Annotated in this window: 44 protein-coding genes and 1 pseudogene (1 of these 45 only partly in view); 30 read left to right on the top strand and 15 right to left on the bottom strand. The window is 68.0% G+C overall.

Annotated features, from left to right (window positions below):
- Positions 1-129 precede the first annotated feature (129 nt).
- A complete protein-coding gene (locus KEG38_RS17900; protein WP_272420907.1) occupies positions 130-1,263 on the top strand; it encodes an alpha-hydroxy acid oxidase in 1,134 nt (377 codons plus the stop codon).
- Positions 1,264-1,270: 7 nt separating this feature from the next.
- Here KEG38_RS17900 and KEG38_RS17895 read toward each other — a convergent pair whose 3' ends face one another.
- Entirely contained in the window at positions 1,271-1,789 is a 519-nt protein-coding gene (locus tag KEG38_RS17895; protein WP_272420906.1) for a hypothetical protein, read from the bottom strand.
- A gap of 292 nt (positions 1,790-2,081) precedes the next feature.
- Here KEG38_RS17895 and KEG38_RS17890 point away from each other — a divergent pair, with 292 nt between their 5' ends.
- The 3 genes from KEG38_RS17890 to KEG38_RS17880 are packed head-to-tail and all read left to right on the top strand — an operon-like array spanning position 2,082 to position 8,143.
- Positions 2,082-3,713 carry a serine/threonine-protein kinase gene (locus KEG38_RS17890; protein ID WP_272420905.1) on the top strand — a complete coding sequence of 544 codons (1,632 nt, stop codon included), beginning with the start codon at positions 2,082-2,084 and terminating at the stop codon, positions 3,711-3,713.
- A complete protein-coding gene (locus KEG38_RS17885; protein ID WP_272420904.1) occupies positions 3,710-5,596 on the top strand; it encodes a PEGA domain-containing protein in 1,887 nt (628 codons plus the stop codon). Before KEG38_RS17890 ends, KEG38_RS17885 begins: the two co-directional genes overlap by 4 nt.
- Positions 5,597-5,623: 27 nt before the next feature.
- Positions 5,624-8,143: a Kelch repeat-containing protein gene (locus KEG38_RS17880; RefSeq protein WP_272420903.1), complete on the top strand. Its 2,520-nt coding sequence runs from the start codon at positions 5,624-5,626 to the stop codon at positions 8,141-8,143.
- Between the two features lies 1 nt (position 8,144).
- Here KEG38_RS17880 and KEG38_RS17875 read toward each other — a convergent pair whose 3' ends face one another.
- The 5 genes from KEG38_RS17875 to KEG38_RS17855 form a co-directional block, all read right to left on the bottom strand.
- Positions 8,145-9,116, bottom strand: coding sequence for a glycoside hydrolase family protein (locus tag KEG38_RS17875; RefSeq protein ID WP_272420902.1), 972 nt, complete (start codon positions 9,114-9,116; stop codon positions 8,145-8,147).
- Between the two features lie 404 nt (positions 9,117-9,520).
- Positions 9,521-10,795, bottom strand: a complete 1,275-nt coding sequence (locus KEG38_RS17870; RefSeq protein WP_272420901.1) for a hypothetical protein — start codon at positions 10,793-10,795, stop codon at positions 9,521-9,523.
- On the bottom strand, positions 10,792-12,015 hold the full coding sequence (locus KEG38_RS17865) for a hypothetical protein (protein WP_272420900.1): 1,224 nt from the start codon (positions 12,013-12,015) through the stop codon (positions 10,792-10,794). The genes KEG38_RS17870 and KEG38_RS17865 overlap by 4 nt, the downstream gene beginning before the upstream one ends.
- 244 nt (positions 12,016-12,259) lie before the next feature.
- Positions 12,260-13,288 carry an ABC transporter permease gene (locus tag KEG38_RS17860; RefSeq protein ID WP_272420899.1) on the bottom strand — a complete coding sequence of 343 codons (1,029 nt, stop codon included), beginning with the start codon at positions 13,286-13,288 and terminating at the stop codon, positions 12,260-12,262.
- Positions 13,285-14,055, bottom strand: a complete 771-nt coding sequence (locus KEG38_RS17855; protein WP_272420898.1) for an ABC transporter ATP-binding protein — start codon at positions 14,053-14,055, stop codon at positions 13,285-13,287. The genes KEG38_RS17860 and KEG38_RS17855 overlap by 4 nt, the downstream gene beginning before the upstream one ends.
- A 54-nt stretch (positions 14,056-14,109) precedes the next feature.
- Here KEG38_RS17855 and KEG38_RS17850 point away from each other — a divergent pair, with 54 nt between their 5' ends.
- From KEG38_RS17850 to KEG38_RS17835, 4 genes are read left to right on the top strand one after another with little or no spacing between them, the layout of a single operon-like run.
- Positions 14,110-15,591 (top strand): radical SAM protein, encoded by a 1,482-nt coding sequence (locus KEG38_RS17850; protein WP_272420896.1) that lies wholly within the window; start codon positions 14,110-14,112, stop codon positions 15,589-15,591.
- A 1-nt stretch (position 15,592) separates the two neighbouring features.
- Positions 15,593-16,336 carry an SDR family NAD(P)-dependent oxidoreductase gene (locus tag KEG38_RS17845; protein WP_272420895.1) on the top strand — a complete coding sequence of 248 codons (744 nt, stop codon included), beginning with the start codon at positions 15,593-15,595 and terminating at the stop codon, positions 16,334-16,336.
- Positions 16,336-17,643: an aspartate aminotransferase family protein gene (locus KEG38_RS17840; RefSeq protein ID WP_272420893.1), complete on the top strand. Its 1,308-nt coding sequence runs from the start codon at positions 16,336-16,338 to the stop codon at positions 17,641-17,643. Before KEG38_RS17845 ends, KEG38_RS17840 begins: the two co-directional genes overlap by 1 nt.
- Positions 17,640-18,356, top strand: coding sequence for an SDR family oxidoreductase (locus KEG38_RS17835; RefSeq protein ID WP_272420891.1), 717 nt, complete (start codon positions 17,640-17,642; stop codon positions 18,354-18,356). The genes KEG38_RS17840 and KEG38_RS17835 overlap by 4 nt, the downstream gene beginning before the upstream one ends.
- A gap of 7 nt (positions 18,357-18,363) precedes the next feature.
- Here KEG38_RS17835 and KEG38_RS17830 read toward each other — a convergent pair whose 3' ends face one another.
- Together KEG38_RS17830 and KEG38_RS17825 are read right to left on the bottom strand one after the other, a co-directional pair.
- Positions 18,364-19,845, bottom strand: coding sequence for a HAMP domain-containing sensor histidine kinase (locus tag KEG38_RS17830; protein WP_272420889.1), 1,482 nt, complete (start codon positions 19,843-19,845; stop codon positions 18,364-18,366).
- 168 nt (positions 19,846-20,013) lie between these two features.
- Positions 20,014-20,898 (bottom strand): hypothetical protein, encoded by an 885-nt coding sequence (locus tag KEG38_RS17825; protein ID WP_272420888.1) that lies wholly within the window; start codon positions 20,896-20,898, stop codon positions 20,014-20,016.
- A gap of 703 nt (positions 20,899-21,601) precedes the next feature.
- On the opposite strand from KEG38_RS17825, the gene KEG38_RS17820 reads away from it, so the two are divergent.
- The gene (locus tag KEG38_RS17820) at positions 21,602-23,662 is read left to right on the top strand and encodes a phosphocholine-specific phospholipase C (RefSeq protein ID WP_272420886.1); all 2,061 of its coding nucleotides are present in this window, start codon (positions 21,602-21,604) and stop codon (positions 23,660-23,662) included.
- A gap of 20 nt (positions 23,663-23,682) precedes the next feature.
- On the opposite strand, the gene KEG38_RS17815 is transcribed toward KEG38_RS17820, so the two are convergent.
- Together KEG38_RS17815 and KEG38_RS17810 are read right to left on the bottom strand one after the other, a co-directional pair.
- Positions 23,683-24,060 carry an STAS/SEC14 domain-containing protein gene (locus KEG38_RS17815; RefSeq protein WP_272420884.1) on the bottom strand — a complete coding sequence of 126 codons (378 nt, stop codon included), beginning with the start codon at positions 24,058-24,060 and terminating at the stop codon, positions 23,683-23,685.
- 139 nt (positions 24,061-24,199) lie between these two features.
- Positions 24,200-28,147, bottom strand: coding sequence for a serine/threonine-protein kinase (locus tag KEG38_RS17810; protein WP_272420882.1), 3,948 nt, complete (start codon positions 28,145-28,147; stop codon positions 24,200-24,202).
- 128 nt (positions 28,148-28,275) lie between these two features.
- On the opposite strand from KEG38_RS17810, the gene nudC reads away from it, so the two are divergent.
- From nudC to KEG38_RS17785, 5 genes and pseudogenes are all read left to right on the top strand, one after another.
- Positions 28,276-29,118, top strand: a complete 843-nt coding sequence (gene nudC / locus KEG38_RS17805) for an NAD(+) diphosphatase (RefSeq protein WP_272420881.1) — start codon at positions 28,276-28,278, stop codon at positions 29,116-29,118.
- 217 nt (positions 29,119-29,335) lie between these two features.
- Complete coding sequence (locus KEG38_RS17800; protein ID WP_272420879.1) at positions 29,336-30,817, top strand: hypothetical protein; 1,482 nt, start codon at positions 29,336-29,338, stop codon at positions 30,815-30,817.
- Positions 30,818-31,007: 190 nt separating this feature from the next.
- A pseudogene (locus KEG38_RS17795) lies at positions 31,008-31,718 on the top strand (DUF1587 domain-containing protein); the annotation flags it as partial.
- Positions 31,719-31,782: 64 nt separating this feature from the next.
- Entirely contained in the window at positions 31,783-33,060 is a 1,278-nt protein-coding gene (locus KEG38_RS17790) for a DUF1592 domain-containing protein (RefSeq protein WP_272420876.1), read from the top strand.
- Positions 33,057-34,379: a DUF1552 domain-containing protein gene (locus KEG38_RS17785; protein ID WP_272420875.1), complete on the top strand. Its 1,323-nt coding sequence runs from the start codon at positions 33,057-33,059 to the stop codon at positions 34,377-34,379. The genes KEG38_RS17790 and KEG38_RS17785 overlap by 4 nt, the downstream gene beginning before the upstream one ends.
- A gap of 48 nt (positions 34,380-34,427) precedes the next feature.
- Here KEG38_RS17785 and KEG38_RS17780 read toward each other — a convergent pair whose 3' ends face one another.
- The 3 genes from KEG38_RS17780 to KEG38_RS17770 are packed head-to-tail and all read right to left on the bottom strand — an operon-like array spanning position 34,428 to position 36,902.
- Entirely contained in the window at positions 34,428-35,429 is a 1,002-nt protein-coding gene (locus KEG38_RS17780; protein ID WP_272420873.1) for a dipeptidase, read from the bottom strand.
- A gap of 25 nt (positions 35,430-35,454) precedes the next feature.
- On the bottom strand, positions 35,455-36,384 hold the full coding sequence (locus tag KEG38_RS17775; protein ID WP_272420871.1) for a hypothetical protein: 930 nt from the start codon (positions 36,382-36,384) through the stop codon (positions 35,455-35,457).
- Positions 36,384-36,902, bottom strand: a complete 519-nt coding sequence (locus KEG38_RS17770) for a peptidylprolyl isomerase (RefSeq protein ID WP_272420869.1) — start codon at positions 36,900-36,902, stop codon at positions 36,384-36,386. Before KEG38_RS17770 ends, KEG38_RS17775 begins: the two co-directional genes overlap by 1 nt.
- Before the next feature lie 103 nt (positions 36,903-37,005).
- Between KEG38_RS17770 and KEG38_RS17765 the strand changes: the two genes are divergently transcribed.
- A complete protein-coding gene (locus tag KEG38_RS17765) occupies positions 37,006-38,148 on the top strand; it encodes a THUMP domain-containing class I SAM-dependent RNA methyltransferase (protein WP_272420867.1) in 1,143 nt (380 codons plus the stop codon).
- A 12-nt stretch (positions 38,149-38,160) separates the two neighbouring features.
- On the top strand, positions 38,161-38,943 hold the full coding sequence (locus tag KEG38_RS17760; RefSeq protein ID WP_272420865.1) for a GNAT family N-acetyltransferase: 783 nt from the start codon (positions 38,161-38,163) through the stop codon (positions 38,941-38,943).
- A 21-nt stretch (positions 38,944-38,964) separates the two neighbouring features.
- Here the strand turns inward: KEG38_RS17760 and KEG38_RS17755 are convergent, their stop codons facing one another.
- Positions 38,965-39,978, bottom strand: a complete 1,014-nt coding sequence (locus KEG38_RS17755; RefSeq protein WP_272420863.1) for a zinc-dependent alcohol dehydrogenase family protein — start codon at positions 39,976-39,978, stop codon at positions 38,965-38,967.
- Between the two features lie 355 nt (positions 39,979-40,333).
- Here KEG38_RS17755 and KEG38_RS17750 point away from each other — a divergent pair, with 355 nt between their 5' ends.
- The 3 genes from KEG38_RS17750 (at position 40,334) to KEG38_RS17740 (ending at position 43,183) form a co-directional block, all read left to right on the top strand.
- Positions 40,334-40,930, top strand: a complete 597-nt coding sequence (locus KEG38_RS17750; RefSeq protein ID WP_272420861.1) for a hypothetical protein — start codon at positions 40,334-40,336, stop codon at positions 40,928-40,930.
- A 197-nt stretch (positions 40,931-41,127) separates the two neighbouring features.
- On the top strand, positions 41,128-41,691 hold the full coding sequence (locus KEG38_RS17745) for a hypothetical protein (protein WP_272420859.1): 564 nt from the start codon (positions 41,128-41,130) through the stop codon (positions 41,689-41,691).
- 31 nt (positions 41,692-41,722) lie between these two features.
- Positions 41,723-43,183: a vWA domain-containing protein gene (locus KEG38_RS17740; protein WP_272420857.1), complete on the top strand. Its 1,461-nt coding sequence runs from the start codon at positions 41,723-41,725 to the stop codon at positions 43,181-43,183.
- Positions 43,184-43,430: 247 nt separating this feature from the next.
- Here the strand turns inward: KEG38_RS17740 and KEG38_RS17735 are convergent, their stop codons facing one another.
- The gene (locus KEG38_RS17735) at positions 43,431-44,828 is read right to left on the bottom strand and encodes an aminopeptidase P family protein (RefSeq protein ID WP_272420856.1); all 1,398 of its coding nucleotides are present in this window, start codon (positions 44,826-44,828) and stop codon (positions 43,431-43,433) included.
- A 62-nt stretch (positions 44,829-44,890) separates the two neighbouring features.
- Here KEG38_RS17735 and KEG38_RS17730 point away from each other — a divergent pair, with 62 nt between their 5' ends.
- The 11 genes from KEG38_RS17730 to KEG38_RS17680 form a co-directional block, all read left to right on the top strand.
- Positions 44,891-45,328, top strand: coding sequence for a hypothetical protein (locus KEG38_RS17730; protein ID WP_272420854.1), 438 nt, complete (start codon positions 44,891-44,893; stop codon positions 45,326-45,328).
- A 26-nt stretch (positions 45,329-45,354) separates the two neighbouring features.
- Positions 45,355-45,921 (top strand): hypothetical protein, encoded by a 567-nt coding sequence (locus KEG38_RS17725; protein ID WP_272420852.1) that lies wholly within the window; start codon positions 45,355-45,357, stop codon positions 45,919-45,921.
- A gap of 17 nt (positions 45,922-45,938) precedes the next feature.
- Positions 45,939-46,463 (top strand): hypothetical protein, encoded by a 525-nt coding sequence (locus KEG38_RS17720; protein ID WP_272420850.1) that lies wholly within the window; start codon positions 45,939-45,941, stop codon positions 46,461-46,463.
- 19 nt (positions 46,464-46,482) lie between these two features.
- The gene (locus tag KEG38_RS17715) at positions 46,483-47,064 is read left to right on the top strand and encodes a hypothetical protein (protein WP_272420848.1); all 582 of its coding nucleotides are present in this window, start codon (positions 46,483-46,485) and stop codon (positions 47,062-47,064) included.
- A gap of 268 nt (positions 47,065-47,332) precedes the next feature.
- Positions 47,333-47,605, top strand: a complete 273-nt coding sequence (locus KEG38_RS17710; RefSeq protein ID WP_272420846.1) for a hypothetical protein — start codon at positions 47,333-47,335, stop codon at positions 47,603-47,605.
- A gap of 192 nt (positions 47,606-47,797) precedes the next feature.
- Positions 47,798-48,391: a hypothetical protein gene (locus KEG38_RS17705; protein ID WP_272420844.1), complete on the top strand. Its 594-nt coding sequence runs from the start codon at positions 47,798-47,800 to the stop codon at positions 48,389-48,391.
- Between the two features lie 14 nt (positions 48,392-48,405).
- The gene (locus KEG38_RS17700; RefSeq protein WP_272420842.1) at positions 48,406-49,488 is read left to right on the top strand and encodes a hypothetical protein; all 1,083 of its coding nucleotides are present in this window, start codon (positions 48,406-48,408) and stop codon (positions 49,486-49,488) included.
- Between the two features lie 743 nt (positions 49,489-50,231).
- Positions 50,232-50,750: a hypothetical protein gene (locus KEG38_RS17695; RefSeq protein ID WP_272420841.1), complete on the top strand. Its 519-nt coding sequence runs from the start codon at positions 50,232-50,234 to the stop codon at positions 50,748-50,750.
- A 253-nt stretch (positions 50,751-51,003) separates the two neighbouring features.
- Positions 51,004-53,292 (top strand): bifunctional metallophosphatase/5'-nucleotidase, encoded by a 2,289-nt coding sequence (locus KEG38_RS17690; RefSeq protein ID WP_272420839.1) that lies wholly within the window; start codon positions 51,004-51,006, stop codon positions 53,290-53,292.
- Positions 53,289-54,734: a hypothetical protein gene (locus KEG38_RS17685; RefSeq protein WP_272420837.1), complete on the top strand. Its 1,446-nt coding sequence runs from the start codon at positions 53,289-53,291 to the stop codon at positions 54,732-54,734. The genes KEG38_RS17690 and KEG38_RS17685 overlap by 4 nt, the downstream gene beginning before the upstream one ends.
- A gap of 29 nt (positions 54,735-54,763) precedes the next feature.
- Positions 54,764-55,613, top strand: the beginning of a protein-coding gene (locus KEG38_RS17680) for a hypothetical protein (RefSeq protein WP_272420835.1). 977 nt of this gene lie beyond the right edge of the window; only the first 850 of its 1,827 coding nucleotides appear in the window; it begins with the start codon at positions 54,764-54,766; its stop codon lies off the right edge, out of view.

The following is a 55,613-nucleotide window of genomic DNA, read 5'->3' as shown; positions in this document are numbered from 1 at the left end:
TCGCGCAGTTCATCGACCCCGGGTCCAGCGCTTGCGCTGGTCCGGGTCCAGGGGCGGACAGCCCCTGGTGGGGCCTGGGGCAACGCCCCAGCGAAACGCCTCCCAGATCAGTGGTAAAGATCGCGTGGCATGCATTCGAGCGACGACTCCGGAAAAACCCGGTTACACGCACCGCCGCGGGACGCCTCGTCCGGCCTCCTCACTGTCCGTGATTTCGAGAAGGCCGCGCGCGCTGCGCTCTCGGCCATGGCGTACGATTATTATCGCTCTGGCGCTGACGCCGAGCGCACGCTCCGGGAGAACCTGCGCGCTTATCGCCGCTGGCAGATTCATGCGCGCGTCCTCGTCGACGTCTCGCGCCTCACCCTCGAAACCGAGATCCTCGGCGCGCCCGTCTCCATGCCGATCCTCATCGCGCCGACGGCCTATCACAAGCTCGCGCACCCCGACGGCGAGCTCGCGACTGCCCGCGCCGCTGCGCGGGCTGGCACCATTTATACCGTCTCCACCCTCGCCACGACCTCCCTCGAAGACATCGCGCGCGCCTCGGAGGGCCCGCTCTGGTTCCAGCTTTACGTCCACAAGGACCGCGAGCTCACCCGCTCGCTCGTCGAGCGCGCCGAGGCCGCTGGGTATCGCGCCATCGTCCTCACCGTCGACACCCCCGTCCTCGGCCGCCGCCTCCGCGACGTGCGCAACGGGTTCGGCCTGCCGGACGGCCTCGTCATGGCGAACCTCGTGGACACGAACGTCGCTGCTGGCGCCTCGGGATCGGCCCTCCACCGCTACATCGCGTCGCGGCACGACGCCTCGCTCTCCTGGCGCGACCTCGACTGGCTGCGCGGCATCACCCGCTTGCCGTTGATCCTCAAAGGAATCGTTCGTCCGGACGATACATTGCTCGCGATCGACGCCGGCGCTGCTGGCATCATCGTTTCGAACCACGGCGCGCGTCAGCTCGACGGCGCGCCGGCCACGCTCGACGTCCTGCCGCGCGTCGTCGAGGCGGCTTCTGGCCGTGTCCCCGTGCTCGTCGACGGCGGCGTGCGCTGGGGGACGGATGTGCTCAAGGCCCTCGCGCTCGGGGCGAACGCGGTCATGCTCGGCCGGCCTGTCCTCTGGGGCCTCGCGACGGCGGGCGAGGCGGGCGTCCTCGGGGTCCTCGACATCCTGCGCGACGAGCTCGCGACGGCCATGGCGCTCTCCGGCTGCCCCTCGCTCGCGGCGATCGATCGCTCTCTCCTCGAACCACGCCCGCGCTGACGCGCTTTTACTTGCACACCGAAATGCCCGCCACGGCGCCGGCCGGCGAGCAGATTGCAGACAACGCGCAATCCTGATTCACGTGACAAACCACCCGCGGCGACACCGTCGTCCCGAGCCGCGGGTGCGTAAACGTCCCCGCGCACTCGCCTTTGGGCACGCATACCGCCGCGATCGTCCGGTCGCCCGGGATCAGGCAACACGCCTCGGCGCCGCAGTCCTCGGGCCCGTCGCACTCGAAGATCACGCCCTCCCCGTTCGCCGTCCGCGGGCACGACCTCCCATCCTGCGTGCACGACGGCGGCTCGAATGTCGCGCAGCACGCCGTATCACAAAGATTTGTCCCGCAACGAATCTGTTTCTTCGCGAGCACCGGTCGCGGCCGCGGCGGCTCCACGCCCCGCGCGGCCGTCGGCTCGGCCGGCGCATCACAGACGCACGGCAAATACCGCGCCCCTTCGTCGTCGCAGACCTGCGTCCCCTGCGCGCCCGCCGGGCATGCGCACGCGACCTGCTGACCCGGCACGCACTCCTTCGACCGACAACCGCCTGACGCTGCGGCCAAAACGACCGACACGACGAGACACGCCCCGAGCGCGAGGAGGCGACGGAAAGTTCGGGCGGAGCGAGGCTGGAGAACGGCCATCACGAGGACGAAGAGATGCCGAGCCTACGGCCGATCGACCCTCCACGTCGATGAGGTTTGCGCGTGTGCGGGCGAAAGCTCGCCATGGAGCCCTGCCTTCGGATCATGGTATGCTCGCAGCTGGCTTCATTTTGCCTGCTCACGGGCGGGCTCGCGGGAGGAGTGTCGGGGCGTGTCCATCGCAGAAGGCGCCATCATCGGCGGCAAGCTTCGGCTCGAACGACCTCTCGCCAAGGGCGGCATGGGCGCGGTGTGGGTCGCTCGCCATCAGCTTCTCGACACCAACGTCGCCGTGAAGTTCATGGAGGGCAGCATCGCGGCAAACGAATCGCTCCGGCAGCGATTCGAGCGCGAGGCCAAGGCCGCGGCCCTCATCAAGAGCCCGCACGTCGTGCAGGTCCTCGACTACGGCGTCGAAGACGGCACCCCGTACATCGTGATGGAGCTGCTCGAAGGCGAGGACCTCGGCACGCGCCTCGAACGCGGCGGCCGCCTCGATCTCACCGAGGCTTACCGCATCCTCGAACCTCTCGGCAAAGCGCTCCGCCGCGCGCACGACCTCGGCATCGTCCACCGCGACCTCAAACCCGGCAACGTCTTCCTCGCGCGGAGCGGCGACGACGAGATCGTCAAGGTCCTCGATTTCGGCATCGCCAAGGACGTCACGATCACCGGACCCGCGACTTCCACGAGCTCCGGCATGATGCTCGGCTCCCCCTCGTACATGAGCCCCGAGCAGATCCGCGAAACCAAGCAGGTCGATCATCGCAGCGATCTCTGGTCGATCGGCGTCATCCTCTACGAGGCGATCACGGGCCGCCTCCCCTTCGACGAGGCCGAGAACATCGGCAAGCTCCTCGTCACGATCTGCACCGACCATGCCCCGCCGCCCTCGTCGCTCGTCCCTTCGCTCGACCCCGCCGTCGATCGATTCTTCGAGCGGGCGCTCGCACGCGACAAGGCCGCCCGTTTCCAGAGCATGGCCGAGCTCGTCGAGGCCTTTGGCCTCCTCGTCGGCATCCGCGCGAACCTGCGATCGCGGCCGAGCATCGAGATCGTTCCGTCGAGCGGCAGGGCCGTCGATGCGCGCACGAACAAGCTCGGCACCGACGTCACCGTCGCCGCCCCGATGACCCTCGACGGCGATCGCGCCTCGTCGCCTCGCGCCTCCGCGCCCGACCCGCGGAGCACGCTCTCGCCTGCCGAAAGCGGCGCACGCGCGTCCTCGTCGCGCAGGTTCGTCCCCGTCGTGCTCGGCGCGGCCGTCGCGCTCGCCATCGGCGCCGGCCTCATCCTCACGCAGGCCTCGAAGACCGGCGCCGACGCTTCTCCCGAGGCGCGCGGCGCCTCTGCGCCTCCCGCGGGGATCTCCTCGCAAGGGGGCCCCGCCGTCGCTCCGGTCGAGGCGCTCCGCTCGGCGCGCCTCCTCGTGACTCCGCCCGATGCCCAGGTCGAGGTCAATGGCCGCAGCGCCCCCGTGGATCACGACGGATACGTCACCATTCATGGCGCGCTCGGCAGCACCCACGCCTTGCGTATCCACAAGGACGGCCGCGAGACCCGCGTCGAGGTCGCCATCACCGCGAACGGCGCTTTACCCGACAAACTCAAGCTCGAAGAAGACGAAACAAAGCTCGCGCAGACGAGCGCCAAACCCAAGGCCGGGGCTCCGCCTGCGTCTGCCGCACCCGCAGCGGGCCCCGCGACCACGACGGCGCCGGTCACGACGGTGGCCCACCCGGTCCCGAAGCCGACGGTCACGACGCCCTCCAAGGATCCCCAGCCCGTGCGAACCTTCGAATGAAACGCTCTGCGGCCCTCCCCTCCCCGATCTGCAAGGCCCTCGCCGCCCTCCTCGCCTCGACGCTCGTCACGACCGCGATCGCGCAGAATGCGCCGGTTTTCCCAACCACTTCCAAGCCGCAGCCCTCGTGGATGAAAAAAGGCGGCCCGCTCCCGCCGCCGCCTCCGCCGCCGCCCCCGCCGCCCGATCCCGCGGCCGAGGCCGAGGCCAAGGCCAAGGACGACGCGCGCAAGCATTTCGAGCAGGGCCTCGCGCTCTTCGACGCCGGCTCCATGGAAGCGGCGCTGCCCGAGTTCCTCACCTCGCTCTCCATTTACCCGACCCGCGCCGCCAAGAAAAACGCCGCGCTTTGCCTTCGCCGCTTGAACCGCTTCGACGAAGCGTTCGACATGAACGAAGAGCTCCTCGCGTTCCCGGGCATCACCGAGGAGGAGAAGCAGGTCGCGCTCCGCGAGATCGCCGAGCTAAGGCCCGTCGTCGGCGACCTCGTCATCGAAGGCGTCCCCGACGGCGCCACCATTTCGATCGACGGAAAACCCCGCGGAACGACGCCTCTCAAAGGCGCCATTCACGTCCCCGTCGGCGAGCGCACCGTCCGCATCTTCAAGGCCGGCTACGAGACGCTCGAAGCGCGATTGCAGGTCGTCGGCGGCAAAACGGCCAAGCTCCCGGCCCTCCTCTCGCGATTGGAGCTCGCCGGCTGGCTCCAGGTCGACGAGGCCTCCGGTTATTCGATGGACGTCCTCATCGACGGCGCGGCCGTGGGCAAGACGCCCTGGCGCGGGCTCGTCGCGTCCGGTGACCACCTCGTCAGCCTGCGCGGCGAAAAACGCCTCGGCACCCAGCCGGCGCGCGTCGAGGTCCGCCCGAGCCTCATCACCCCGATCCTGCTCATCGCCGAGGAACTGCCTTCGGTCCTGCGCGTCGAGGCCAAAACGAAGGACGCCGACATCTCCGTCGACGGCGTCCGCGTCGGCCGCGGCGCGTGGGAAGGCCCCGTCCGGACCGGCTCCCACCGCATCGAGGTCACCGCGAATGGGTTTGTCCGGGAGGAGCGACGTGTCGAGCTCGAAGCCGGCAAACGCGAGGCCGTCGCGGTTGCCCTCGAGCCCGTCCCTCCGCCGTCGGGGTTCTGGGCGGACAAACGCCTCTTTGGCGAGATCGGTGCCACGTTCGCGATTGCGCCCACGTTCGGCGGCAGCCTCGACGCGAGCTGCACGGGCTCGTGCGTGGCCTCGCTCGGGCTCGGGGGCGGCGGCACGCTCCGCTTCGGCCTTGAAATCCGGCGCAAATGGGCTCTCGGCGTCGAGCTCGGCGGCCTCTTCGCGCGCCGCACGTTCACGGATCGCCCCGACGAAGACGTGCACGTCTTCGGCAACATCGCGCCCAACAAGGGCCTCACCGACGACGTCATCACCCTCGGCGGCGCGCACGTCGGCGCCTCCGTCGCGCGCACCGTGGGCGAACGATTCCCGGTCACCTTCCGCCTCGGCGTGGGCGGCTTCTTTGGCTCGGCTGAGGACGACCGCTCCGGCGATTACAAGACGACCGCGCGTGACGTCCCCGACCCGACCAGCACCACCGGCATGCGGCGCAAAGAGAGCGTCTCCTATACGGTCGATCGGGTCACCGAGACCCAGGCAGCGCTCGGGGTCTACCTCGCGCCCGAGGTACGCGCTGGAATGCGAATCTCGGAGAAGCTCGACGTCGCCCTCTCGGTCTCGGCCCTCGTGCTTTTCATCCCCGAGCCTCCTGCCTGGGTGCCCGAGCAAGGGTATGTCCAGGCGAGCACGGACGGTCAGGGCAAATATGATTCCGACACGCTGACCGGCACCTCGATTTTCGCGGTCTCTCCCGGTCTCGTGGCGAAGTACCGATTCTGACTTTCATACCTTACGAGGGAGGCCACCATGGGGACGAGATGGCGCACGGCGTGGACATTCGGTCTCGCAGCGGGTTTGTATGGAGGCTGCTCGGCGGGTGGTGATGCCCCGGGCGCGGGAGAATCACTCGCCGCGCCCTCGGATGCGCGCGTCGCGGTGGAGACCGCGGAGGCGATCCGCCTCCACCTCGCCCGCGGCCAGCGTACGCTCGATGAAATGGCCTCGCCCGGGCCTCGCGCCGAGGTGCGTTTGCCCTCGCGCGCGAGCGACGCATTTCGTGTCGCGGACCCGGGAAGTGGTCTCTCGGTCGAGGTCGCGCTCGCGGGCGCGCGTGAGGTCGCGGGCGAGGCGGGGGCGGGGATCGTCGCGTATCCGTCGGGATATCGCGGCGTCGCCGATATCGTGCATCGTCCGACCGAAAATGGCACCGAGGACTACGTGTTTTTCCGGAACGCCCTCCCGGATGTCCCGGAGCTCCGGTACACGATCACGCTCGGCGAAAACGTCGCGGGGCTCCGCCTCGTGGGCAAAACGCTGGAGCTCCTCGACGCGGACGGCGCGCCGCGCCTGCGCATGGCGCCGCCCTGGGCCGTGGACGGAGACGGCAACACCGTCTGGATGAACGTCTTCGTCGAGGGTTGCAAGATCAGCACGGATTCACGATTGCCGATGGGACGCCCGGTCGTCGATCCAGGCGCGCGTCAATGCGAGGTAAAACTCTCCTGGGAGGGTACGACCGTACGCGCGCCGCTGCTCGTCGATCCGGCGTGGACCCTGACGGACGGCATGTCCATCAAGCGCCTCCGCCACACGGCGAATCTCTTGCCCGATGGCCGTGTCCTCGTCGCGGGCGGCGACAAGGGCGGGGAAATCCCGCTGGAATTTGCCGAGGTGTACGACCCGGCCCTCAAGATGTGGGTCCAGACGGAACCCCTGAAACAGAACCGGTTCGGGCACACGGCCACGACGCTGAAGGATGGCCGCGTGCTCGTCCTCGGCGGCAAAGCACTCGTGCAGCAGGTCCTCAACGTGACGAACGCTGCCGAGATCTTCACGCCCGCAAATGATCAGCCCAACGTGCCGGGGTCGTGGACGCTCGTGAAACCCATGAACTTCGCGCGCGCCCTGCATACCGCGACGCTCTTGAGTGATGGGCGTGTCCTCGTGACCGGCGGAAAAACCTCCGCGCTGGTCGGCACGACCGAGATTTACGACCCCGAGACCGATACGTGGGAAACCGTCGGGGAGCTGCACCAAGCGCGTTACAACCACACGGCGACGTTGCTCGACGAGAATCGCATTCTCGTCGCGGGCGGCGAGAGCGCCAGCCCCTCGCAGACCGCGGAGCTCTGGGATCCGGCGACCAAGACCTGGGCGCAGACGACCCCCATGAGCCGCGTGCACTCCGGTCATACGGCCACGCGGCTCCCCTCGGGGCGCGTGCTCATCGCCGGCGGCAGCCCGATCCTGGCGCAGACCATCGAGATCTTCGATCCCGCGTCGGAGGAATGGCATCCGGGGCTCAACATGACACGCCCGCGCAAGGACCACGCGGCGAGCGTGATGGCCGGCCATCGGATCATCGTCACCGGCGGCGGATTCGAGGAAACCCCGTTCACCACGGAGATCTTCGACCCGGCCACGCAGAGCTGGACCGCGGCCGCGTCCATGGAAAAGCCCCGCACGCTCCACACCTCCACGACGCTGCTCAATGGCCGCATCCTCGTCGCGGGCGGGACGGGACCGGCGGGGGTCCTCGCCGACACGGAGATCTACACGCCGCTCGGCGCGCCGTGCGACATCAAGTCCCCTTGTGACGACTCCTTCTGCGTCGACGGCGTCTGCTGCAATGCGCCCTGTGATGGCCAGTGCGAGGCCTGCGACGGCGCGCGCATCGGCATCTGCGAGCCTGTCGCGGGCAAACCCCACGGAGCGCGCCCGGTGTGCGACGGCACGAGCGAGGCCTGCGCCACGTGTGACGGCGTGAACCCGTTCGAATGCTCCTATCCTACGGGCAACAATTGCGACAAGAAATGCAACGAGTCCACGCTCACGCTGTTCGCCTGCGACGGGAGCGGCAATTGCGCGGAGTCGACGAGCAACAACTGCGCGCCTTACACCTGCAATGCCGTCGAGCTCTCCTGCGAGACGAAGTGCACGAGCAACACCGCGTGTGCCCTCGGCTCGACCTGCAACACCGAGACGAACATCTGCATCACGTTGCCGACGAAGTGCCTCGACAACGAGATGCTCGAGCTCCCGGACGGCACCCCGCAGAGCTGCGCCCCGTACGCTTGCCGCAACGGCGCTTGCCTCGCGACGTGCGCGTCCGTGGACGATTGCTCCGGCGCCGAGGTCATCTGCGACGAGAAGACCTCGAACTGCATGGACTGGAAGGCATTCGAGGACGCGCAATCCGGCGCGGCGTCCGCGAGCTGCACCACGGCGGCCCCCGGCGCGCCCGCGCCTTCCCGCGCGGCGGCCTGGCTCTTCGCCCTCGCCGCCGCCTCCCTGTTCGCTGCGCGCCGCCATCGCCCGCGGCCGTGATTCAGGGCGCGCCGCGCCCCGCCGCCCGATAGATCCCCGTCACGCCTTCCCCGGACGCATCCGCCGAGACGAACACCATTTCGGCCCCCGCCGGCAATACACGCACAGCGGCCTCCCGCTCGCCCAGGTACGCGCGCAGGTTCACGAGCCGCGCGTACATCGGCCCCACCGGGTACAGGGAAAACGTCTTCAGATCGGTCGTCGCCGCGAGCCCGATCGAATCATTCGGATCCGGCGGCAGCGCGCCCTCCGGCCCCACCGCCGCGCGCCCCTCCGTCCCGCGCGCCGTGAATACGATCCGCACGATTCCTCCCCTGACGAACACGTGCGGCGCCCCCACCGCGGTCACACCTCGCCAGAAGACCGGATCCTCCACGTCCGCGGGCGCGAGGACCGGGTTTGGCGAGGTACGCGTGCAGCCTTGCTCGGTCACCTGGCAAAGCCCGATCCCTCGGCCTCTTCCGCCTTCGTAAAGCAAATATGTCGCGCCGTCGAAATCGAACACCGATGGGGATCCCACGGCGCCCTCCTCCCACGGCTCGGCTGCAAGAAGCGCGGGATCCTGGTCCACGAGGAAGCTCTGCCCTTCATCCATCGAAATGGCCCGCACGATCCTCGCCGGATCTCCCACCTCCGCATAAAGCTCCATGCGCGCCCCGCGCCGGAGCACGCTCGGCGCCCCCACCCGCGCCTCCCCGGGCACGACGAACACCGGCGCCTCCGGATCCACGCGCCACCGCGAGAGCTCCTCGATACGCGCCCGCAGCAAAACCGTCTCGGCCCCGCGCGTGAGCTCCACGAATGCGATCGGCTCGTCCCCGAGCAGCACGGGCTCGCCGAGCGCGGCCACCTCGGCCACCGCGACGCACGTGCTCCCGCTCCCGCACGAGGCGCCGCCGCCGCAAAGCGACGCCGTGCAGACATCGTCGAGCGCGTCGCAGGCCTCCCCGTGGTGGCAATCGCCGTCCGACACGCACGACCTCGCGCATCCCCCCGAAACGCAACGCTCCCCCGACGCGCAGTCGCCGTCTGCCCCGCAGGCCCGCGTGCACCGCCTCCCCCGACAAACCGCTTGCCCCTCGCACGATCCCGCCCCCTGGCAAGGCGCGACGATGCAGCGGCCGCAAATACACCGCTCGATCCCCTCGCACTCCCCATCCGCCCCGCAAGCGCGCTCCGTTTGTCCTTCCGGCACACATAACGCCGTCGCCCCCGTCGCCAGCGCGGGTGCCACGATCCGCGCCGTCCCCCGACAAACCTCCACCGGCGACGCCTCCCCGAACGCGCCCACGCCATCCGCCGGAAAAGGCGCCCGTTCCCCCTCCCCCGACGCGAGCCCACACGAGGCGAGGAGCAACACCCACGCAGCCCCTCTCTTCATCGAAAGGCCGCCTCCACGGAGAGCGCCCCGTGCACCACGCGACCCGAGACCACGTACCGCGCGTTTGGCAGGGCCGGGCTCGCCTTCTCCTCCGCCCGCTCCGCCAGAAACGATACCTGCGCCGCCAGATCCGCCCGCAAATCCACGCCCCAGACCCGCCCGAGCCCCACGCCGCCGCCGAGGCCCACCGCGTGCCGCGTCGCATCCGCATAACTCGTGAATCCACGTTGCGGCGGCACCGGCGACGGCGACAGCGCATACCCCGCGCGCACCGCCCACCGGCCGGTCGTCCATTCCACCCCAAGCCGCGGCACCAGCACATCCCGGAAGTTCGGCGCGACGAACCGCACCTCCGTCCGCCCGGGCGACGTCCCGAGCGCCACGTCGAGCGACACGTCCGCGACCGGCGGTGGCGCGTCCGAATACCCCTGCCATTCGATCGAGCCCAGCACCGAAAAACCCGAGCCCACCTTGGCCCGCGCCCCGAACACGAACCGCGCCGGATCGTACCCGCTCACCCCACGCACGCGCACCTGCGTCGTCCCATTGAGCGGATTCTCCGCCAGCGCGATCCGTACGTCGCTGTCGACCGCCACGGAGACCCCGAGCCCCCCGCGCAGCGAGGCCCCGAACGCGACGCGACCGAGATCCACCGCGAGCCCCACGATCGGCGCCGCTCGATACGCGAGCGAGATATCCGAAGCCGCGTCCGCATACGTCCCCTCCGCGTCCTGCCCGAGCTCGAAACGTGTCCCCTCGCCGCCCATGTCGAGCGCAAGCGCCGCGCCTATTCCGAGGGCAAACGGCCCGCGCCGCAGGGCGAGCGCAAGATCGAACGTCGCCCGCTGCAAGGCCGCCTCGTACCGGACGAACTGTGGCTCGGTCCCGGGCCGAAATCCTATCTTCGCAATCTGCGCGTCCGGCACGTGCGCCGCGAGCGCGAATCCCAGAAAAAACGACGCGGGCAGCCGAAATCCCACTTGTACGCCGAGGTCCAGCCCCGACACGTCGGCCACGTCGGCCCGTCGATCATCGATCCGCAGATCCAGCAGCCCATACCCATACCCGAGCCGAACCCGCGCTCCGGGCGCCGCCGCGAGCGCCGCATTTTGCACGGGCGCGCCCGCCGGATCCGCGTCCGCCACGTCCGCCCGCACGAGCGCCGCGCTCCGCGCCCCGTGCCCGAACGTCGAAGGCGCCGTCGCCTCCGCGCGCCCGCTCGCGAGCAGAATCGCGAGGACGAGCCCGCCCCAAAGCCGCCCCGCGCTCATAGATCCACCCCCACGCCAAGCGACGTCGAAAACAAGCACCCCGACGCCGACACGAACTGCCCATTGCCGCCAAGACCGATCCGGAGCGCCTTCGCGAGCACGTCCTCGAGCACGAGCGTCGCCCCCAGCCCGACCGTGAGTTTGTCCCCGTCGACCAGGTTCGTCCTCCCCTGAGGCGCGCTCGTCATCATCGTCGGCTCTCCGCCTGCACCAGCGCGGAGCACGAGCGTCCTCTGTTTCCCGAGGTCGAACCGCACATTCGACGCAATCCGCAGCGAAACCACGTCCCGAAACAGCCGTCCGATCGGACGTGACCCGAGATTCACCCCCGGCAGCGTCGAGCGCACCGACAGAAACGGCCCTTCCCACGCCGACCATTGATGCCACGCCGCGTCGATCTCGAAGCTCGCGCGCCCCACGTCGAAGCTCGACGCGAGCACCACCGTCAGCGGATCGAACATCGCGCGTTTCGTCTCGATGTTCGTCACGAGCGGCACGCCGCCCACGTCCGCCGTCGTCTCGATGCGCAGCGGAATGCCAAACGCCTGCCGCAGGACGAGCGCGAGCCGCGCGCCCTCGACCGGATCGAAACGAACGCCGAACACCCCGGCCATGATTGTATTCGCATCGATATCGATTCGCGGCTCCGGCGCCCCCGTCGCGCCCGCTTCGAGCCGCGCCGGCCCACGCACCCCGGCGAGCACATTGACCGCCGCGCCGATCCCGAGATTCCGCGTGATCCGCACGCCGAGCGACGGGAGCACGACGAGCCGCTGCGTGCGATTGTCGTAATACGGTTGAAAAGCCCGATCACCCTCCCGCGCGAGCAGCCGGAGCGCCCGCGTCGGTAAAAAATGCCCCGCGAAGCCCAGACGAAAACGCCCCGCGAGAGGGCCTTCCAGAGGTACCGTCCCGCTCGCCGACACCGCGATCCCGAGCGGCTCCTCGAAGGGCAACCGTTCTCCCTGCGCTTCGAGCGTCGACACCGAGAGGATCGGCGCGACGCCGATCGACGTCCCCTGCCCGAGCGCGAGCCCGCCGGGATTGAAATACGCGGCCGTCCCGTCCTCCGCGCGCGCGCTCCGCGCCGACGCCTCCGCGACGCCCTCCGGCCCGAGCCCCTGCACCTCGAACGCGCCTGCCTGCACGCGCGAAGGCGCCCCCACGCACGCGAGCGCGACGCCGATCGAGAGCACGAAACGCAGCGGAACGTCGGCCATCGAGGAGCCGCACCTTACCGAGAAAACCCCCGTGAAGGAACTTTCCCGCCGCAGCGTTCCACAATAGGACATATCCTGTCCCTAGGACGTACTCCGTCCGATCGCCCCCTTTTCCGGATCCTTTCCGTCTGCCATGCTCTCCCTCGCGCCTGTCGCCGCGCCCGCAGCGTGTCCCCTCCACACGTCGCGGGCGCGGCGCGGCGCTCGACGACGAGGGCGCCGCGAAACGCGAGATCCGCGTCCGTCACGCGTGCCACTTGAACGACGCGAGGCTGATCCCGAACGTCGCCGCCGCCCATAGCGCCATCATCCCGAGCCCTCCCGCGAGGCTCGAAACGTCCGTCACCCCGTAGAGCAACACCGCGCGCGAAAGCCGCACCATCTCCGTCGACGGCAGGAGCGCGCCCACCGTCGACAGGAACCGCGGCAGCGATTCCAGCGGGAAAAACATCTCCGACAGGAAGACGATCGGCATGTTGATCGCGCTGATCACGTCGACGAGCAGCTCCGCGTTGTCGATCGCCGTCGCGAGCGCGAAACCCGCGCCGAGGAACGTGATCACGCCAAGCATCGAGATCACGAGGAGCCAGCCGAACGAAACGAGGGTCAGCGGCAAATCGAAGAAGAGCCGCGCCGCCCCGACCAGCAACACGACCTGCACGAGCACGATCGACGACCGCGCCGCCACGTTCGCCGCGATGAACGTGCCCTTCGGCAAAGGCGTCGTCGCGAGTTTCTTCAGGAACAGATTCTGCCGGAACAGGGCCATCGGATACCCCATCCCGAACAGGCCCGACGCGAGCACCGAAAACGCGAGGATGCCCGGGAAGAGGTAATGCACGTACCCCCACGCGGGCCCCTGCACGACGTCGAGACGCGCCGGCGCCGGGAGCGCCGTCGCGAGCCCGCCGCCGAAGATCCGATCCCGCGTCCCCACGCGCAGGATCACGCCCTCCCCGTCCGGCGCGGCCGAGAGCACGGCGCTCGCCATGCGCGCGCGAAGCTTGCCGAGCGCCTCGGCCTCGGTCCGCTCGCGCCCCACGCGCACCTCCTCGAACGCACCGAGCTCGGCCACGCAGCGCTCGATCGCCGCGCTCTCGGTCCCCGTCGACACCACGGCCACGTAGCGCCGCTCGAACGGGTGCCCGTTCATGAACACGAGCCCGAGCACGGCAAGAAGCACGACCGGAAAGACCAACGTGAACCCGACCGAGCTCCGGTTCCGGAGCGTGTCGAGGAGCCGCATTCGTACGAGCACCAAGAATGCGCTCACGTCGCCTCCTCGCGCCCGATCGCCTGGCCCTCGCGGATCTCGATCGCGCAGAAATGGAAGAACGCGTCCTCGACTCCGAGCCCACGCCGCTCGGCCTCGGGCACCGCCCGCACGAGCTCGTCCTTCGTCCCGCTCGCGCGCACGCGCCCGCCCACGAGGAACAAGAGCCGATCCGCAAGCGCGTCCGCCTCGCGCAGATCGTGCGTCGTCATCAAGAGCGTCCGCTCCTCGGCGAGCTCGCGCAACATCTCCCCCACGATCCGTTTGTTCTCCGGATCGAGGTGCGCCGTGGGTTCGTCCAGGAACACGAGCGTCGGATCATGCACCACGGCCGTCGCGATGAAGAGCCGCGCCGCCTCGCCGCCCGAGAGCCGCGTCACGGCCGTCGCCGCGCGATGTTCGAGCCGCGCGCGCGAGAGGATCCGCTCTGGACCGCCACGCACGCCGTAGATCGACGAGAACAGCTCCGCGTACTCGCGCGCCGTCACCCGCTCGATCTGCGCCTCCTTCTGCATCACCACGCCCACACGCTTCCGCGGATACGGCCGCGGCTCCTTGCCGAAGAGCCGATACGCGCCACGCGTCGGCTCCGCGAGCCCCTCCAGGATGTCGAGCAGCGTCGTCTTGCCCGCGCCGTTCGGCCCGAGCACGGCGCAGAGCCCGGGCCCTTCCACCACGAAGCTCACGTCGTCGAGCGCCACGGTCTCGCCGAAGCGCTTCGTGAGCCCCACGGCTCGGACGATCTCCTGGGCCTGCGCCTCGTTCATGGCGCCCCGAAGCCTATCCGATTCGCCCAGCTCTTCGAGTATCCTCGAACCATCATGCAGACCGCAGAGCGACTTCTCCACAAAACCACGAGCCTCTGCAAGGTGTGCAAGGACGCCCTGCCGGCCCGCGTCGTGGCGACGCCAAACGGCGAAGCGTGGATGCAGAAGCGCTGCCCGACGCACGGCGAGCAGGAGGTGCGCCTCTCGACGAGCGCGGCCTGGTACGAGCGCACGCGCGCCATCGTGCCGAAGGAGGCGCGCCCCGCGAAGATCCGGCGCCCGATCGAGCATGGTTGTCCCTTCGACTGTGGCCCGTGCGAGAGCCACACGCAGAAGGTCCGCTTGCCCGTCGTCACGATCACGAGCGCGTGCGACCTCGATTGCCCGATCTGCTACGTCCACAACAAGAACGACGACGCATTCCACATGAGCCGGGAGGAGTTCGCCCGGGTCCTCGATCACCTCGTCGAGGATCACGGCGGCGATCTCGACATCGTCAACCTCACCGGCGGCGAGCCGCTCCTGCACCCGCACCTGCTCGAATTCGTCTCGATGGCCCGCGCGCGCGGCATCCACCGCGTCAGCGTGTGCTCGAACGGCGTGCGCCTCGCGCGCGACGAGGATTTCGTCAAGCGCCTCGCCGATCACGGCGCGCGGATTGCGCTCTCCTTCGACACCTTCGACAAACACGTCGATCGCGCCCTGCAAGGCGCCACGCTCGTCGATCTCAAAACCCGCGTTCTTTCGCTCCTCGACAAACACCAGGTCGACACGACGCTCATCCCCGTGATGACGCGTGGCTACAACGACAAGGAGGTCGGCCGGATCATCCGCATGGGCCTCGAGCTCTCGTGCGTGCGCCACCTCGAAATCCACACGATCACGTACACCGGTCAAGGCGGCGTCTCCTTCGACCGCTCGGGCCGCATGTCCATGCTGGAGGTGCTCGAATCCATCGAAGAGACGACGGACGGCTTGCTCCGCGTCTCCGATTTCGTGCCCTCGCCGAGCGCGCACCCGCTCTGCTACCAGATCGCCTATCTCCTGCTCGACGACGAGGGCGGCCCCGCGCTCCCCTTCCTGCGTTTCCTCGATCCCGACACGATGTACGATTGCCTCGCCGACCACCTCTACCTGGAGCCGGGCACGCGCCTCGAACGCGCGCTGCAGGACGCGATCGACATGCTCTGGGCGCGCGGGGACGAGGGCGACGAGCGGGGCCTCCATCTCCTCGACAAACTCGTCCGCAAGCTCTTCCCGAAGGACAAACGCCTCTCGCCGGCCGAGGCGCTGCGCGTCTCGGAGCGCGCCGCGAAGGCCGTTTACGTGCACTCGCACATGGACGAGGAGACGTTCGACGTGGAGCGCACGTATCAATGCTGCGATTCGAACTGTTATGCGGACGGCTCGACGATCCCCGTCTGCAATTACAACATCCTCTACCGGGAGAAGGAGGCGCGCTTCATGGAGAAGCCGCGCGTATGGGGAGAGCGCGCGGGGAGGCGCTCGCTCCCGCTCGTGCAAGGGGGAACGTGACGTGACACGCCTCCTCGAAGGAAAACGTTGCATCGTCACGGGCGGCACGCGTGGCCTCGGCCTCGCGATGTGCGTCGCGTTCGCGCGCCACGGGGCCCGCGTGGCGCTCACGTACCACAAGGACGACGCGAGCGCGGAGGACGCGAAACGCGCCATCACCGCCGCTGGAAACGAGCCGCTCGTTTTCAAGGGATCGGTCGCGGACAGCGCGCACGTAAAATCCACGGTCGCGGCCGTCGTCTCGGCGTTCGGCGGCATCGACGTGCTCGTCAACAACGCGGCAATCACACAGGTCCTGCCCATTTCGCTCCTCGAAGAGTCGGACTGGGACGAACTGATGGACGTCAACGTGAAGGGCGTCTACCTCTACAGCCGCGCGGTCCTGCGCCACATGATCCGGGCGAAACAGGGCAGCATTCTCAACATCGGCAATTTCGCCTCCGAGCGCATCATCGAGTCGCCGATCCATTACGCCGCCTCGAAATCGGCGCTCCGCGGCCTCACGGAGGCGCTCGCGCGCGAGGTCGGCCGGTATGCGATCCGGGTGAACTTGCTCGCGCCGGGGCTCGCCGAGGTAGGCATGGCGCAGGGATTGCCGCAGCACCGGCAAAAGGAGTACCTCGACAAATGCCCCCTCGGCCGCCTCGCGCGGCCGGGCGAGATCGCCGAGATGGCCGCGTTCCTCGTCTCCGATTCGAACACCTTCATGACGGGCGCCAAGGTGGTGCTCGACGGAGGGCTCTAGTGGATTCGTACGACGACATCCTGCGGCGCGGGTTCGACGAGTACCGCGAATTCGTGAACCCCCTCATCGCGCAGCGCGCCGCGCTCGCCGGCGAGCCCATCAAGCTCGTCCGCGCCGAGGGCGGCATCCTGTACGACGACGAGGGCCACGCCGTCGAGGATTTCCACGGCACGCAGGCCTTCGGCCATCGCAATCCCTATATCGCAGACGCGATCCGAAGGTACCTCGACTCCGACGCGCCCTCCTGGTACCCGGCCCGCGTCAATCCCTTCGCCGGCCGCCTCGCGAAACGGCTCTGCGAGCGCGCCGGCCATTACGACAACGCCTTCTTCGCCTGCACCGGCAGCGACGCCGTCGAGGCCGCCCTGAAGCTCGCCCGCGCGCTCACGAAGCGCCCGCGCCTCCTCGGCCTCGAAGGCGCTTATCACGGCTGCACCTTCGGCAGCGTCTCGCTCATGACGAAGGGCTACCTCCGCGACCCGTTCGCCCCGTTCGTCGAGGGCGCCGAGCACGTGCCGTTCGGCGACGTCGATGCGCTCGCCAAGGCCCTTTCGCCCGGCGACGTCGCAGCCATCGTCGTCGAGCCCATCCAGGGCGAAGGCGGCGTGCGCGAATTACCGGCCCCGTTCGTCGAGGCGCTCTGCGAGCTCACGGAAAAACACGGCACCCTGCTCGTCGCCGACGAGGTCCAGACCGCGCTCGGCCGCACGGGCCGGGGCTTTCTCGCCACCGCGAGCTGGCCGCGCCGCCCCGACGTGGTTCTCCTCGCCAAACACCTCGGCGGCGGCATCACGCCGATCTCGGCGATGCTCACGAGACGGGAAACCTTCCTCCGCGCTTACGGCGACCATTTCGCCTCGGGCGAGAGCCACAACACGACGATGGGCTTCAATGCGCTCTCCTGCGTCGCCGCCCTCGCCGCGCTCGACCTGCTCACCGACGAGCGCATCGAGCGTGTCGGGCGGCTCGGCGCGAAGCTCAAGAAAGGTTTGGAAGGTACGCTCGCGCGTTCGCCGCTCTTTCGCGAGGCGCGGGGCGCGGGCTTCATGCAGGGCGTCGCCTTGAACAGCCCCGATCACCCCTGGCTCTCGTTCGAGCATTTCGGCTTCGAGGATCTCGGCCAGAAATCGATCATCTCCCCGCTCGTCTGCCACAGGCTCTACCGCCGCGGCTTTTTCTGCTTCACCTGCGGCCACGACTGGAGCCTCTTCCGGCTCCAACCGCGCTTCGACATCCCCGAGGAAAAACTCGACGCGTTCGTCGTGGCCGTGGCCGAGGAGCTCGACTACATCGAGGGGCTCGGATGAACGAATCGAAACGCAGAGCGCTCGTGCTCGGCGGCACGGGCGCGGTCGGAAGCGCCGTGCTCGCGGAGCTCACGCGCGCCGGAGTCCCGTCGACCTTCACGTACCATCGCGCCGAGGCCCGCGCCCGCGCGCTCGAAAATGAGCTTTCCGCGCGCCCCCTTCGGCTCGACCTCGCCGATCCCGCGGCGCTCGGCCGCCTCGCGGCTTCTCTCGAAGCGGAGGGCGCGCTGCCCGACGTCGTCATTCATTGCGCCGCCGTCGTCCGCCCCGCGCGCGTCTTCGAGGCGACGGACGACGACTGGGAGGCGACGATCGCCATCAATGCCCGCTCGGTCTTCCAGGTTTGTCGCGAATTCGGCCGGCGGCTCGAAGGCCGCGGCGGCGACCTCGTCTTCCTCTCCGCGCTCGACCGCACGCAATCCTTGCCCGTGCCCGCGATCTTCGCCGCGTCCCAAGGCACGACGTCCGCGCTCGTGATGTCGGCCGCGAAGGATCTCGGCCCGCGCGGCGTGCGCGCGAACGTCGTGGCCCTGGGCCTGCTCGGCGCCGGTATCGGAAAACAGCTCGATCCGAAGCTCGCGGACGAATACCGGACCTTCAGCGCGCTCCGGCGCCTCGGGACGCCCGAGGAGGCGGCGAAAACGATCACGTGGTTCGCGCTCCACAACACGTATGCGAACGGAAAAGTTTTGAGCGCAAACGGCGGGATCTGATTCGCCTTCACGCCGATCGTCGGATGGACGCGTGGCGCAACAAGGGCAGGTGCACGCGGAACGTCGTGCCCTCCCCGCGCCGGCTCTCCACCTCGACGCGGCCGCCGTGGGCTTCGATGATTTTCCGCGCGACCGAGAGCCCGAGCCCGACCCCGTGCGCCACCTTGCGCGTCGAGACCGCGCGATGGAATGGCTCGAAGATCCGCTCGATCTCCTCTGGCTCGATCCCGACCCCCTGATCCGAGACGGCCACGACCGCCTCGTTGCCGTCGCCATTCGCCGCGATCCGGATCTCGCCACCCGTGGGTGAATACTTGATCGCATTGCCAATCAGGTTGTCGAGGACCTGCTCGACCCGCGCCTGGTCGAGGTCGCATACCAGCGTTCCCTCGGGGATCACGAGCGAAATGCGGTGGTTCGGCGACGTCGAGGCATAAAGCTCGACGGAGTCGTTCAGGATCTGGCAAAGATCGCAGGGCTTCTTCGAGAGCTCGAGCTGGCCGGCCTGGATGCGCGTGGCTTGCAGGAGGTCGTCCGTCATCCGGGCCAGGCGATCGATTTGCCGATCCACGATGGTCAGCGTCCGGAGCACGCGCGGCTCCGTGGAAGGCGCGCTGCGCGCGAGGACGGTGGTGGACATCTTGATCGCCGCGAGCGGGTTGCGGATATCGTGCGCGACGGCCGCGAGCACGGCGATCTGTTCCTCGCGTTTTCGCGCGATCGACGCGGCCATTTCATTGAACGCCGCCGCGAGCTCGCGGATCTCGACGGGCCCGACATCGGGCGCGCGTGTATGGTCGTCCCCGCGCGCGAAACGCTCGATGGCGCGCCGGAGCGCGGACAGCGGAACGTAGATCTGGGAACGCGCGCCTTGCACGAGCGCGAGGACGAGCAGGAGCAACCCGCTGATGACGATGACGCTGACCGTATCCAGGGCGTCATCCCAGAACGTCGCGCTCTTCCGCGCCTGCGCCGCGTCCGCCAGGTTGATCGTCACGAGCTCGGCGGCCTTCGCCAGCGCGTCGTCGTAATCGATCTGCGTCTGCTGCAGCGCCTGGCCGAGCGGCACGCCAGCCTTCTCCAGGCGATCCCGCGCCGTGAAATACGTCGCCGTCCGCTTCGAGAGCTCGCCGAGGACCTGCTTTTCCATGTCGCTGCCGACGTGCGCCTCGGCCTCGCTCAGCCGAGCCTGGACGGCTTGGAGGACGGCCTTTCGCTGCTCGTCCGGCTCCACCCCGTCTCGCGCGACGGCGTGCTCGACCAGGCGCCCGTAATGCAGGAGCTCGAGCTCCACGTCACGCGCGAGTCCGGCCCCCATCATGGCCGCGTCGAGCCGCTCGGTATTGCGATGCAGGACCGCGGTCGAAAGAAACAGCGATACCGCCGAGAGGATGACCAGGAACGAGAGTGCAGCGATCGCCAGCGAGAGGAGCCGGCTCAGCCGCAGCGGGCGTATCCGATGCCACCGAGTAGGACGCGCGCGATCCATACGCCAAGCATGATTCGATATCAGCGAAGCCGCCAACCTCCCCCGCAGCCGGCCCTCGTCGAGGAAAGTTGGGCTTCGGCAGGGTCATGCTTGCCCCTGCTTGATCGCGTCGGCGCTTTTTTTCAGCATTTGGATGCCGACAGGGGGCCCAGCCCTACCGCGACCATTCTACTGCGGAGTGGGGTCGCCGAAATACAGGGAAAACCCTGGCGCCACCTCGAATTCGCCGAACATCATCACGGACCCGTCGCTCTCGATGATGCCCTGGATGTCCGTGGGGTTGTGCACGTCGAGGTCGATGGGCTGCGCGGTTGATCCGGTCCCAAGCACAGCCGTCCCCGCCACGTGAATGGGCACCTGCGCCGCGGGTAGCAAGAACGTGTCGTCAGCGACGGAGTAGAGGCCCGAGGTGGGCCGCTCGAGCGAGAGGCTCAGGTTACTCGAAGAGAACGTGACGTTCGCCGCAGCGGTGGGCCATTGTCCCGTCACGGACTGGGCCATCGTGAACGCCAGATCGTGAATCAAGATGGGGCAGCTCGTGGTGCCCGCCGAGCACGCATAGGTGGAGTAGCTGATCTCCCCATTGAACAGCGTGTTGACATACCCGGTCGTGGTCTCGAGCGTGGCCCCCAGGGTCAGCGTCTTGTTGAAAGGCCCCACGACAGGCGGCGTGACCGCCGCGTAGCACAGAGAGCCGGCGTAGAAGGTATCGCAGTTGTGGTGGTTGATCCGCTGATCGTCATTGGGGTAGGGATCCTGCTGGGTGATGAAGTCCTGGCACCACGCCTGGCAAATCGCGTCGTCGTCGTTGAGGTTGGAGTACGCACTCCGGTCCACCTCGTATCCACAGCCCGAATGGGGGACGGGAACCTCCGTGAAAGTCCCCCACACGCCGTTCTCCTTCGTCTCCCGCCAGTAATGGAGATCGGTGTGGTCGGTGTGCTCGATCGTTTCACCATCGGGGGTGGTCGCATAACTGCCCGCGAGGCAGCTGACCGTGTCCGACCCGTCAGGGCACCGCAGATCCGGATCGTACACGCCGGGCTGGTTCATTTGGTGTCGATCGTAATAGCAGGCCTCGATTAACCCTTGTTCGTCCAGGTACGGAGTGACGAGTGTGAACTGACAGATGTACTCGGCCTCCGCCGCCGAGCGGCCTGTGTCCAGCGCTGCTTTGATGCAATCGTCGTGACATAGCTCCTGCGCTACTTCCTCATCGATCGCGCACACCTCCCTGAACGGCAGATCCCCGTTCTGGATCAGATTCCCGTCGCAGAGCGTCACGGGTACGGGTTCTGGCGTCGAGGGTGGATCGGTTGGAAGAACGCCCGGGAGTATGCTGATGCACTGCATGACATGATAACAGGGCTCGCCCGTGAAGCATTCGGAACCTGGGGGAGGATCTTGTTCGCAGCCAGTGGCGAACAGAGACAGAAGTACGGTTGCGAGCGACGCAACCTCGAAGCGAATCATGCGCATCAGAACCTCGCCGTGATGAGTCCAGGCGTCGTGCCGGGTCGATGGGCGCACCAAGCAACCAGCGTGCCATGCTTTGCCCACGCGAGCCTCCGAAATTGGCGTCGACGAGCGCGGCCCCTGTCACGCAGCCATGACAACGGCTGTCATGCGGTCGTTACAATGTTACGCCCGCGAGACGTGCCTTGGCGCCGTGGCCCGCCATTGGAAGCGCATGGACAGAGCTCCGCCTGCCAGGATAGTCTCCCGGGAGTTCTTGATCTTCCGACGGAGGTCCCCCGTGTCGAAGCTGAGCAGGCGTTCCTTTCTTCACATGAGCGGCATTGCCGCGGGCGGTTGGTTTTTTCCGGGCTGCATCGAGAAGGCGGTCGAGATTCCGGCCCACACGAAGACACGCTCGATCATGGACGTCGAGCACGTGGTGATCCTCATCCAGGAGAACCGCTCGTTCGACCATTATTTCGGCACGATGCGCGGGGTGCGTGGCTTCGGCGACCGGTTCACCCTTCCCCTCGCGGAGGAGCCGAGCGTCTTCCGCCAGCGAAACGGCGCCGAGGTGATCCTGCCCTATCATCTCGACTCCGTCGCCGGAAACGCCCAGCGCGTGGACGGCACGCCGCACAACTTCGTCGACGGACACGAAGCCTGGGATCACGGCCGATACGGCCAATGGCCCGCGTGGAAACAGCCGCAGTCGATGGGGTATTACAAGCGCGCCGAGCTCGAGTTCCAGTTCGCGCTCGCCGAGGCTTTCACCGTCTGTGACGCGTACTTCTGCAGCGCTCACACCAGCACGAACCCGAACCGCCTCTTCGCGTTCACCGGCACGATCGACAGCCTCGGCCAGAACGGCGGCCCCGCCATCGACAATTCGCACGACTTCCTCGGCGCCATCGACGCGGGATACACCTGGAAGACATACGCGGAGCGGCTCGAAGAAGCGGGGATCTCGTGGCTCGTGTACCAGGATTACGCCGACAACTTCTCCGACAACCCGCTCGTCGGTTTCCAGTCGTTCCGGAAGGCATTCTTCGAGGACCAGGAATCGCCGCTCTTCAAGAAGGGCATCGAGTCGCGGCTCTCGAACCAGAACCTCGACGGATTTCGGGAGGACGTGCTCGCGGGACGGCTGCCCCACGTCTCCTGGATCGTCGGGCCGGCCGATTACTCCGAGCACCCGGGCCCGTCGAGCCCGGTGCAGGGCGCCTGGTACGTGCAGCAGGTGCTGGAGGCGCTCATCGAGAATCCCGAGGTCTTCGCGAAGACGGTCCTTTTCGTAACGTTCGACGAAAACGACGGATTCTTCGATCACGTACCGCCGCCCTGCGCTCCTTCGCGGCGGGACGACGGCGTGCTCATGGGCGCGAGCACGGTGGACGATACCGGCGAGCGTTATGACGAGACACTCACCGATCCGCTCGGAGGCCACCCGCACGGGCCCGGCGTGCGGGTCCCCATGTGGGTCGTCTCGCCGTGGAGCCGCGGGGGATTCGTCTGCTCCGAGAACTTCGACCACACGTCGATCCTGCGCTTTCTCGAAGCTCGATTCGGCGTGAAGGAGACCAACATCAGCGCCTATCGGCGCGCGATGTGCGGCGATCTTCTCTCGGCGTTCGATTTCGTCACGCCGAACGACGAAGACCTTCCCATGTTCCCGAGCCTCTCGCAGGACGAGGCCGATGCCATTCGCGCGGACCAGGAGCAGCTCGCGCAGGTGACGGTTCCGACAGGGGAGAACGGCTCGCTCCCGCAGCAGGAGACGGGGACACGGCCGTCACGCGCATTGCCCTACGAGCTCGAGGTCCGGTGCGTGGTCGACGGGGACGAGGCGGTGCTCTCGTTCGTGAACACCGGCAAAGCAGGCGCGGTGTTCCACGTGTACGACCGGCTTGCGCTCACGGAGATCCCGCGGCGTTATGCCGTGGAACCAGGCAAGTCCCTCGAAGGGCGGTGGCCGGCGACGGAAAACCAGTATTCGCTTTTCGTGCTCGGGCCGAACGGCTTCCATCGCGATTTCGTGGATGCCGGGTCGCAAGGCGGGCTCGAAATCGAGACGATGTACGACGTGGAAGGGTCACGGCTCGGGATTCGCTGCAAGAATGCGGGCGGGACCATGCAGCGTTTCCTCGTGACGCCACGCGCGTACACGAAGGACGGCACGACGCTCGACGTTGGCCCCGGGGAGACGGCGGACGCGTGGTTCGACGTATCGGGGAGCGGCCGCTGGTACGATTTCTCCGTGACCGTGGAGGGGCAAACTCCCTTCAGCCGTCGTGTCGCGGGGCGCATCGAGAACGGGCAGCCGTCGATCACCGACCCGGCGATGGGCATGCCCGGGTAAGCGCCCCGGGGGGGAATGGGCTACGCTCGATCCTGCGGCGGATCACGATAGGGGGCGAGGTGCGCACGCGCCTGGGCCTCCGTCTGAAAAAAGGCGAGCTCGAAGGGAAAGGCAGCGGGGGCGAGCGTGCGTCCCGCCTTGACGACCATCATCGACATGATCGCGAACGTGAAGCTCGCGCCATGAAGGGCCACTGCGCGATACGGATACGGCCGCTCGACCCGGGAGAGCCTCGACCGCGCCTGGGGCGAAATGCCTCGAAGATCGCGCATGTCTGCGAGGAGCGAGAACGTGCCCTGACGGTCACCGAGATCGAAGACGAGACGCAGGTAGGCCTCGACGGCCGCTACATCGAAGGTGCCGTGTAGCTCCATGCACAGGAGGTCCGAAGTCTCCATCCATAATCGTTGTTGCCCGCACATCCACTCGCGAGGAGGGCTCATCAGGCCCTTTTACGTCAAACGGAGCGCCCGGCATACGGCGTTTTCGTGTTATGGGCCGCGTTTGCCTGGTCGGCAGTGCAGCCCCTTTCGCTCGTCAGGCTCCCCACGCGGCGGCGAGCCCAATCGTCCTCACATGGACCTCGACATTCTCCAGAAAGCTCCGGCGCAGCTCGGGCTCCGCGATTCGATCCGCGCTCCGCAGAATCTCGGCCCGGGCCTTTGCAATCGCCGCCCGCGCCTCCTCGTTCGCCCCCGCCGCCCACAAGACCTCCGCGTGAACCAATCGCACGAGCTTGTCGAGCGTCTCGCGCTTGCCGCTCTCCACAATCGCATTCGCGCGCCGCGACTCCACAAGCGCCTCCTCCACGCGCCCGAGCGCCACGAGCGCGCGCGCCCGCGACGCCATCGCCCCCGCGCAGAGCGGCGGCACGTTCAAGAGTGTCGCCTCCGCCTTGCGCCCGAGCACCTCGGCTTCCACGAAATCGCCCCTTCGATACGCAATCCCCGAACGATGCACTTCCGCCGCGCCCGCAATGCGATACCCACCGTGCGCGCGTCCCTGCTCCTCCGCGCGCGCCGCCGCAAGCCAAGCCTCCGCCAGCCGCCCCCGCTCCGAAAGCACGCGCGCCAGATTCAAATGGCACGCCGCCTCCACCGTCCCGAGCCGCATCCGCTGCGCCGCCGAAAGGCACGTCGAAAGCACCTCCTCGGCCCGATCGAGATCGCCGAGCTCGGCGCAGACGTGCCCCAGGTTGATCCGCTCGACACACGCTTGCCGCACGTGCCCCGCGCTCTCGAACAGCGCCATCGAGCGCACGTAGCCGCGCCGCGCCCCCGCCAGATCGCCCTCGTGCAGCGCGCGAAACGCGCGGAGCTGCCCGATGCGCCCCACCGCATAAGGCTCGAGGTCCCGGACCCCGCTCGCGAGCGCCTGCGACCGCTCGGCCACCCGCGCCGCCCGCTCGGGCCGGCCCGCCTGCAAAAGCAATGTAGCTCCGGGACAAACACACGCGATCTGCGCGCTCCGCGCCTCGCGTGAGGCTTCGAGCGCAAGCGCCTCGTCGAGCCAGCGCTCCACCTCCTCCCACGCCCCGCGCCGGCCCGCCGACGACACGATCTCTCCAATCGCGCGAAAATACGCGGACGAACCACGTGGCAAGAGCGCGACCGCCTCCCGCGCCCACGACGAACCCCGCGTCGCGTCCCCGCTCCACCGGCTCGCCTCGGCCTGCACGAGCCGCAGGCTCCCGAGCACCTCGCCCTCCGCACGCCGCGCGCCGTGCTCCGCCCGCTCGATCGCCGCGTCGAAATCGTTGCCCACGAGCGCCTGCTCCGCCGCCCGTACCCACCAGCGGATCGCGAGCTCCGGCTCGCCGCCTCGCTCGAAATGCGTCGCCACGAGCGCCGCGTCCGTCTCCCCGGACGCGCCCAGATACTCGGCCGCGAGCTTGTGCCCGCGCGTGAGGTCCTCCGGCGACAGCATTGCATATGCCGCCTCGCGCACGAGCGCGTGCCGGAACGCGAGATCGCCCTGCGACGCCTGCGCCGGATCCGGGCAGCGGATGAGCACCTCCCGCTCGACGAGCTCGTCGAGCGCGTCCGAGACGAGCGCCGCATCCCCCCCGCAAAGCGCGCACACGCCCGCCGGGGAAAACCGCTCGCCGAAGATACTTGCAGCACGAAGGACCCGCTTCGAGGCCCGCCCGAGCGCGTCGAGGCGCGCCTGCACGAGCCCCAGCACCGAATCGGGCAGACCCTCTTTGCCCTCGGCCGCGGCCCGGATCATCTCCTCCAGGTAAAACGCGTTGCCGCCCGCGCGCTCGGCCACGAGGCGCACCACCGCCGGATCCGCGCCCGCGCCGAGCACCGCGCGCGCGAGCCTTTCGCAGGCCTCCGGCCGCAGCGCTTCGAGCCGCATCACCGTGGCGCGCTCCTCCTTCGCGAGCGACGGGAAAAGTACGTGCACCTCGGGCCGCGCGAGCGCGAGCGCGCAAAGCGGCATGTCGCGTGCGACCGCGACGACCGAGGCCACGAGCTTGACCGTCGGCAGATCCCCCCAGTGCAGGTCTTCGAGCAGGATGAGCACCGGCGCGCGCGCGCATTCGGCCACGATCCAGTCCTCGAAGGCCATCCGCGTCGCGTCGCCCATCAGCGCCGGATCCGAACGCGCGGCCCGCAGCGCGGCGCTCGCGGAGCCCGGCGCGGCCGGCACCTGCGCGAGCTCGCCCAGGAAATCGACCAGCCGGCCCACGTCGACCGGGCTCACGAGCGGTTCGATTCGCGCCTCGATCTTGCGACGCTGCGCCTCGGGCGGCTCGCCCTCGACGATCCCCGCGGCGCGGCGCACGAGGTCGGCCATCATCGCGTACGGCGAACCCGCGCGCAGCGACTCGCCCCGGCCGAGCAAAATCGTCGGCGCCTCGGCGCGCCCCGAAAGCCGCGTCGACATCTCCCATCGCAATCGCGATTTCCCCACGCCCGCGGGCCCCGTCACGACGGCGAGCCGCGCGGCCCGCTCGGCGACGCACGACGCGAACATCGTTTCGAGCATCGCGAGCTCCCGATCACGCCCCACCGTCGGCGTCGCACGGCCGAGCAAACGCGGAGATGCGGGCACGTCCGCGCCGATCTCGCCGCGCAGAAGGAATCCGGTGTCGATCTCCTCGACCGCGAGCTGCGCGCCCACGAGCCGCGCCGTCGGCGCATCGAGCACGATCGCCTCCCCCGCTCCGGGCGGCCGGAGCCCCGATCCGCGCTCGATCGCGTCCGCCGCGAGCCCCGTCTCGCCCACGCGCGCGCGTGACGTCGCCACGGCAAGCCGCACGCCCGGCACGCGCGCCCGCACCGAAAGCGCGAGCCGCGCGCCCCGCAGCGCCTCATCCCCGGCCGACGCGGCGCTGCCGAACAGGGCGATCACCTGATGGCCGAGCGTGCCATAACAAACGCCCCCGAGCTCCGACGCGGAGAGCTCCAAAGCGAGCCGCCCCGCGGTCCTGTCCGCGGCGGCCGAGAGATCGGCGAAGACCGCGGTGATCACGCGTTGCTCGCCGCGCCCCGAGAGCAGCTCGCTCGCGGGCCTCGAGGGAAAACTCGCGCGCGGCACGGGCTCGATTCCCGAGGCGGGGCGTGATGGATCGGCCTGCACCGCGGCCCACGAGGGCGGCGACACCGATCCACGCGCGCACCGGGCGAGCTCGATCGACACGCGTTCGAGCGCGCGGGCCATTTCGAGCGCCGAGCCGAACCGCTCGGCGGGGTTTTTCGCCAGCACGCGAGCCACCAGGGCCGAGAGTTCGGCGGGCACGTCCGGACGCGCCACGTCGAGCGGCGGTGGATCGTGCAGCACGATCTTCGCCAGCACGATGAGCGTCCGGTCCCCGGTGAACGGCCGTTTTCCCGCGGCGAGCTCATACAGCACGATCCCCAGCGAAAAGAGGTCCGAGGCTGCGGTCACCTGCTCCTCGCCGCGCGCCTGCTCGGGCGACATGTACACAGGCGTCCCGAGCCGGCTCCCTCGCTCCGTCAAGGCCCGTTCGCCCGAGGCGCGCGCGATGCCGAGATCGATGAGCTTTACCGGCGGCGACCCGATCTCCGCGAGCCGCTCGGCGTCACACGCGACGAAAAAATTCGCGGGCTTCACGTCCCGGTGCACGATGCCCTGCTCGTGCAGCGCGGAAAGGCCGAGCGCCGCGCGCCGCGCGACCTCGACGACGACTTCGACCGGGAGCGGCCCGCGCCTGATCACGTCCGCGAGGTCCGTGCCCTCCAGCCATTCCAGGGCAATGCACGGTTTGCCCAGTCTGTCCATCCCCTCGGCCACGAAACGGACGACGTGGGGACTCTGGATGCACGTGAGATAACGCGCCTCGCGATGAAAACGCTCGCGCAGATCGGCGCTCGCGTCCTTGTCGAAAAGCCGTTTGATGGCCACGAGGCCGCCGCTCGCATGATCGCGGGCGCGAAGCACCTCCCCAAACGAGCCTTTGCCGACGCGCTCGAGGATCTCGAACCGTCCGCCGATCACGCGCTCGGGCGCCCCCATGAAAATCGCGTCTCCCCCTGGTATGTCCGCCGCCCGCCAGCGTGTTGGTTTCCCGACGAAAAATACCGGAGGTTCGATCCGCGGTAAAGCGCGGCCTTGCTACGATGGCGCGATAGGTCTGTCGCCCCATGAACAAACTTCCCCGTTTCCGCGCGGATCCCGCACTCCTCGGCGCGCCGTCGCTCGGCCTTTGGTTCGCGTACCGCGGCGACGATCTCCTCGTTCGCCTCGTCGACGGCGACCCGCCCGCGCCGTTCCCTCACGACGTACCGCTGCTCGAAACCCTCGGCGCGCTCGGCCTCGAACCCGTCCGCATCCAGCCTCTCGGCTGGCTCGACGCCGTCCCGTGTCGATCCGCCGAGCTCCCGCCCGATGCGCCCGTCCCGCCCGGCTTCGCGTACGTCTCGCTTCGCCGCTTGCACGGCCGCATCGATCCGGACCTCGAAGTCGCCGCGGGCACGGCGTTTCAGGTGCAGTATTGGGATCGGACACACCAGTTCTGCGGGAGTTGCGGCGCGCCGCTCGACCTCGAAATCGGGCATCGATCGAAGCGATGCACGCGGTGTGCGCATCAGCATTTCCCGCACGTGACCCCGGCGATCATCGTGCTTATCGAGGACGGATCGCGCATCCTGATGACGCGGCAACCGCGTTTTCCCCCGGGCATGTACGGCCTCGTCGCGGGGTTCGTCGAGCCGGGCGAGTCGCTCGAGGACTGCGTGAAGCGCGAGACGCGCGAGGAGACGGGCATCGAGATCGACGACATCCGTTATTTCGGCAGCCAGCCCTGGCCTTTCCCGCACCAGATCATGATCGGCTTTTTCGCGCGCCGTTCGGGCGGCGAGCTCGTCGTCGATCACGACGAGCTCGAGGAGGCCGCCTGGTTCGACCGGGGCTCCTTGCCCAAGCTCCCCTCGCCGATGAGCATTGCGCGCAAGCTCATCGACGAATGGCTCGCGCGTCGGGCATGACGCGCGGGCCTGCTCGCCCGGTTCCCATACCGCACTGCATTCGTACGATTGCTTTCTGGTCGATCTCCTGACCACCAGAACTCGCCACCTTCTTGGAGATTTTCCAAGCGATATGAGGGTTGATGGGCTGGTGCGCGTGGTTGTAACAATGGTGATGTGGGCGCGTGCCGATCGTCCGGCCCGCGCAATCCAAGGTTCGCGATTCGCGGGAGGCACCATGCGATCCAGTCATCTCTTCGGACTCTTGCTTTCGACCCTGTCGCTCGTGGCCGTCGGCTCCACGGGAACGGGGTGCAGCGACGACCCCGGGGGCACGGCGGGCAGCGGCGCGGGCGGGAGCGGCGCGCAAGGGGGCGCCGGCGGCACGGGCGCGCAGGGCGGCGGCGGTCCGGATACGGACGGAAACAACGGCTGCGACACCGCGGAGGTCCTCGACCTGTCGGGGATGGATGTCCCGTCGAAGCTCGACCCGGTCACGTCCGACAGGGATTACTACAAGGTCGATCTCAAGAAAGGCCAGGCAATCTTTCTCGGCGCGACGAGCAAGCCGGACGACGATCCGTACGGCGATTCGTATCCGGATACGGTCATCACGCTCTGGTCCGCCGACGGCAAGACGCAGATCGCGCAAAACGACGACATGTCGGGCAGCAACAACAGCGAGTTACTCTACCTCGTGCCCGAGGACGGCACGTATTGCCTCGAGGTCTCCGAGTGCGGCGTCGTCTTCGGCCCCGATTTCTGCGCGCCGCCCGAGGGCATCACGAACCTCGATTACGACGTGAGCTCGTTCGAGCTCGATCCGACGGGCTCGCTCATCACGGTCGACAAGGAGCCGAACGAGACGCCCGCGAACGCCACGCTCGTCAAGAAGGTCTCGTTCCCCGAGGGCGGCCCCGTCGAGGGGTATCAATCGATTGGCTGGGGCGCATTCTCCGCGGTCACGGACAAGGACGTCTACACATTCAAGGTGGAGAACGACGTCGCGGTCGACATGAACAGCCGCGCGCTTTGCATCTTCGATTTCTGGGCCCCCGCCGGCCCCGAGGGCAGCGGCTCGACCGCGACAAACGGCGTCCTCGTGCGCGTGGCCGCGGCGAGCGCGCCCGACGTCACGCTCGCCCAGACCGACATGAGCAACCTCGACCTGACGTTCGGTTATCCCGAGCTCCCGAGCCTCACGATGCCCTGCGACAAGGGGAAGGATTACCTCGTCACCCTGTCGCGGCCCGACGGCATCACCGCCGGCTCGAACGACTTCTATTTCTTCTCGCACGTCCAGGCGGGCTCGAACACCGTGGAGAAGGAGCCGAACGATAACAGTGCCCAGGGCCTCGAGCTCACGCCGACGGACGACGGAACGGGCCACGTCACGGCCATCACGGGCAACATCACGGCCGGCGACAACGACGTCTTCACGGTCCCCGTCCCGGCGGGCATGGGCCTCGCGAGCGCCTACTGCACGGCGGAGCGCAGCGGCTCGGGCCTGCGCGGCCTGCAGGTCTCGCTGCTCGACGGCAATGATCAGTTCCTCAAGAACGGCTCCGGCGCCGAGGGCTCGGACCACGTCCTCTGGATCGACGGCGCGCTGATCACGGCGGGCGCGACGAATGTCAAGATGCGGGTCTTGGCCGATTCTCAGGACCCGGCCGTCACGGGCACGTATTACTACTGCTCGCTGATCCTGAGCCCACAGTGACGGGCAGGTGATAAAAATCACCTCGACGTAGCCTGTATCCATCATCCCCAATGATGCCCACCGCAGGGCATCACGTCGGCCCTCGACGAAACATTTCACGAGTTCGAGGGCCATTTCGCCTGCCATCGCCCCATTTCGTCCACGTCCGTGCAGGGCATCGGTGTACCCTCGCCGCCCAGGGAGGAACACGATGCCTCGTTCGATAGCTTCTCATCGGCCGCGCCCGAAGAGGCGCGGAAGGACCATTGCCCCGCTCGTGCTCGCCGCCGTGCTCGCGCCGGCCGCGATCGGGTGCTCCGGGGACGCGGGAACGCCCGCGACGGATCCCGGGCGCGTCACCATGCATCGGCTCAATCGGGTCGAGTACAACAATACGGTCCGCGATCTGCTCGGCACGGCGCGGACCCCCGCGGACGATTTCCCCGCCGACGATCGTGGTTATGGCTTCGACAACATCGCCGACGTGTTATCGATCTCGCCGCTCCAGGCCGAGCTTTATGCCCGCGCGGCCGAGGATCTCGCCCGCGAGGCGATGAATCTCCCGTCGTCGTCCACGACGCTGCGCGTCGAGGCGGAGACGCTCACGGGCCAGGTCGGCGCGGCCGGGGGCGAGGACTGGAACCTATGGAGCGGCGGCGAGCTGCCGGTCACGCACGAATTCCCCTCGACCGGAAAATATCGTATCGCCGCGCGGGTCTGGGGTGATCAGGCGGGCGCGGATCCCGTGCAGATGAACCTGCTCGTCGGCGGTACGATTGCGGGCAGCTTCGAGGTCAGCCAGACGAGCGCGGATCCCGTGGTCGTCGAGGCCGAGGCCGACGCGAACGCGGGCACGCAGGTCGTCTCCGTCGAATTCACGAACGACTATTACGACGAGGCCGCGAGCGCTGACCGGAACCTGCACGTCGACCGAAATCGAGGGCCCGCTCGGGGTCGTCGGGGAAAACCCAATCCGCGAGCGCATCGTGGTCTGCGATCCGACGGGCGGCGCCGCATGCGTCCGGGAGATCCTGCAAAAATTCGCCGAGCGCGCGTTCCGCAGGCCGGTCACGCAGGCAGAGCTCGACCGGCTCGCGGGCGTGGTCACGCTCGCCGAGCAGCAGGGACAAACCGTCGACGTCGGTCTAGAAATCGCGCTCCGCGCCATCCTCACGTCGCCGCATTTCCTGTTCCGTCCGGAGCTCGATCCGAACCCGAATGCCAATACACCGGCGCACCCGCTCGATGACTTCGAGCTCGCCTCGCGCCTCTCGTATTTCCTCTGGAGCAGCATGCCGGACGAGGAGCTCTTCGCGGCCGCGCGCGAGGGCAAATTGCAGGATCCGGCTGAGATCGAGGCGCAGGTCGAGCGCATGCTCGCCGATCCGAGGGCCGAGGCGCTCGTCGACAACTTCGCCGGGCAATGGCTCTTCACCCGGGCCCTCGACGATCACCAGCCCGACTATTACGCGTTCCCGACCTGGGACGAGACGCTGCGCGAGTCCATGCGGCAAGAGACGCGCCTCTTCTTCCGCGAGTTCTTGAAGAACGATCTGTCGATTCCCGAGATGCTCACGGCCGATTTCACGTACATCGACGAGCGGCTCGCGACGCATTACAACATGCCCTCGCCCGGAGCGGAAGGGTTCGTCAAGGTCACGATCGAGGATCCCAATCGACAAGGCCTGCTCGCGCAGGGCTCGATCCTCACGGTCACGTCCTATCCGACGCGTACCTCGCCGGTGAAGCGCGGCAAATGGGTGATGACGCAGATGCTCTGCACCGAGCCCGACGCGCCGCCGCCGGGCGTCGAGGGGCTCGTCACCGAGGAGGTGCCCACGGGCTCGATCCGGCAGCGCCTCGAAATGCACCGCGCGAACCCGATCTGCGCCGGCTGCCACGAGGAAATGGACAACCTCGGCTTCGGCTTCGAGAACTTCGACGGCATCGGCTTGTTCCGCACGGAGGACCTCGGCTTCCCCGTCGATTCGAGCGGCGTCCTGCCGGGCGGCAAGACATTCAATGGCCTCACGGAGCTCAGCGCCATCCTCGCCGAGGATCCGCGCTTTTTGCATTGCGTCTCCGAGAAGATGCTCACCTACGCGCTCGGGCGCGGCCACGAGTCGGCCGACGCGGACGACCTCGAGCACCTGACGAAAGAGCTCAACGAACGCGGACAGAGGTTCGTCGATCTGATCAAGCTCGTCGCGACGAGCGAGCCGTTCCGGATGCGGCGCGGAGAGGCGCCGGGAGGTGCAAAGTGAAACGTTTCAAGCTGTCGCGACGCGCGTTCCTCGGCGGAGCGGGCGCGCTGCTCGCCCTGCCGGCCCTCGAGATGTTCTCCCCGAAAAACGCGAAGGCCGAGCCGAACGACCTCAAGCGCATCCTTGCGTTTTACGTGCCGAACGGCATCCACATGCCGGCCTGGACGCCGACGACCGAGGGGGATCAATACCAGCTTCCCACGATCCTCGAGCCGCTCGGTGCGCTCCGGGAGAAAGTCCTCGTCCTCTCGGGCCTCGCGAACACGCCCGCGCGGCCCGACGGACCCGGCGATCACGCCGCGGGCACGGCGGGCTTCTTGACGTGCCGCCACGTCGTGAAGACCGAGGGCGCGAACATCAAGAACGGCATTTCGATGGACCAGGTCGCGGCGGCGCACCTCGGCCAGTTCACGCGGATCCCGTCGCTGCAGCTCGGCATCGACGGCGGCTCGAGCGCGGGTGATTGCGACTCGGGGTATAGCTGCGCCTACGCGCGGAACATCTCGTGGGCCTCGGAGACGCAGCCGCTCCCGAAGGCGGTGAATCCGCAGGTCGTCTGGGACATCCTGTTCGGCGGCTTCGACCCCAAGGCCACGGCCGAGGAGCAGGCGCGGCAGAAGATCTACCGCACGAGCGTCCTCGATTACGTGCTCGAAGAGGCGAACTCGCTGAACGGCAAGCTCGGCACCACGGATCGGCGCAAGCTCGACGAGTACATGACGGGCATCAGCGAGCTCGAAAAGAAGATCCAGAAGACGGGCGAAGGCCCGCAATGCACGCCGATGAACCGCCCGCCCGGCGACCTGCCCTACCCCGAGCACGTGATGATGATGCTCGACCTCATCGCGCTCGCGGTGCAATGCGACGCGACGCGGGTCGTGAGCTTCATGCTCGGCAACGCGGGCAGCGGCCGGAGCTATCCGTTCCTGCTCGTGAACGAGGGGCATCACGAGATCTCGCACCACCAGAACCTCGACACGAACTACGAGAAGCTCACGACCATCGACCGGTGGGAGGTGGAGCAATTCGCCTACCTGCTCGGCAAGCTCCAGGCGATCGACGAGGGCAATGGCGTGAGCGCGCTCGATACCTCGGCCGTGTTCTTCTCCAGCGAGATCGAGGATGGCAACGCCCACAGGCACACGAACCTGCCGGTCCTCGTCGGCGGCAGCCTCGGCGGGATCTTCAAGCCCGGCAGGCACGTGGTGTATCCGGACGAGACGCCGCTCGCGAACCTGTTCCTTTCGATGCTGCAGGGCGTGGGCGTAGAGGCGACCACGTTCGGCGACAACGGCACGGGTCCCCTGCCGAACCTCTGATTCGTGCTGCGCGGGCGGCGATCCCCCCGTCGCCCGCGCTTTCCCCTGTCAGGGCACTTCCGCCAAAACCCGCATCGCATTTCCCCGAAGGATCTTTCCGATCGCCTCGGGCCGCATCCCCGCTTCGAGGAGCGCGTCCGTGAGTAGCGGCAATCGCGCGGCGTCGCAAAGATCACGGGTCGGCACGATGAAGCCGTCCCAGTCCGATCCGAGCGCGGGCGTATCCTCGCCGCAAACGTCGATGATGTGTTTCAGGTGCTTCACCACGGGCGCGAGCCCATCCCCGCCGAGAAACTGCGGACAAAAGATGACGCCCACGACGCCGCCCTTGTCCGCAATGGCGCGGAGCTGATCGTCGTCCACGTTGCGCCAGTGCTGGAACGCGCCAATGACCCCGGTGTGACTGACGATCGGCGGGCGCTTGGCCATCGCGCACGCTTCGAGGAACCCCGTGCGATTGATGTGCGCGAGGTCCACGACGACGCCGAGCGCCTCGCAAGCCGCCACGACCTCGCGGCCGAACGGCGTGAGCCCCGCGTCGTCCTTGCGCCCGCGGCCATACGCCGGATAACAAAGCTCATTTCGGCTGAAATGGCAGAGACCGAGATAACGCACGCCGCGCCGCGCGAAATGCGCGAGTTTGTCGAGTGAACCTTCGAGCGCGTGCCCGCCCTCGATGCCGAGGAGCGCGCCGACCTGCCCGCGCGCCCGCGCCGCCTCGATCTCGGCCGCCGTGCGCACCTTGGCGATGCGGTGCGGCGCGCGCGAGATCTGCCCTTCGAGCGCGTCGATCTGCTCGTCGATGACCCGCGCGAGCCCGTGCCGCTGGCCGATGGGCAGCGAGACGAGCCCAAAAAACTGCGCCCCCATTCCGCCCTCTTTCATGCGAGGCACGTCGACGTGCCCGCCGAGCGCGGCGAGCGGGAGCGGCGGATCATGGCGGGCGTGCAGGTCGTATCCCACCCAGCGCGACCACATCAAGCTGTCGGCATGCAAGTCAATCGCGGGGTAGAGGTCGTGGAGCGCGCGCGCTTCGGGGGAGCCGTGCATGGCGCGCCGAGGATAGCAGAAAACCTTACCCCCGGGACCAACCCCTGAGGGTGAAGCCGGGGTGCGACTGCAAGAACTTCACCACGGCGACGGGCGGGGTCGACCAGGGCGCGAATCGCTCGGGCATCGATTCGCTCGGCAGGATGACGCTGCGCGTGTACCCACTCCAGAGGCCGTCGCTGCATGCATAACAATCGTCGCGCGCGAACTGCGCGTCGATACGGAGCCCGCCGCGCTCGCCATACACGGGGAAGATTTGCACGAGATCGGGTATGGCCTCGTGTTTGCGCGCCTCCTCCGGATCCATGTCGCCCTCGTCGAGCATGGGCTCGGCGCGCCGCGCGAGCGCCTCCTTGTTCGGCAGATGGCGCATGAGATCGATCTCTTTGCCCGCCTCCGCGTCCCACAACTTGAAGTTCGCCACGGTGTTGCCGTGCGCGCCGCAGGAGAAAACGGACACATCCTCGTGCACGAACAGATACGGCCCGACGCTGCCGAGGAGCTCGACGTGATGCGAAAGTTCGCCCACGCCAGCGCCGTCGTCGCCGGGATCCACGATCACCTGCCGCGCCTGATCGTCGCGGGGCGCGAGCCACGCATGCGTCACGGTCCCCGGCTCGAGGTTTTCCGGGGGCGTGCCCCCCTCGCAGCCGCCGAGCTTGACCTCCGCCTCGCGCTCGCGCCAGACGAGCTCGCCGCGGCTCGTCGCAATCACGATCCCCGGCTCCTCGCCGAGGACACGCCCGTCGTCCGCCACGCGATAGGTCGCCGGGAGCCCGTCGTCCTGCTTGCCCCAGATCAGGACCTCGCCATCGGACTCCGCCTCGGGAGGCGCGGCGCGAGCCCCCGCGGCGAGATCGACGGCTGGCGCCACGGCCGGGCGATTTCCGCCGCAACCTGAAGCCAGCGCGACGAGCGCCGCGAGGAAGACGAACGGGCGCGCCGACACGGACATCAAGCGCCTTCGACGACGACGCGGTTCATGCGGACGGGCGTGGTGGGCCGGTCGTTGCGATCGCGGGGGGTCTTCTCGATCTTGTGCACGACGTCCATGCCCTCGATGACCTTGCCGAAGACGGGGTGCTTCGACTCTCCGGGCGTGAACCAGTCGAGGAAATCGTTGTGCACGGTGTTGATGAAGAACTGGCACGAGCCGCTGTTGGGATCGCCGGTGTTCGCCATCGAGAGCGTGCCGGGCTCGTTCGAGATCTTGGCGTTCGCCGGATGCTCGTCCTTGATCGTCCCGTCCGGCCCGTCGCCCGTGCCCGCGCGCGGGCTCTTCGGGTCGCGGCTGTGCGGACAGCCGAACTGGATCATGAACTTGTCGATGACCCGATGGAAATGCAGGCCGTCGTAAAAACCGCTCTTCGCGAGCTTGATGAAGTTATTCGCCGTGATCGGCATCTTGTCGACGAAGAGCTCGACCTTGATGTTGCCGAGAGAGGTCTCGAGGAGCGCAGTCGGATTTGCCATGGGCGCGGAGCGTAGGCCCTCCGGGGCGAGTTCGGCAAGGGGCACGGGAACGAACAACCTCTTGCGCGAAGGGCTGCACAAGCGTACGCCCCGGACCGACGACATGCGAACCGAGCGAAAGAACCGGGGCGAGGTGATGCGCTTCTTCGCGACGGCCGCGAAGGGCACGGAGGGCGCGCTGCGCGACGAGCTGCGCGAGGCGCGCTTCCGCGAGGTGCGCGCGGATCGAGGCGGCGTGCACTTCGAGGGCCCGATCGACGAGGGCATGCGCGCATGCCTCGAGCTGCGCATCGCCGTGCGCGTGCTCGCGCTGCTCGCCGAGTTCGAGGCGGAGTCGGGCGAGGCGCTCTACGAGGGCGTTTCCCGCGTAGATTTCAGTCCGTACGTAGATCCGCAGCGCACGCTCGCGGTGCGCGCGGCGTGCAAGGACAGCCGCCTCACGCACACGCAGTTCATCGCGCAGAAGACGAAGGACGCGATCGTCGATCAGGAGCGCAAGCAGCTCGGTGCGCGATCGAGCGTGGACCTCGACGACCCGGATCTGGGCGTGTTCGTGCACGTGGTGCGGGATCGAGCGAGCCTGTACGTGGATCTCTCGGGCGAGTCGCTGCACCGGCGGGGCTACCGCAAGCGTATCGAGGAGGCGCCGCTCAAGGAGACGCTGGCGGCGGCGATCCTGCGTCTTTCCGGATGGGACCGGCAAAGCCCGCTCGTGGATCCGATGTGCGGATCGGGGACGATCCCGATCGAGGCGGCGCTCTGGGCGCGCGACGTGGCGCCAGGGCTCTTGCGGGAGCGGCACGGCTTCGAGCGGTGGCCGAGCCACGACGAGACACGGAAGAGGCGCATCGCGGAGATGCGCGAGGCCGCGCGGGCGCGGGTGAAGAGCGAGGGGCCGTTCGTCGCGGGGAGCGACGTCTCGCCGCAGGCGATCGAGACGGCAAAACAAAACGCGAAAGCCGCGGGCGTGCGGCTGCATTTCTCGCGCGCGGACGTGCGGGACGTGGAGCCTCTGGAGCCGCCGGGGTTCATCGTGACGAACCCGCCGTACGGGGAGCGTTTGTCCGGAGGAGAGGAGCTCTACCGGGGGATGGCGGAGGCGCTCCGGCGGTTGTCGGGGCACACGGTGGTGCTGCTCGCCGGGACGCCGGAGATCTCGCGAGCGATGCGGATCCGGCCGTCGAAGGAGATCACGGTCTGGAATGGTCCGATCGAGTGCCGGTTGTTTTCGTATTCAATACGGTGATAAAGAGGCGCCATGCGAACCGCCGAGGACATCTCCCGACTCGAAGAAGCCCGCCAGGTGCAGGGCTTCGCCTCCATCGCGCCCGAGTCCATCCGCGTCGCCGGCGGGATCGCCTGCTTCGCCGGGCCGGGCTCGTGGTGCAACGTCGTCATTGGAATCGGCCTCGCCGGGCCGGTCACGGCCGAGGATCTCGATCGAATCGAGGCATTTTACGAGGGCCGCGGCGTGCCGATCCGGATGGAGCTCTCGCCCTACGTGGATCCGGGGCTCTTGCCTATACTTGCCGCGCGGAAGTTCGTGCTCACCCGATTCGAAAATCTCCTCGCGCGGGAGCTCCCCGCGGACGAGGATCCCATCGCCGGCACGGCGCTGCCCGCAGGGATCGTGGTGCGAAAGGTTTCGCCGGACGAGGAGGAGCGGTTCGTCGAGGTGTCCAGCAGCGGATTCCGGCCCGAGGGCACGCCCATGTCGGAGGCCGATCGGGACGTGAGCCTGCGCATGGTGAGAAACCCACGCTCGATCAGCGTGATGGCCTGGGCCGGGGACGAGGCCGTGGGCGCGGGGAGCGCGGAGGTGCGCGGCGAGGTCGTGGCGCTGTACGGGACGAGCGTGCTGCCGGCGTGGCGGAGGCGTGGCATCCAGCAGGCGCTCATCCGCGCGCGACTTGCAGAGGCGCGGGCGCGCGGCGCGACGGTGGCGACGATCGGATCGATGCCCGGCGAGCCCACCGAGCGAAATGTACAGCGGGTGGGCTTCCGGGTCGTCTGCACACGCGTGCACCTCGAACGACCGTGACGCGCGCGCTCCGAAGCCGCTTCAGAATCGCAGCACGATCTTTCCGAAATGCCCGCCGCTCTCCATGTAGGTGAGCGCTTCGCGCGCCTCACCGAAGGAGAACGTCTTCTCGTCGATCACCGGCCGGAGCCCGCTTGCCTCGATCGCGCGGTTCATCGCCTCGAACATCACGCGCGAGCCGACCATGATCCCGTGGAGCTCGAGGTGCTTCATCAGGATGGGAAGCACGCTCATCTCCTGCGCCGCGCCCCCGAGCACGCCGATCACGCTCACCGTGCCCGCGATCCGCGTGGCGCGCAGCGAGCGCGTGAACGTGCCCGCGCCGCCGACCTCGATCACGTGGTCGACGCCCACGCCGCCCGTGAGCTCGAGGGCCTTTTTGTCCCAATCGGGCGTGGTCTTGTAGTTGATCGTGGCCCACGCGCCGAGTGCCTTCGCGCGCTCGAGCTTCGCGTCGCTGCTCGATGTCACGATCACGCGCGCGCCGGCGAGGCGGGCGAATTGCAGTGCGAAGATCGACACGCCGCCCGTGCCTTGCACGAGCACCGTATCGCCCGGTGAAACCTTGCCGGAGAAAAAAAGCGCATTGTACGTGGTCACGCCCGCGCAGGGGAGGGTCGCCGCTTCCTCGTCCGTGAGGTGGGCGGGCACCTTCACGACGCCGGACTCGCCCGCCACGAAGAGCTCGGAGAGGACGCCGGGCAGGGGGCCGCCGAGCGTCGTCTTGAGCTTCTCGGCGTCGAGCTCGCCGTCCTGCCAGGCTTGCGTGAAGATGGGGCAGACGCGGTCGCCTTTTTTGAGGCGCGTCACGGAGGGGCCCACCTCGACGACCTCGCCGACGCCGTCCGAGAAGGGCACGAGCGGGAGCGGCTGGCGGGGGTTGTATTGGCCCCTGACCATCATGAGGTCGCGATAGTTGAGCGACGCGGCGCGCATGCGAATCACGACCTGGTCGGGCCCGGGGGTGGGATCGGGCAGCGTGACCTCGGCGAGGGAGCCGAGCCCGAACGAGCCCTGAATGACGATTGCCTTCACGAAAACCTCCTCCGTCCGCCCCGTTCCACGGTCTAGGGGCGGCGTCAACCCCTCGGAACGAAAACGACCGATCGCAGGACCTCCGAGGGACCAATCGGACATTCTGCGACACATCATTACCGCAACGCTTCCGGCGCATGGGACATATTGCGTCCGCGCGTGATTCACAGAAGCCGTCTTGGATGCGGAAGCCGAACACCTGATCGCGGACTTCTCAGGTTCAGGTGGGACATTCTTCGTCGCATCGACCTCCATCGAGGGGCAGCATTCGAATCACGTTCGTGATAAATACCAAATCGTGATGTCGGCCTCGGGGGGGTCGACATTCCGGAGCGGAGCCCACGGGAGGATCCCCATGGAGAAGGTCTCGCTGACGTACTTCGTCGACTTCGTGCTGAGATCCGGGACACCCAAGCTGACTGGCGTCCGCGAATACAAGGAACGCAAGGACGAGCTGAGCACGGATTTTTATCGTCCGATCCGGGAAGGCATCGTGGCCATGCACCGGCGAGGCGAGTGCGAATCCGTCCTCGACACGGTCATCGCGATGCAGACCGACGACAAAAGGCGCCGTATCTATCCCCACGTCGCCGCCGGATACCGGAAGTTCTTGGCCTCGGGCGACAAGCGCTGGTTCGAGCCACCGCACGGCGCAATGAAGCTCGGTGACCTCGAGATCAACCTGAACCCCGAGGTCGGCTTCGTGATCGACAAGAAGCCCCACCTCGTCAAGCTGTATTTCCGCCAGGAGCCGCTCGCCGCGAAGCGCAGCGCCGTGGCCCTCGCGCTCCTCACGAGCGGCCTCACGCGCCTCTATCCGAATCACGTGATCACGATGCTCGACGTGCCACGCGCGAAGCTCCACACCGCGAAGGACCTGCCGAATCCGCGCCTCGAAGTGCTGCTGCGCGGCGAGGCCGCCGCGTTCTCCACGATGTACGAAGCGCTTTGACGCGAACTTGCTTTCACAGGGGTGGTCGCTCGACTTTCCGGCGACCTGGACGAATCGGCCCCGCTGTAGGGGTCCGAACGGACATTTTTCGTCAGGGGAAACCTACCATGGCGCAACGGCGCGGGGGGATCCGTGGTATGGAAGCGTGTGCCGGTACGCTGGACAGCAGCTTGGCGTAAGAATGTGGCGGAGGGATCATGAATAGAATCTCGTTGACGGGATTCGTCGACTTCGTGCTCGAAGCTGGCGCGGGCGGCGTCGCGGATCCGCTGAAGGAGCGCAAGGGAGATTCGGCCCCCGATTATTATCATCCGCTTCGCGACGCGATCGTGGAGATGCATCGCCAGGATCTCTTGCCCGTGACGCTCGACGCCGTGGTCGCCCGCGAGACGAGCGAGAAGAAGCGCCGCGTGTTCGCGCGCGGGATCGAGGGCTACCGGCGCTTCCTCGAGACGGGGACGATGAAATGGTTCGATCCGCCGCGGACCCGCTATCGCATGGGCGCGCACGAGGTCGACGTGAACCCGGAGCTCGGGCTCGCGATCGACGAGACGCCGCACGTGATCAAGATGTACTTCCGCGGCGAGCCACTCACGCCGCGCCGCACGAGCGTGATGCTGAGCCTGCTCGCAGGCCGCCTCGGTCGCATTTGCCCGGGGCACGTATTCGGGGTGCTCGACGTCCGCCACGGCAAACTGCACGCCGTGAGCACGCCAGAAGAGCGCTTCGACATGCTGCGCGCCTCGAACGAAGGGCGCTGACGCCGGCGCCGCGCCCGAGCGAGGTCCCCCGATGAAGGTCCAAAGCGTCGCCCTCCTGAGCGCCCTCGGCATGCTGGTGTCCGGTTCGTCCGTGTACCTCCTCGCCCCCGCGTCCTCGGGCGCCACGACGCTCGGCACAGCCCCGGAAGCGCGTAGCGGCGACGTCGCGCCGGCGGCGACGACGCCGGAGGTCGCCTCGACGTTCAGCACGGGCACGACACTCCACATGGAGGGCCGGATCGGGCACACGCGGCTCGAACAGGGCGTGTTTCGAGGGACCTACGTGATGGTCGAGGTGCACGCCGACGGCGCCGAGGACGGCAAACGCGTCGCCGAGAACCACCTGGCGATCGTGATCGATCGCTCGGGTTCGATGAAGGGCGACAGGCTTCCCCGGGCGCTCGCCGCGGCGAACGCGGCCGTCGATCACCTCGAAGACGGCGACCGGGTCAGCGTGATCTCGTTCGACACGCGGCCCACGACCGACGTCGCGATGACCACGGTCAACCCCTCGACCCGCCAGGCGATCCGGTCCGCGATCCAGAACATTTCCCTCGGCGGCGACACATGCATCTCGTGCGGGATCCAGGCCGGCGTGGAGGAGCTTCGGAAGAGCGAAGGCGCGGCCGATCGGATGATCGTGCTCAGCGACGGCGACGCGACGGCCGGCGTGCGGGACGTGCCGGGCTTCGAATCGATCGCGCGATCGGCGCGGGACACCGGCATCGGCGTGAGCACGATCGGCGTGGGCACGTCGTACAACCAGAAGATCATGGGCGCGATCGCGCTGCACTCGGGCGGGCGCCACCACTTCATCGAGGACGCGGCCTCGCTCGAGCGTGTCTTCCTCGCCGAAGCCGACAAACTCCGCAAGACCGTCGCCGTCTCGGCCTCCGTGACCGTCAACCTCGCCTCAGGGATCACGCTGCGGCGAGTCTTCGATCGCTCGTTCACCCAGAATGGCTCGAGCATCACGGTGCCGCTCGGAAACTTCTCCGCAGGCGACACGAAGACGCTTCTGCTCGAGGTCGGCGTGCCTGCCGAAGCCGAAGGCATCACGCCCGTGGCCGACGTGCGCTTGCGCTTCGACGATCGGAAGGCAGGCGGGGAAGGTTCGTGCAGCGGCAAGCTCGACGTGCGCATCGGCGCAGACGGGGAAGCGGCATCAGAGCTCGATCCGATCATCGCGACGCGGATCGAGCGTACCCGGACGGCCGACACGCTCGACGCGGTGAACGATCTCCTGGAGCAAGGTCGCACCGAGGAGGCGGAGGCCAAGCTCGCGGAGCAGGAAAAGGCGCTGCGCGAGGTAACCGAGCGGGCAAGGCGCGCGGCGGGAGGGACCAAAGGCGAGGCGCTAGCCCAGGATCTGGCGGCGCAGGAAAGCACGATCTCCGGCGCGAAGAAGGACGTCGCGGCGAAGCCCAAGGGGATCGACAAGGCCCGCGCGCAGCGGAAGTACGTGGAGGCGGCGAATCCGTACCGAGAGTAGCCTCACCGCGCGGCGGCTGAGCATGGGTCTCATGTCGACGCCGCTGCGCTGGGGCGTTGCCCCAGGCCCCAGCAGGGGCTGTCCGCCCCTGCACCCGGACCAGCCAGGGGCTGGACCCAGGACGAAGAACTGCGCACCGCGCAGTTCTTCCCCAAATGGTCCAGGGCTTGCCCTGGTTCGGGTCGAGGGGCGAATAGCCCCCGCGGGGCCCGGGGCAGCGCCCCGGCGCGACGCCTCGCCATGAATCTCACGACCGCATCGCGGCTTCGACCTCGGACGCGTCCTTCGGGACGAGCGAGGTGAGCACTTCGGGCTCGCCGTCCGTGCAGAGCACGTCGTCCTCGATGCGGATGCCACGCACGTCGGCGTAACGCGCGAGCACGTCGCGGCGCAGATCGTCGCCGACGGCGCCGACGTACCGCGCGTCGCGAAGGATCGCGGGGACCTGGTAAAACCCGGGCTCGATGGTCACGGCCATGCCGGGCTCGAGGTCGCGATCGAGCCTTAGGTAGCAGTCGCCGAAGGCCTTCGAGCGCGTGCGGCCGGGCGCGTAGCCGGCGCGATCGCCGAGGTCTTCCATGTCGTGCACGTCGAGCCCGATGAGGTGGCCGATGCCGTGCGGGAAGAAGATCGCGGCCGCGCCGCGCTCGAGCAGACCGCTCGGTTCGCCGCGGAAGATCCCGAGGTGGCAGAGGCCTTCCACGATGATGCGCTTCGCGGTCTCGTGGACCTCGCGGTAGCGGACGCCTGGACGAACCTTGGCCACGGCGGCGCGCTGGGCTGCGAGCACGACGTCGTAGATCGCGCGTTGCGTGGGGGAAAACGTGCCCGAGACGGGCCAGGTGCGGGTGATGTCGCCGGCGAAGCCCTCGGGCGTCTCGCCGCCCACGTCGGCGAGCAGCAGATCGCCCGCGGCGAGCGTGCCGTGGTGGTGCTCGTTGTGCAGGACCTCGCCGTGGATTGTCACGATCGGGCCGTAGGCATCCTCGAAGCCCTCGCGGCGCAGCGAGCCGATCATCACGCCCGCCACCTCGGCCTCGGTGCCGCCCGGACGCGTCGCGCGCATGCCCGCGAGGTGCGCGCGTGCGCTCGCCTGACCTGCGGCGCGCAGCTGCTCGATCGCGGCCTCGTCGTGGCGCAGGCGCAGGCCGATCATCGCCTCGGCGAGCGCTTCGTCGGGGCTGCCCGCTTCGAGTTTGTCCCCGCTCGAGGCCGGGATCACGCGGACGAGCCGGGCCGAGAGCCACGCAGCGCTCCGCGCGTCTTCGGTCGGGAGCGTGGCCACGGGCGCGCCAAGATCACGCAGGACCGCGTCGACGTCCGCGAGCGCGCGGACCTCGTCGACGGCGTGCGCCGCGCGGAGCTCCTCGAACGACGGGCGGGGCCCGTGCCAGAGCGCGTCGCCGTCGGCTTCGGGCTCGACGAACAGGATCTGCCGGTCCCGCGTGACGAGCAGGGCCGCGCCGGGGATGTGCTCGCCGACGAGGTACAGGAAGTGGCTCTTGGCGCGGAACGGGTAGGTGTTCGCGCGGTACTGGCGCGCTGGCGGCAGACCGGCCGCGAGCAGCGCCGGGGTCGGCGAGCGCTCGGCGAGGGCGCGACGGCGGGCGACGAAGACCGAGGATGGGGTGCGCGGGGAGAGCATGGATCCGAGTATAGCCTCGCCTTGAAGCGGCCAGGGAAAACGGCTAGACACGCGCCGCCATCATGAAATTCCTGGCTTCCCTCGCTCTTTTCGCTTCGGCCCTCGCCCTCGGCTGCGCCTCGACGCAGCCGCCGACCGACGGCTCGGCCCCCACGGCCACGGTCCCCGTCGAGCCGGCGCCCACGGCCGCCACGACCGAGGTTCCTCCGCCTCCCGCGGACAAGCCCACCGAAACGGAGGCGCCCCCGCCCGTGGAAAAACCCGCGGGCAGGCTCGCGTTCCAGGCGTGCTCGGAGGAGTCGCGCAAGGCGGCGGGGTGTACCCGGGATCTGCGGCCCGTCTGCGGCGAGATGGATAACGGCATCCGCTGCATCAAGGCGCCCTGCCCCTCGACCACGCCGCGCACGTTCCCGAACGCGTGCACCGCCTGCGTCGAGCCGAAGGTGACCGGATACTGGCCCATGTCCTGCGAGGACATGAACAAGCCCACGGCGCCGTGAAAAAGGGCGACGAAGGAGGGGACATCGTGCGAAAAACAAGGGGACTCGGGCCCTTTCGGGGGTTCGTCACGGCGGCGCTCGCGGGGCTTTGCGTCGTGCTCGCCCCGCTCGGCGGGGGCTGCCAGAGCGACACGGCGTCGTATTGCGCGTCGCGCTGCGATTGCCAGGGTTGCAGCGAACGCGAGACCGAGGACTGCACGGACGACGTGGAGGACGCCGAGCGCCTCGCGGAGCACGACGGCTGCGCGGCCGAGTATTCGAATTTCATCACCTGTTACGTGGATGAAGGAACGTGCACCAATGGCGCCTTCATCACGTCGAGCTGCGCGGCCGCGGCGGATGCGCTCCGGGGTTGCTCGAACCGATCGGCGGCGTTCATCAAGACGGCCTGCCAGGAGGAGCGCGCGAAGCGTGAGTCCTGCGGGCTCAACGGGGGCGGCGCTTCCCCGTGCACGGGCGGAGACGAGTGCGCGGCGTACTGCGCGCTTTCGGCGAGCTGCGACGATCTCTCGAATCCGCAGCCGGATACACCCTACGTCAATTGCGTGGTCGCCTGCTCGAACTCGGGATCGAGCTCCGGCGGTGGTCCGTGAGGGGGAGGAGGATACCGATGGAAACGAAGAATCGGCCGCTCGCGAGGCTCGGCGCGTGGCTCGCCCTCGGCATGGGGTTCGTGTCGTTCGCCGGATCGGCGGGCGGCTGCAGCCCCGGGGCCTCGGACATCTGCGACATCAAGTGCGCGTGCGAGGGTTGCACCGAGGCCGAGCGCGACGATTGCATCGGCGACATCGAGAGCACGGTGACGCTGGCCGAGAGCAAGGGCTGCACGGATCAGTACGACGCGTGGCTCGTGTGCGTCGAAAAAGAGGCCGAGTGCCAGGACGGCGAGAAGTTCGCGTTCGACGGCTGCGACATCGAAGAGGACGCGCTCGCGGAGTGCGGCGGCGGCAATCAGTGCAGCGCCGCGGCGAAAAAGCTCTGCGACGAATGCAACTTCGTCTGCTCGGACCCGGACCCGAACAAATGCACGGGCAAATACGCGTGTGAATCGGCGTGCATCGTGAACGCGTCATGCGCGGAGATTGCGAGTCCGACGCCGGGCGGCGCGTTCGACATGTGCATGCAGGGGTGCTGAGGCGCCCAGGAAATCCGCCATGGGCTCTCTCTCCTTCGCCGCGCGGCTCGCCGGCCTCGCCGCCTCGATTGCGTCTTTGTGCCTCGGCTGCGGCGGCAAGGTCGTCATCGACCGCGAGGCTCCGCCCGACGATCCGCCCGATCTCACGCCGCCCCCGTGCGGCCGCGACCCGCTCGCCGCGCCCGCGCCCGGCGACGCCGTCGGGCTCCTCCGGTATGGGTTCGCCGCCCAGTGGCGGGGGATGGCGAAGACCCCGGCGGGGTGGGTTCCCTACGAAGAGTATCCCGTCGAAATCACGTTCGACACGCTCGGGCGGTACGAGGCGATGTGCCTGTTCGAGGCATGTACGGCCTTCTATTACGGGACGTCCCAGCCCGTCCCCGAGCAGACGTACGAGCTCGTCGGCCTCGTCGAAGACGGCACGGGCCTCGGCAAGATCCGCATTTCATTCGCAGGCACGTCGGGCAGCGTCGAGACGGGCGACCTCGCGGAGATTCGTCTGAGCGAGGACCTCGGGCAACTCGACTTTGCTTTTTTCCCGTCGTGGATTGGGAAGGACGTCGAGGCCGTCAGGTACGATCTGCGCTGTGTGACGGAGTGAGAGGGTGCGGGCGCGGGGCGGCGCGTTCGAGACGTATATGCAGGAGTGCTAGAAGCTGGACGGCGAGGTCGGGGCTCGCCGGACAGCCCGAAACAGTCCCCGCTCGTCGCAGCAAGCCATCTGGCGGACGGGCGTGATGAGGTGGCCCCTCAGGTCCTCACGACTCGCTATCGCTCACCTCGAGATTCAACGTCTTGATAAATTCCTTCTCCTGCTCTACGAGCCATCTTCTTCGCGCGTCCAGAAAAGCACGCTGCTCCGGCAGGGCATGAAGAGCCTCGTGCGGCATGCCGAATTCATCGGCAATCTTCGGATCCATTACGCCGAACTTGATGGCTCCACGAAGAATACGGCGCTGTTCCGCGCACGGAAGTACCTACGCTTGCGGCTGGGCAACGACCCCTTCGTTATCGTTCCGCCCGTGCCGCTCGTGGCGCTCGAACGCCGGGCGCTCCTCCAAAGGCTATTCAATTACGTGTATCCATTCGGGCACGTGTGGGCCGCGCTCATGGCCGGCGAAACACGCGCTGCGTTGACATGAGTTCGGTATTTCTGCTCCCATCCAGAAATGAGACGTCCGCGCTGGCGACCCCTCCTCTCCCTGGGCGTTCTCGGTTGCCTTTCGCTCTCGCTCATCCCGATTGGCTGCTCGTCAGCGAGGATCTACCGTTCTTCATTGCCCGATGACCGGCCGCGCGTCCCTGAAGCCACCGCAGAGCGCCTCAGGGAGTGTGTGGATGAGCTCAGCGGCACCATCGAGCCCGGATACTACACGCTCGACGCCTCGGTGAAGGTCGACCAGGAAGGGCGTGTCGTGGAGGTGCAGACGACGGGCCAGCCCAATCCGGAGGTCGGCGCTTGCATGCGGATCGCTCTGCGGGGGATGAGGCTGCCCGAAGATGTCCTCGCGAGGAGCAGCTTGCGAACGTCCGTCGCGGCGAACGGGCAGGCGATGCCGGATCGGGGGCCGATCGGGGAGGTCGTGACCATCGTGGTCGTCACGATCGTCTTCACCGAGGTCATCATCGAAGCCTTCGCGATCGCCGTCGGCGTGACGGTCACGGCGACGGTCGCGGCGGGGGCGGCGGAGGCGTTTGCGAAGAGGAAGAAGCCGAAGAAGAAGGACGAGCCGACGTGTGTGGACCATTATGAGGGGTGTATGGATGACGCCAGCATCGCCGACAGACTTGGGGACCATTGGAAGTCATCCCTCTGCAATGCGTGTCGAGTAACGTGCGAGGTCACGAAAGATTGGCCAGAAACCGTCCCCATGAGCTGGGGAATCGAATCCTGCAAATATGAAGGGCATGACAAATGGAACAACTAAAGCCCAAGAGAACCATGACCCCGGAGGAGCGTGTGTTCGTGCAGGCGCACAGCAAGCTCTTGATCAAGTCGCTACAGCGAACCCGCACCTTCGCCGAGGCCGCCCTTGACTTCCGTAAGCTCGAGGCCGAGTTCGTGGCGCGCGCAGGCGATGACGAATTTGATGTGCGCGAAACGAGACGGCGCATCGCTGAAACCATTTTGGACCTCGCCCATGACAAGCGTCCCCCCTTCGAGGTCTGCCGCGATGCCTGGAACGATCTGGTTCGCCTCGGCTTCTCGGGCATCGACCTCGAGTGCTCGATGTCCTGGTTTTACGCCGATTGCTGCGCATACGACGAGCGGCCCGACGAGGGGCTCGCGGTGCTCGAGCCGCTCCTCGCCAAGCTCGACAGTCTGCTCGAGGAAACGAAGGGGAGCGGGGTGGAGTATCCCGCGCGCCTTTACGAAAACGAGCTGGAGCGTCTGGGGAACCTCCGGGCCGCGCTCGAAGCCCAAAAACGGGGCGAGGTTGTCCCGTGGCTCGAGACCCGCCGCGAGGACGAGGCAGCCCCCCCGATGACGCCTGAAGAAGAGCAGGCCGACGAGCTTTACGACGAGTTCTGGAAAGCGCACCGCGCCGCTTACAAGACCTTCAGAGACTCGAAAAATCGGAGCTTCGCCGACATCTCGGCCGGTTACCGACGGGTCGAGGCGGAATTCGTGGCGCGCGCGGGCGAAGGCGAGGCGTTCGAGGATTGCGTTGGCGCTATCAAGGCAAGGACCGCCGAGGAGATCCTCAGGGCAGCTTGTGAGCTTCGCGCGCCCTTCCAGGCCTGCCGGGACGCCTGGGACGAGTTCGTCCGGGTAGGCCGAGACAAGAGCTGGATGTATCCAATGATGTACGTGGAGACTTGCCTCGAGAGCAACGAGCCCGAGGCGGCGCTCGCCGTGGTCGAGCCGTGGATCGCCGAGATCGAGCGCAAGCTCCAAGCGTGCAACGAACCCTTGCGGCCCCCGGGGGAAACCAGCGTGGAGCTCAATCGAAAGCTCAAAGAGCTCCACGAGCTCCGGGACAAGCTCATGGCCAAGCGAAGCGGCGGCGAGCCGTCGACTTGAGGATCGCGCAGCCCCCCCGATCGCGTCGTAGCCCTCGGCAACCCGTCCGAGGGGTTCGCTCCCCGTGCCTGAGCCCTCGGCAACCGTGCCCGAGCCTCCTCCCATCGCCTCCTCGCCCTCGGCAACCGCGTCCACGGGAGTCCCCATGACGACTTCGCCCGCGGCAACCGCGTCCACACGCTTCCCCATCGCCTGCGCACCCTTTGCTACCGCCTCCACGCGGATTCCCATCGCCTCCGCACCCTTGGCAACGCTGTCCGATCGGTTCCCCATCGCCTCCGCACCCTCGGCAACCGCCTCCACACCCTCGGCAACCGCCTCCACACCCTCGGCAACCGCCTCCACACCCTCGGCAACCGCCTCCACACCCTCGGCAACCGCCTCCACACCCTCGGCAACCGCGTCTTCGCCCTTTGCAACGGTGTCCGAGCGATCCCCATCGGGTGGTCGCCCTCGGCAACCGCGTCCTCACCCTCGGCAACCGCGTCCTCACCCTTGGCAACCGCGCCCGCGCGATTCCCCCCGGACCCCTGGACCTCCGTAACCGCGTCCGCGCGATTCCCCCTGGCCTCCTGGACCTCGCCAACCGCGTCCGCGCATTCCCCCCACCGCGTCCACGCCCCTGACGCGACACCGACACAGCAAATTTCCGTCGAATCGCAGCGCGCCCTCGGGCGTCTCAAGTCCGCCCTCACCCCAGTACGTCTCGCTCCTTCCATCGAGGTGCGGGCATGGAGGTTTTCATGAACGACACGATCGCTCCCTATATGGGCCCCAGCATCATCGACGTTTCGACGATTCGCCCGAAGCTCGTGGACCTTGCCAATGGCAAGCTCGCGGGCGCGCAGCGCGAGAAGGTTGGTTTTCCGGAGGTCTTCGACGAACTTTCGAAGGCCATCCCGCAGTACGGAGAGACCCTCGGCATTCACACCAGCATGTGGCAGAGGATCGTCGACAAGACAGCCACGCTCGACGAAATCCGGGCGCTCAAGAAGGATGTCCTCAAGCTCGCCGAAGTCCTCCAGGAGAGCGAGGTCTACTACGAGGACGCGCGCGAGGCCGACATCAGCCGCATCGGCGGATTCGTCGACGCCACCGCCCTGCACGGCGACCCGTCCGTACAGGCAGCCTTCAACAAGACCCTGGAGTACCGCTCCCGGTACGCGAAGAAGGCCGCCGATCAGCGCCGCAAGAACAAGCAAGCGCGCACCGAAACCGATCCCGCGCCCGCCACGGAAGCCAAGGCCCCGAGCCACGCCTGAGCGCTCCCCCGCCTCCTCGCCCGTTCGCAAGATCCAAACCGTCCCGTTTGTCAAGCGCTCCCGGGTGACGATTCCGTGACGTCCCCTCTTCGTCACGACGCACAGCGGCGCGGCTCGCGCCTGGCACCTCGAACCCCGCCGTTTTTCGCGGGCGTCCGGGCGAACCCTGGCTCGTGCCCTTCTATGGTGTGTTCACCTACCACGTTTTTCCCTTGAGCCACGCGGGGCATCCTGCCTAGGTTACGCCCGCTCGATGCGCTTCCGACGCTTCTTGGCTCCCCTCCTGGCCGCCCCCCTCGTCGCGACCTTGGCCCTGGGCTCGGGCTGTGAAGAGTCCGCGCCCACCCCACGCCTCAAGGGTCAGACCCACCTGACCCTGATCCACACCTCCGACATCCACTCGCGCCTCTATCCGTACAACCTCCAGCTCGGGCAGGTCGACTCCGGGCTCGGGCTCGGCGAGGCGCTCAGCATCGCCAACGTCGGCGGCGCTGCGCGGATCTCGCATATCGTCGGCAGGGAACGGGCGCGCGCCTCGCGTGTCCTCCACGTCGACGGCGGCGACTGCTTCCAGGGCGCGCCCGTCTTCAACTTCTTCTCCGGCGAAGCCGAGATACGCGCCCTCAGCGCCATGGGCGCCGACGCGATGCTCGTCGCGAACCACGAGTTCGATCGTGGCGCCCTGAACCTCGGCATCCAGCTCCAGAACTGGGCGAGCTTCCCCGTCCTCGCCGCCAATTACCTGCTCGAAGACCCCGCGCAGCCTGGTGCCTCGCCCCTCGGCGCCGTCCTCCAGCCCTACACCGTCTACCACCTCGACGGACTGCGCGTCGGCCTCATCGGCATGGGCAACCTGTCGAGCATGACCTCGATCTTCGACGCGCCGAACCGGCTCGGGATCACCCCGCTCAACACCGTCGAGGTCGCCCAGTTCTACACTGACCTGCTCCGCCCCATCGTCGACGTCGTCGTCTTCGTCACGCACCTCGGCCTCGAGGTCGACGAGCGCATGATCCAGAATACGACGGGCATCGATGTCGTGCTCGGCGGGCACAACCACATCGTGCTCCAGCCGCCGAAGCGCGTGCGGGATTGCTCGGCCAATTACGACGCCGAGGTGAACAGCTACTACATCGAGCTGAACGACCCGAACGCGGGCGGCGGCAAGATCCGCAGGTATTGCCGGCCGCGCGACGTCGTCCTCTCCCACTCCGGCGCGTTCGCGAAGTACGTGGGCCGGCTCGACCTCATCCTCTCCAACGACCCGGTCGATTTCCCCGGCGAGAACGGCGGCGAGTCCGAATACGACCCGGCGAACGGGTTCGAGGTCATCTCCAACGATTATAGGCTCTTCCCCGTCACCGAGGACGTGCCCGAGGATCCGCTCGTGCTCGCCACGCTCGAGCCGTATTCGCAGAGCCTCGACGCGCTGGCGAACCTCGACCTGCTCGTGGGGTATGCGCGGGACGGGTCGCGGCGGTTCTCCACGAGCGGCGGCGATTCTCCGCTCGGCAACATGATCTCCACCGCGATGTGGCTGCGCCTCGGCGTGCAGACCGATTTCTCGCTGACGAACACCACGGGCATCCGCGCCGATCTCGTGCCCGGGCCGGTGACCGTCGAGCAGATGTACAACATCTTCCCGTTCGACAACTCGATCTCGAAGATGCAGCTCTCGGGCGTCGAGGTGCAGGACCTCTTCGATTTCGTGGCGCGCAGGTCCGCGGGCCGCGGCTGCGTCTCGCAGGTGCAGATCGCGGGCGCCCGCATCGTGGTCGATTGCACGCAGCAGAAGACGCCCGACAGCCCGCCCGGCGTCGCGACGAACATCTACATCGGCGCGCGCAACCCCAAGGTCCCCTGCACGAGCGACGCGCAATGCCCCGACAAGGGCCTCGGGAGCTGCGACGTCGAGGGCGGCGTCTGCTGGCAGCCGTTCGACTCGCTCGCGAGCTACGAGCTCGCCACGTCGAACTACCTCGCGGCCGGCGGCAGCGGCTTCCGCGTCCTGCAGCGCAACACGACGCAATTCGACACGCAGATCCAGCAGCGCGACGCGCTCATCGATTACATCCGCGCCGGCGACCCCTGCACGATCCGGCCCCCCTGCCCCGCCGATCTGAACGGCAACGGCCAATCGGACGAGTGCTCCTCGCTCCTCGGGCTCGCCGCCACGTGTACGAACGACGGCGTGTGTGACCACGACGAGCCCATCGGCTGCGAGGTCGACGCCGATTGCGAGAAGCTCGACAAGGACTTCGTCTGCGCCTGCCCCGAGTCCGTCATCGAGGGCGACGTCTGCAGCTCCGACCCGGCGCGCCCCTGCTCGAGCGGGACGTGTGTGCTCCGCGCCTGCCGCAACGACATCGCGGCGTTCCAGCGGTCGGTCTGCGAGAATGCGCCGTCCGCCGCGATCGAGCGGGAATGCGAGCGGGAGCTCGCGCCCTGCCGAACGGCGGGCGAGACCTGCAAGTACCTCGCTTGCGTGGATCGTTACATCGGAAACTTCTCCGATGGTCGCATCCGGATGGTCGGGCAATGAAGTTTTTCACCGCTCCGCAGAGGGCATCTCTCGGCCTCGCTTCGCTCCTCGCGCTCGCCGCCTGCTCTGATCAGGTCCCGCTGCCGAGCGGCGCGTCGACGTTCCGCGTGGTGATCACGCAGGTGAACGGCGCGGACGCGCCCTCGGACGACACGCCGCTGCCTGCGAACCGCGGGGATCGCGAGGATACGTGGGCGTTCGAGATCGAAGCGCGCTCGCCTTATGGTGAGCCCGTCGATTTCAATGGCACCGTGCGGGTCAGCGTCGAGCCGGGCACCGTCCTCGGCGTCACGGGCGAGGGCGCGGCGGGCCGGAACATCAAGATGGTGGGCGGCAAAGCGAAGGGCGTCGCCACGGTGACGGCCGTGTATGGCCCGGCGCGGCTCTGGATCGACGATCTCGGGTATACGCCCGTGCCGCTCGGGGAGAAGCCCGCGTGTTCGAACGGCAAGGACGACGATGGCGACGTGCTCATCGATTTCCCCGCCGATCCCGGTTGCGCGTTCGCGGACGACGACAATGAGGACGTGGGCACGTTCGCGGCCGGCATCTCGCCGCCCGTGCATTACGAGCTCCCGCGCATCAGCGACATCCAGGGCCTCGGCGCGGCGACGCCGTTCCCGTACGAGGCCATCGAGATCAACACGCACCGGCCGAAGCCGCTCGTCGTGACGCGCGTGGCGAGCGACGGGTTTTACGTGACGGACCTGTCGGAAGCGGCGACGGGGTACAACCACATCTTCGCGTTCAATTTCTCCACGCCGCCGGGCATGCGCGTTTGCGACCGCGTGACGTTCCTGACGGGCACCGTGGTCGAGTTCTTCGGCTTCACGGAGCTCTCGTTCCCCTCGTACGTCGTGAGTTACCCGCTCGAGGGCGAGGAGACGTGTGAAGTGCCCGAGCCGACCGTGCTCGACGACGCCACGATCGGGAACGCGGACGCGATGGAAAAACTCGAATCCGGCCTCGTGCGGATCGAAGGGTTCCGTGTGGCCACGAAGTTCGGCCCGAAGCCCGTGGTCGACAACATTCCGGACGCGGATCACTCGAATTGTGACCTCAACGGCGACGGCCAGGTCGATTTCGAGAGCCAGGCCGAGGGCGCGTGTTCGGACGCCTGCGCCGCGGATGCCGAGTGTACCGAGTGGACCTCGTACTCGGCGCGCGGCAATTACAAGGTCTTCAAAGGGAACACGCAGATCCAGATCCAGACCGGCACCGCGGCGGGCTTCGATCCGACGGGGCACAAGGGCGAGACGCTCGACGCCGTCACGGGCACGCTCCGCAATTTCTCGGGAGGCTCGCTCAACTGGACCGTCGAGACGCGCTGCTCGGACGATCTCGTGTGCCAGACGCAGGGGTGCGTGAAAGCGACCGTGCCGTCCACGAAAGCCTGCGTACGCCTCCGGACCATCGACGACAACGATCAAGGCTCGAACTGAAGGACCCTCGATAGCTCATGCATTCCCGCATGCGACTCCGCAAGGCCGCCGGCGCTCCCCTGGCCCTGATCCCTGCCCTCCTCCTCGCGGCCGCCGGCGCGTCTGCCCAGCCGGTTCCGCCGACGGATCCGGCGGCACAGCCTGGCGGGACAACCCCCCAGCCCGCGGAGACGAACCCCGGCGGGACCACGCCTCCGCCGACGACCGAGGCGCCGCCGCCGCCCCCGCCCGCGCCTCCCGCCGCCGTCGAGACGCCGAAGCCTACGCCGCCCGCCGCGGTGCCCGTGCTCCTGGCCGAGCCGGGGCCGGTGAAGACGGTCGATAACAATCCGCCGTCCGTGCGTATCGGCGATTTCATGGATACGCGCCTGACGTGGGTCATGGGCGACGACGACGTGCTGCACCAGACGGGGCAGGCGCAGCCGCTCTCGCCGAACCTGTCGATCGGGGATCGGCGGACGTACCGGCTCTTCTTCGACAACCTGAATTCGCGTTTCGCCGGCCGCGAGAACCTGACGCACCTCGCGCTCTACAAGAAGATGCCTGGGTTCATCAAGGGCCTCGATACCGAGGCGTCGATGGTCCTGCGCTTCGACCTCGCCTCGCTCGCGCGCGCGACGAACAACCTCAATCAATCGCTCTACGACGCCGGCTCGTTCATCCGCGCCTTCTATCACACGGACGGCGACAAGAACGGCAAGCGTGGTATCTCGGTGACGCTCTGGCCGCTCGACACCGACCGCTTCCGCCTCGGCTACCTCTACGACATCTCCTGGGGCGGCACGAACCCGTTCATCAATCAATCGATCTTCCCGCGCGTGCAGGGCGGCGCCCCCGGCGGAAAGATCGAATACACGGGCGACAAGTGGAGCGTGTATT

The organism is Polyangium jinanense (assembly GCF_028435265.1).
Taxonomy (GTDB): Bacteria; Myxococcota_A; Polyangia; order Polyangiales; family Polyangiaceae; genus Polyangium; species Polyangium jinanense.
This window is presented reverse-complemented; position numbering and strand designations above follow the sequence as displayed.

Coding starts and splice junctions, on each gene's coding strand:
- KEG38_RS17900 (WP_272420907.1), top strand. CDS start 130: ATGCATTCGAGCGACGACTCCGGAAAAACCCGGTTACACGCACCGCCG.
- KEG38_RS17730 (WP_272420854.1), top strand. CDS start 44,891: ATGAAATTCCTGGCTTCCCTCGCTCTTTTCGCTTCGGCCCTCGCCCTC.
- KEG38_RS17765 (WP_272420867.1), top strand. CDS start 37,006: ATGCGAACCGAGCGAAAGAACCGGGGCGAGGTGATGCGCTTCTTCGCG.
- KEG38_RS17695 (WP_272420841.1), top strand. CDS start 50,232: ATGAACGACACGATCGCTCCCTATATGGGCCCCAGCATCATCGACGTT.
- KEG38_RS17720 (WP_272420850.1), top strand. CDS start 45,939: ATGGAAACGAAGAATCGGCCGCTCGCGAGGCTCGGCGCGTGGCTCGCC.
- KEG38_RS17855 (WP_272420898.1), bottom strand. CDS start 14,055: ATGAACGAGGCGCAGGCCCAGGAGATCGTCCGAGCCGTGGGGCTCACG.
- KEG38_RS17740 (WP_272420857.1), top strand. CDS start 41,723: ATGAAGGTCCAAAGCGTCGCCCTCCTGAGCGCCCTCGGCATGCTGGTG.
- KEG38_RS17780 (WP_272420873.1), bottom strand. CDS start 35,429: ATGCACGGCTCCCCCGAAGCGCGCGCGCTCCACGACCTCTACCCCGCG.
- KEG38_RS17825 (WP_272420888.1), bottom strand. CDS start 20,898: ATGAACCAGCCCGGCGTGTACGATCCGGATCTGCGGTGCCCTGACGGG.
- KEG38_RS17800 (WP_272420879.1), top strand. CDS start 29,336: ATGCGATCCAGTCATCTCTTCGGACTCTTGCTTTCGACCCTGTCGCTC.
- KEG38_RS17715 (WP_272420848.1), top strand. CDS start 46,483: ATGGGCTCTCTCTCCTTCGCCGCGCGGCTCGCCGGCCTCGCCGCCTCG.
- KEG38_RS17830 (WP_272420889.1), bottom strand. CDS start 19,845: ATGGATCGCGCGCGTCCTACTCGGTGGCATCGGATACGCCCGCTGCGG.
- KEG38_RS17700 (WP_272420842.1), top strand. CDS start 48,406: ATGACCCCGGAGGAGCGTGTGTTCGTGCAGGCGCACAGCAAGCTCTTG.
- KEG38_RS17760 (WP_272420865.1), top strand. CDS start 38,161: ATGCGAACCGCCGAGGACATCTCCCGACTCGAAGAAGCCCGCCAGGTG.
- KEG38_RS17835 (WP_272420891.1), top strand. CDS start 17,640: ATGAACGAATCGAAACGCAGAGCGCTCGTGCTCGGCGGCACGGGCGCG.
- KEG38_RS17770 (WP_272420869.1), bottom strand. CDS start 36,902: ATGGCAAATCCGACTGCGCTCCTCGAGACCTCTCTCGGCAACATCAAG.
- KEG38_RS17745 (WP_272420859.1), top strand. CDS start 41,128: ATGAATAGAATCTCGTTGACGGGATTCGTCGACTTCGTGCTCGAAGCT.
- KEG38_RS17880 (WP_272420903.1), top strand. CDS start 5,624: ATGGGGACGAGATGGCGCACGGCGTGGACATTCGGTCTCGCAGCGGGT.
- KEG38_RS17735 (WP_272420856.1), bottom strand. CDS start 44,828: ATGCTCTCCCCGCGCACCCCATCCTCGGTCTTCGTCGCCCGCCGTCGC.
- KEG38_RS17815 (WP_272420884.1), bottom strand. CDS start 24,060: ATGGAGACTTCGGACCTCCTGTGCATGGAGCTACACGGCACCTTCGAT.
- nudC (WP_272420881.1), top strand. CDS start 28,276: ATGAACAAACTTCCCCGTTTCCGCGCGGATCCCGCACTCCTCGGCGCG.
- KEG38_RS17870 (WP_272420901.1), bottom strand. CDS start 10,795: ATGAGCGCGGGGCGGCTTTGGGGCGGGCTCGTCCTCGCGATTCTGCTC.
- KEG38_RS17885 (WP_272420904.1), top strand. CDS start 3,710: ATGAAACGCTCTGCGGCCCTCCCCTCCCCGATCTGCAAGGCCCTCGCC.
- KEG38_RS17775 (WP_272420871.1), bottom strand. CDS start 36,384: ATGTCCGTGTCGGCGCGCCCGTTCGTCTTCCTCGCGGCGCTCGTCGCG.
- KEG38_RS17865 (WP_272420900.1), bottom strand. CDS start 12,015: ATGGCCGACGTTCCGCTGCGTTTCGTGCTCTCGATCGGCGTCGCGCTC.
- KEG38_RS17710 (WP_272420846.1), top strand. CDS start 47,333: ATGAAGAGCCTCGTGCGGCATGCCGAATTCATCGGCAATCTTCGGATC.
- KEG38_RS17810 (WP_272420882.1), bottom strand. CDS start 28,147: ATGGGGGCGCCCGAGCGCGTGATCGGCGGACGGTTCGAGATCCTCGAG.
- KEG38_RS17685 (WP_272420837.1), top strand. CDS start 53,289: ATGAAGTTTTTCACCGCTCCGCAGAGGGCATCTCTCGGCCTCGCTTCG.
- KEG38_RS17690 (WP_272420839.1), top strand. CDS start 51,004: ATGCGCTTCCGACGCTTCTTGGCTCCCCTCCTGGCCGCCCCCCTCGTC.
- KEG38_RS17750 (WP_272420861.1), top strand. CDS start 40,334: ATGGAGAAGGTCTCGCTGACGTACTTCGTCGACTTCGTGCTGAGATCC.
- KEG38_RS17850 (WP_272420896.1), top strand. CDS start 14,110: ATGCAGACCGCAGAGCGACTTCTCCACAAAACCACGAGCCTCTGCAAG.